The sequence below is a fragment of the Pseudomonas sp. P4_C4 genome, from assembly GCF_056402055.1.
The window spans coordinates 1-57,671 of sequence record NZ_JBFUID010000006.1 but is presented as its reverse complement, the minus strand read 5'-3'; the positions used below and the strand labels follow the sequence as shown (position 1 = coordinate 57,671).

General features: G+C 60.2%; 48 protein-coding genes (1 of these 48 running past the window's edge). 25 read left to right on the top strand and 23 right to left on the bottom strand.

Annotation, left to right across the window (positions count from 1 at the left end; genetic code table 11):
- Together AC1DXW_RS05640 and AC1DXW_RS05635 are read right to left on the bottom strand one after the other, a co-directional pair.
- Window positions 1-2,467 carry the 5' portion of an NEL-type E3 ubiquitin ligase domain-containing protein gene (locus AC1DXW_RS05640; RefSeq protein ID WP_477759826.1) on the bottom strand. Its footprint begins 2,453 nt before the window's first position, so the window shows 2,467 of its 4,920 coding nt (coding positions 1-2,467); the start codon lies at window positions 2,465-2,467; the stop codon falls past the left edge of the window.
- Between the two features lie 165 nt (window positions 2,468-2,632).
- Window positions 2,633-5,743 (bottom strand): transglycosylase domain-containing protein, encoded by a 3,111-nt coding sequence (locus AC1DXW_RS05635; protein WP_477752315.1) that lies wholly within the window; start codon window positions 5,741-5,743, stop codon window positions 2,633-2,635.
- Window positions 5,744-6,292: 549 nt separating this feature from the next.
- Between AC1DXW_RS05635 and AC1DXW_RS05630 the strand changes: the two genes are divergently transcribed.
- Window positions 6,293-7,714: an amino acid permease gene (locus AC1DXW_RS05630; RefSeq protein WP_477752316.1), complete on the top strand. Its 1,422-nt coding sequence runs from the start codon at window positions 6,293-6,295 to the stop codon at window positions 7,712-7,714.
- 89 nt (window positions 7,715-7,803) lie between these two features.
- Here AC1DXW_RS05630 and AC1DXW_RS05625 read toward each other — a convergent pair whose 3' ends face one another.
- Window positions 7,804-8,964 carry an OpgC family protein gene (locus AC1DXW_RS05625; RefSeq protein WP_477752317.1) on the bottom strand — a complete coding sequence of 387 codons (1,161 nt, stop codon included), beginning with the start codon at window positions 8,962-8,964 and terminating at the stop codon, window positions 7,804-7,806.
- Window positions 8,965-9,208: 244 nt separating this feature from the next.
- On the opposite strand from AC1DXW_RS05625, the gene AC1DXW_RS05620 reads away from it, so the two are divergent.
- The 6 genes from AC1DXW_RS05620 to AC1DXW_RS05595 all read left to right on the top strand — a co-directional run bounded on the left by AC1DXW_RS05620 (window position 9,209) and on the right by AC1DXW_RS05595 (window position 15,059).
- Window positions 9,209-9,583 carry a GtrA family protein gene (locus AC1DXW_RS05620; RefSeq protein WP_477752318.1) on the top strand — a complete coding sequence of 125 codons (375 nt, stop codon included), beginning with the start codon at window positions 9,209-9,211 and terminating at the stop codon, window positions 9,581-9,583.
- Window positions 9,580-10,521, top strand: a complete 942-nt coding sequence (locus AC1DXW_RS05615; RefSeq protein WP_477759825.1) for a glycosyltransferase family 2 protein — start codon at window positions 9,580-9,582, stop codon at window positions 10,519-10,521. The genes AC1DXW_RS05620 and AC1DXW_RS05615 overlap by 4 nt, the downstream gene beginning before the upstream one ends.
- Window position 10,522: 1 nt before the next feature.
- Window positions 10,523-12,031, top strand: a complete 1,509-nt coding sequence (locus tag AC1DXW_RS05610) for a glucosyltransferase domain-containing protein (protein ID WP_477752320.1) — start codon at window positions 10,523-10,525, stop codon at window positions 12,029-12,031.
- A gap of 147 nt (window positions 12,032-12,178) precedes the next feature.
- Window positions 12,179-12,553 carry a GtrA family protein gene (locus AC1DXW_RS05605; RefSeq protein ID WP_477752321.1) on the top strand — a complete coding sequence of 125 codons (375 nt, stop codon included), beginning with the start codon at window positions 12,179-12,181 and terminating at the stop codon, window positions 12,551-12,553.
- Complete coding sequence (locus AC1DXW_RS05600) at window positions 12,550-13,515, top strand: glycosyltransferase family 2 protein (protein ID WP_477752322.1); 966 nt, start codon at window positions 12,550-12,552, stop codon at window positions 13,513-13,515. Before AC1DXW_RS05605 ends, AC1DXW_RS05600 begins: the two co-directional genes overlap by 4 nt.
- A gap of 5 nt (window positions 13,516-13,520) precedes the next feature.
- Window positions 13,521-15,059: a glycosyltransferase family 39 protein gene (locus AC1DXW_RS05595; protein WP_477759838.1), complete on the top strand. Its 1,539-nt coding sequence runs from the start codon at window positions 13,521-13,523 to the stop codon at window positions 15,057-15,059.
- A gap of 33 nt (window positions 15,060-15,092) precedes the next feature.
- On the opposite strand, the gene AC1DXW_RS05590 is transcribed toward AC1DXW_RS05595, so the two are convergent.
- Both AC1DXW_RS05590 and AC1DXW_RS05585 read right to left on the bottom strand, forming a co-directional pair.
- Complete coding sequence (locus AC1DXW_RS05590) at window positions 15,093-16,712, bottom strand: FMN-binding glutamate synthase family protein (protein ID WP_477752323.1); 1,620 nt, start codon at window positions 16,710-16,712, stop codon at window positions 15,093-15,095.
- A gap of 102 nt (window positions 16,713-16,814) precedes the next feature.
- Window positions 16,815-17,615, bottom strand: a complete 801-nt coding sequence (locus AC1DXW_RS05585; protein ID WP_477752324.1) for a helix-turn-helix transcriptional regulator — start codon at window positions 17,613-17,615, stop codon at window positions 16,815-16,817.
- A 124-nt stretch (window positions 17,616-17,739) separates the two neighbouring features.
- Between AC1DXW_RS05585 and AC1DXW_RS05580 the strand changes: the two genes are divergently transcribed.
- From AC1DXW_RS05580 to AC1DXW_RS05560, 5 genes are all read left to right on the top strand, one after another.
- Window positions 17,740-18,561: a carbon-nitrogen hydrolase family protein gene (locus AC1DXW_RS05580; protein WP_477752325.1), complete on the top strand. Its 822-nt coding sequence runs from the start codon at window positions 17,740-17,742 to the stop codon at window positions 18,559-18,561.
- A 254-nt stretch (window positions 18,562-18,815) separates the two neighbouring features.
- Window positions 18,816-20,141: an APC family permease gene (locus AC1DXW_RS05575; RefSeq protein ID WP_477752326.1), complete on the top strand. Its 1,326-nt coding sequence runs from the start codon at window positions 18,816-18,818 to the stop codon at window positions 20,139-20,141.
- 153 nt (window positions 20,142-20,294) lie between these two features.
- Window positions 20,295-20,729: an NUDIX hydrolase gene (locus AC1DXW_RS05570; protein WP_477752327.1), complete on the top strand. Its 435-nt coding sequence runs from the start codon at window positions 20,295-20,297 to the stop codon at window positions 20,727-20,729.
- Between the two features lie 23 nt (window positions 20,730-20,752).
- The gene (locus tag AC1DXW_RS05565; RefSeq protein WP_477752328.1) at window positions 20,753-21,391 is read left to right on the top strand and encodes a LysE family translocator; all 639 of its coding nucleotides are present in this window, start codon (window positions 20,753-20,755) and stop codon (window positions 21,389-21,391) included.
- Between the two features lie 2 nt (window positions 21,392-21,393).
- Window positions 21,394-21,891 (top strand): N-acetyltransferase family protein, encoded by a 498-nt coding sequence (locus tag AC1DXW_RS05560; protein WP_477752329.1) that lies wholly within the window; start codon window positions 21,394-21,396, stop codon window positions 21,889-21,891.
- A gap of 34 nt (window positions 21,892-21,925) precedes the next feature.
- Here the strand turns inward: AC1DXW_RS05560 and metR are convergent, their stop codons facing one another.
- The gene (metR, locus tag AC1DXW_RS05555; RefSeq protein WP_007985733.1) at window positions 21,926-22,843 is read right to left on the bottom strand and encodes a transcriptional regulator MetR; all 918 of its coding nucleotides are present in this window, start codon (window positions 22,841-22,843) and stop codon (window positions 21,926-21,928) included.
- 313 nt (window positions 22,844-23,156) lie between these two features.
- On the opposite strand from metR, the gene AC1DXW_RS05550 reads away from it, so the two are divergent.
- On the top strand, window positions 23,157-24,191 hold the full coding sequence (locus AC1DXW_RS05550; RefSeq protein ID WP_477752330.1) for an alpha/beta fold hydrolase: 1,035 nt from the start codon (window positions 23,157-23,159) through the stop codon (window positions 24,189-24,191).
- Window positions 24,192-24,259: 68 nt separating this feature from the next.
- Here AC1DXW_RS05550 and aauR read toward each other — a convergent pair whose 3' ends face one another.
- The 7 genes from aauR to AC1DXW_RS05515 form a co-directional block, all read right to left on the bottom strand.
- Window positions 24,260-25,588: a two-component response regulator AauR gene (gene aauR, locus AC1DXW_RS05545; RefSeq protein WP_477752331.1), complete on the bottom strand. Its 1,329-nt coding sequence runs from the start codon at window positions 25,586-25,588 to the stop codon at window positions 24,260-24,262.
- Entirely contained in the window at window positions 25,585-27,486 is a 1,902-nt protein-coding gene (gene aauS, locus AC1DXW_RS05540) for a two-component sensor histidine kinase AauS (protein WP_477752332.1), read from the bottom strand. Before aauS ends, aauR begins: the two co-directional genes overlap by 4 nt.
- Window positions 27,487-27,654: 168 nt before the next feature.
- A complete protein-coding gene (locus AC1DXW_RS05535) occupies window positions 27,655-28,389 on the bottom strand; it encodes an amino acid ABC transporter ATP-binding protein (protein WP_477759824.1) in 735 nt (244 codons plus the stop codon).
- The gene (locus tag AC1DXW_RS05530) at window positions 28,386-29,057 is read right to left on the bottom strand and encodes an amino acid ABC transporter permease (RefSeq protein WP_477759823.1); all 672 of its coding nucleotides are present in this window, start codon (window positions 29,055-29,057) and stop codon (window positions 28,386-28,388) included. The genes AC1DXW_RS05535 and AC1DXW_RS05530 overlap by 4 nt, the downstream gene beginning before the upstream one ends.
- Window positions 29,057-29,803, bottom strand: coding sequence for an amino acid ABC transporter permease (locus tag AC1DXW_RS05525; protein ID WP_477752335.1), 747 nt, complete (start codon window positions 29,801-29,803; stop codon window positions 29,057-29,059). The genes AC1DXW_RS05530 and AC1DXW_RS05525 overlap by 1 nt, the downstream gene beginning before the upstream one ends.
- Window positions 29,804-29,996: 193 nt before the next feature.
- Window positions 29,997-30,911, bottom strand: coding sequence for a glutamate/aspartate ABC transporter substrate-binding protein (locus tag AC1DXW_RS05520; RefSeq protein ID WP_477752336.1), 915 nt, complete (start codon window positions 30,909-30,911; stop codon window positions 29,997-29,999).
- A 276-nt stretch (window positions 30,912-31,187) separates the two neighbouring features.
- On the bottom strand, window positions 31,188-32,816 hold the full coding sequence (locus tag AC1DXW_RS05515; RefSeq protein ID WP_477752337.1) for a glucan biosynthesis protein D: 1,629 nt from the start codon (window positions 32,814-32,816) through the stop codon (window positions 31,188-31,190).
- A gap of 418 nt (window positions 32,817-33,234) precedes the next feature.
- Between AC1DXW_RS05515 and AC1DXW_RS05510 the strand changes: the two genes are divergently transcribed.
- Window positions 33,235-33,420: a hypothetical protein gene (locus tag AC1DXW_RS05510; RefSeq protein WP_477752338.1), complete on the top strand. Its 186-nt coding sequence runs from the start codon at window positions 33,235-33,237 to the stop codon at window positions 33,418-33,420.
- 37 nt (window positions 33,421-33,457) lie between these two features.
- Here the strand turns inward: AC1DXW_RS05510 and AC1DXW_RS05505 are convergent, their stop codons facing one another.
- From AC1DXW_RS05505 to AC1DXW_RS05460, 10 genes are all read right to left on the bottom strand, one after another.
- Window positions 33,458-33,748 (bottom strand): type II toxin-antitoxin system RelE/ParE family toxin, encoded by a 291-nt coding sequence (locus AC1DXW_RS05505; RefSeq protein WP_082562882.1) that lies wholly within the window; start codon window positions 33,746-33,748, stop codon window positions 33,458-33,460.
- Entirely contained in the window at window positions 33,726-33,974 is a 249-nt protein-coding gene (locus AC1DXW_RS05500) for a CopG family ribbon-helix-helix protein (RefSeq protein ID WP_056721085.1), read from the bottom strand. Before AC1DXW_RS05500 ends, AC1DXW_RS05505 begins: the two co-directional genes overlap by 23 nt.
- Window positions 33,975-34,236: 262 nt before the next feature.
- Entirely contained in the window at window positions 34,237-35,721 is a 1,485-nt protein-coding gene (locus AC1DXW_RS05495) for an APC family permease (RefSeq protein WP_477752339.1), read from the bottom strand.
- A gap of 228 nt (window positions 35,722-35,949) precedes the next feature.
- Window positions 35,950-37,374, bottom strand: coding sequence for a gamma-aminobutyraldehyde dehydrogenase (locus AC1DXW_RS05490; RefSeq protein WP_477752340.1), 1,425 nt, complete (start codon window positions 37,372-37,374; stop codon window positions 35,950-35,952).
- Between the two features lie 169 nt (window positions 37,375-37,543).
- Entirely contained in the window at window positions 37,544-38,368 is an 825-nt protein-coding gene (locus AC1DXW_RS05485; RefSeq protein ID WP_477752341.1) for an ABC transporter permease, read from the bottom strand.
- Entirely contained in the window at window positions 38,358-39,305 is a 948-nt protein-coding gene (locus AC1DXW_RS05480; RefSeq protein ID WP_477752342.1) for an ABC transporter permease, read from the bottom strand. The genes AC1DXW_RS05485 and AC1DXW_RS05480 overlap by 11 nt, the downstream gene beginning before the upstream one ends.
- 1 nt (window position 39,306) lies before the next feature.
- Window positions 39,307-40,344, bottom strand: a complete 1,038-nt coding sequence (locus tag AC1DXW_RS05475) for an ABC transporter ATP-binding protein (protein WP_477752343.1) — start codon at window positions 40,342-40,344, stop codon at window positions 39,307-39,309.
- Window positions 40,345-40,561: 217 nt separating this feature from the next.
- Complete coding sequence (ydcS, locus tag AC1DXW_RS05470) at window positions 40,562-41,713, bottom strand: putative ABC transporter substrate-binding protein YdcS (protein WP_477752344.1); 1,152 nt, start codon at window positions 41,711-41,713, stop codon at window positions 40,562-40,564.
- Between the two features lie 84 nt (window positions 41,714-41,797).
- The gene (locus AC1DXW_RS05465; RefSeq protein WP_477752345.1) at window positions 41,798-43,297 is read right to left on the bottom strand and encodes a gamma-aminobutyraldehyde dehydrogenase; all 1,500 of its coding nucleotides are present in this window, start codon (window positions 43,295-43,297) and stop codon (window positions 41,798-41,800) included.
- 105 nt (window positions 43,298-43,402) lie between these two features.
- Entirely contained in the window at window positions 43,403-44,317 is a 915-nt protein-coding gene (locus AC1DXW_RS05460; RefSeq protein ID WP_477752346.1) for a LysR family transcriptional regulator, read from the bottom strand.
- 194 nt (window positions 44,318-44,511) lie between these two features.
- Here AC1DXW_RS05460 and AC1DXW_RS05455 point away from each other — a divergent pair, with 194 nt between their 5' ends.
- The 11 genes from AC1DXW_RS05455 (at window position 44,512) to AC1DXW_RS05405 (ending at window position 57,642) form a co-directional block, all read left to right on the top strand.
- Entirely contained in the window at window positions 44,512-45,204 is a 693-nt protein-coding gene (locus tag AC1DXW_RS05455) for a tellurite resistance TerB family protein (protein WP_477759822.1), read from the top strand.
- 288 nt (window positions 45,205-45,492) lie between these two features.
- Window positions 45,493-47,115 (top strand): methyl-accepting chemotaxis protein, encoded by a 1,623-nt coding sequence (locus AC1DXW_RS05450; protein WP_477752348.1) that lies wholly within the window; start codon window positions 45,493-45,495, stop codon window positions 47,113-47,115.
- The gene (locus AC1DXW_RS05445; protein WP_477752349.1) at window positions 47,115-47,651 is read left to right on the top strand and encodes a chemotaxis protein CheW; all 537 of its coding nucleotides are present in this window, start codon (window positions 47,115-47,117) and stop codon (window positions 47,649-47,651) included. The genes AC1DXW_RS05450 and AC1DXW_RS05445 overlap by 1 nt, the downstream gene beginning before the upstream one ends.
- Window positions 47,648-48,937 (top strand): CheR family methyltransferase, encoded by a 1,290-nt coding sequence (locus AC1DXW_RS05440; RefSeq protein WP_477752350.1) that lies wholly within the window; start codon window positions 47,648-47,650, stop codon window positions 48,935-48,937. The genes AC1DXW_RS05445 and AC1DXW_RS05440 overlap by 4 nt, the downstream gene beginning before the upstream one ends.
- Complete coding sequence (locus AC1DXW_RS05435) at window positions 48,934-49,614, top strand: chemotaxis protein CheW (protein WP_477752351.1); 681 nt, start codon at window positions 48,934-48,936, stop codon at window positions 49,612-49,614. Before AC1DXW_RS05440 ends, AC1DXW_RS05435 begins: the two co-directional genes overlap by 4 nt.
- Entirely contained in the window at window positions 49,611-51,890 is a 2,280-nt protein-coding gene (locus AC1DXW_RS05430) for a response regulator (protein WP_477752352.1), read from the top strand. The genes AC1DXW_RS05435 and AC1DXW_RS05430 overlap by 4 nt, the downstream gene beginning before the upstream one ends.
- Window positions 51,887-52,897 (top strand): chemotaxis-specific protein-glutamate methyltransferase CheB, encoded by a 1,011-nt coding sequence (cheB, locus tag AC1DXW_RS05425; protein WP_477752353.1) that lies wholly within the window; start codon window positions 51,887-51,889, stop codon window positions 52,895-52,897. Before AC1DXW_RS05430 ends, cheB begins: the two co-directional genes overlap by 4 nt.
- A 48-nt stretch (window positions 52,898-52,945) precedes the next feature.
- Window positions 52,946-53,947: a diguanylate cyclase domain-containing protein gene (locus AC1DXW_RS05420; RefSeq protein WP_477752354.1), complete on the top strand. Its 1,002-nt coding sequence runs from the start codon at window positions 52,946-52,948 to the stop codon at window positions 53,945-53,947.
- Between the two features lie 187 nt (window positions 53,948-54,134).
- Window positions 54,135-55,230, top strand: a protein-coding gene (gene prfB, locus AC1DXW_RS05415) for a peptide chain release factor 2 (RefSeq protein WP_185754790.1) whose coding sequence is annotated in 2 segments (ribosomal slippage) — window positions 54,135-54,206 and window positions 54,208-55,230 — 1,095 coding nt in all. Because the reading frame shifts where the segments join, the coding sequence is not laid out codon by codon here.
- A gap of 94 nt (window positions 55,231-55,324) precedes the next feature.
- Window positions 55,325-56,827, top strand: a complete 1,503-nt coding sequence (gene lysS, locus AC1DXW_RS05410; RefSeq protein ID WP_477759821.1) for a lysine--tRNA ligase — start codon at window positions 55,325-55,327, stop codon at window positions 56,825-56,827.
- A 98-nt stretch (window positions 56,828-56,925) separates the two neighbouring features.
- Entirely contained in the window at window positions 56,926-57,642 is a 717-nt protein-coding gene (locus AC1DXW_RS05405; RefSeq protein WP_046041074.1) for a TetR/AcrR family transcriptional regulator, read from the top strand.
- The last annotated feature ends 29 nt before the right edge of the window (window positions 57,643-57,671 follow it).

The window sequence follows — 57,671 nt, the reverse complement described above, 5'->3', positions numbered from 1 at the left end:
CGCGTCGATCGGTACTGCGTGCGCGAGAGCGATAAATGAAATCCGCGACGTTGGTCTTGCGCCCTTCGACCTGGTCGGCCAGGCGATCACGCAGGCGCTGTACCTTCGCTTGCCTGGAGAGTCCCGGTCCGACCAGCGCTTCGAGCTGTGGTTCATCGAGAAACCTGACGACCCGCTCCGTCAGCCTGCCGGCCATCACGTCCGCCAGCCCGATATCCAGCGTCCGTTCCGGTCGGGCATTGGCGTTGCCGTACAGGCGGGAGGGGCCGAGCAGGTCGGATCGTTCATACACCCTCAAGGCATGGTCGGACGGCCAGCCCGGCAGTTCGGTGATCAGTTGCTCGAACCAGTGCGATGACGGGTCTATCGGGCTTCCCGAACGAATCTGCGTGGTCGTGGCGGCGACATCTTCCATCGCCCTGAAGCGGTTTACCGTGTCTTCCAGCAATAGTGGCGGCTCGGCGTTTTCGACGTGCATGCGCCGCAGCGCGTCTTCTTCGGTGCCGCTGATCAAGCGGATGTTTTCCAGTTGCCGTGAGCTCAAGCCATCGGTCATATGCCCCAGCCGTTGCATCAGCTTCGGGCTCTCCCAGGTCAACGGGTTTTCACCTTCATGGCGCCAGGCGCCACGACCGTTATGGGCCAGTTTCGGTGCATAGGCTTCGGGGCGGGTAGGGTGTTCAAGCCGATACTGCGTGGTTTGCGGATCTTTGCGGGTCACATAGTGGCGACCCTCCAAAGGAAGGATGGCCCGGCCTTGATGGCGATGCAGGCCCAGCCGGTCGGGCCTGGAATCTGTTGGCAGCGACAGGTCTGGATGGGCGTAGGGCTCGATATCCGGGTGCCACAAGCGGGTTTCACCGGTGGGCAAGCTCACCGGTTGCAGGCCCTCGACCCATGTAGAAACCTTGAGCCGGAACGCATCGGCGATGCTCGCCCCGGCGGCAAACGCAGCCAGTTGAACCACGTCCGTCAGGACCCCCACAACGTGATCCGCTGCTTCTGCCCATAGTCCCTCGGCCAGGTCCACAGCGCCTTCAATGACATCACTGGTCAGTTGATACGCCGTGTAGGCCAGCATGAGTTCGCCCAGCCCAGGAACGAATGGCGTGGCGATCAACAGGGCAACATTGAAAATATCGGAGACTATTTTCTTGAAGTTGTCCCACCAGGCCCACCGGGCATTGCGATCGGTATCGGCGGTCGACACGGCGATGTCCCGAGCGTCATTGAGAATCTTGTTCAGTTTGTTTTGATAAAGATGTACCCAGAGTTCGCCCGTGATCGGCGCAATCTCGAAATTCAATTGCGGGTTATCGATCGGCACATCCCGCCAGCTTGGGCCCGGATCGAACGTTTCCTTTCGATGCCATTTGACCTCGAACAGACGTTGTTGCAGCCCGCCGAAGAAATGCCCGCGTTGCGAATGGTCAATGAACCGGCTGAAGAACTGGCGGTACGTCATCCCGGTGGAAGCGATCAGCGCGTCGTCGCGCAACTGCCGCGTCAATTCGTTCATGAACGCGACGGTCGAGGGGTATTGCTTGAGTGGGTGCTCTGGATCCTGCGGCACATAAGCGATCACTGGCATCACCTCGCGCGATTGCTCAAGGTCCGCAGTGATCAGCACGATGCCGGTCAAGCGGTTGTCGAGAATGGACAGGTCGGCAAATTGCACCGGCTTGCCTTTCCAGGTGGTGTTGCGCTGGCCCTCCAGCATTTCAATGACCCTGTCGCGGGCATCGGCGTCGATATCGCCGGCCATCGTCGCCTGTTCCACGGCGGCTCTGAAAGCGGCTTTCTCGCTTTCAACGATACGGCTTTGGAGCCAATACTTTGCAAGGCGATCACGAGATAGCAACTGTTCTTCCAGGTATCGGGTGTAGCGGGCGCCGATGTCCAGCTCACGGCACAACGCCTGAAACCTTGCGATGGAGAGCTTGTGTTTGATGGGCAAGACATCGAACTGACCACGCTGATCGGGTTGGCTGATGTAATCCGAGTCCGGTTCGCAGGTTTCGCCAAGCGCGAAGTTGTGCAGTGCGGCGTCGATCAGCGAAACAGTGCGGGTGACGACACCCCCGGACGTATCGATGACATACCAGGGCCGTTCTTTAGGCAGGTAAAGATGCAGATATGTTTTTTTAACGTCGACATCGATATCCAGTTTCTTCAGCGCATCGGCGAGTATGGGCTCGGCAAATTCATAAGCGTTTTGCAACTGGTCGAGAAACCGATCCACCTTGTTGCGGGAAGACCAGAGTTCGAGGCTGGCTTTTTGTAAGCGGGATTGATTGAGCGCGGTGGCTGTCTTGATCCAGGGCGCGGGCGCTTTTTCGGCGCGGCCCAGTTCCCGGACATTTCGCAATGAAGTGCTTTGAAAGACCGGATGAATCCGGCTCTTGATGAATTCGTAGTGCCGGCCTTTATGGTCGGTTGTCGACGTACTTCCTTGTAAGTCAGGCATGTTGTTAATAAACCTTGAGCGTTAATGTGAGTCACCAGCCTAACGCCCAGGGCCCAAAGTAAAAGCCGCGATTTCTGTTGCTTGATCAGCGCCTGCACCGCTAATGCATTGGAATTATCCATGCCGAAAATAATTAATTACCACCTGTGCAGCGTAATGGTTCTGTCAACGCCGCGCGACTTCAGTCGGCAAGCAACCTGTTTTGCTGCCGGGTTGCAGGTATGGCATGAGAATCGGTGCCATGCCTTTGAGTACCTGCACCGGCAACGCCGAGGTGAACTTGAAGGCTTCGGCCGTGCGCCCGGGCACGAATGCGGTCAAGGTACCGAAGTGTGAATCGCCAATGTAGAAGACAAACGTCGCCGTCCGGTTGATGGATTTGGAGCTCAGAATCCGCCCGCCTGAACCAATGGCTTCAATGCGGTTGTCCCCTGTGCCCGTTTTGCCACCCATGGCCAACGGTTTGCCATCCGGCGTTACAAAACTGCCGGACACCCGTTTCGCCGTACCGGCATCCACCACTTGCGACAAGGCTTCGCGCATGGCCGTGGCGACTTCGGACGGCATGACCCGTTTGCCGACGTTCGGGTCATTGATCAATTTGGTTTCATACGGTGTGTTGGCTGCGAAGTGCAAGCTGTCGATACGCAGGGTCGGCATGCGCACACCGTCGTTGAGGATGGTGCCGATCAGTTCCGCCAATGCTGCCGGACGGTCGCCGGAGCTGCCGATGGCGGTCGCCAGCGAGGGCACGAGGTGATCGAATGGGTAGCCGACTTTCTGCCAGCGCTGGTGAATGTCGAGGAATGCTTCGATCTCCAGCATGGTGCGGATGCGACTGTCGCGGGCACCCTTGTGCCGGCTTTTGAACAGCCAGCTGTAGACCTCCTGGCGCTCGAACTGGCTGGCTTTGACGATTTCACCCCACTTGGCGTCGGGGTGATTGAGCAGGTAGCCCATCAGCCACAGGTCCAGCGGGTGAACCTTGGCGATGAAGCCCTGGTCCGGCAAGTCGTAGGAGCCAGGGCCGTAGGCTTCGTAGAGCCGTACGAGACGTTCGTCAGTGAGTTTTTCCGTGAGCTTGGCGCCGGTGAGGTGCGAGCGCACGAAGGCGTTGAAGCTTGCCTGACTGGCCCGTGGCAGCAGGTAGCGGTGCACGGCGGCCATGCGGATCGGGGTCGGGCGCATGCTGTCGAGGAAGGTCTCGAGCCGGTCCTGGGTGTCCTTGTTCTTGTACTTCTTCCAGAACTTGAGCAGGAACGAAGTGCCCTCGCTGTCGGCGAATTCGGCCAGGTATTCCTGGCGCCGCGGGTCGCGGTCGTCCTTGAGCAGTTCGGCACTGCTGTTCGGGCCGGAGTAGGTGGTGTAGCGCACCAGGTCACGCATCAGGCGGATGAACGGCAGGTTGATCGACTCGCGCAGGGCGTCGCGCAGTGTCGGTATGCGGCCGTTGTCTTCCTTGCGGAAGTTGTGGAACACATGCAGGCCGCCCCCGGTGAAAAACGCCTCGCCGGGGCTGGCGGAGTATTTGCGGTCCAGGGCTGCGCCGAGCATTTTTTGCAGGTCGCGGTCCTTGTTTTCGATCAGGTAATCGACCGCCCAGCGGCTCAGGCGGTCCTGCTCCGGCACGTCGACTTTCTTCAGTTCAGGGACGGCCATGCCAGCGTATTTGTCGTGCAGCTCGGAGATGATTTGCAGGTAGGTGGTCAGCACGCGCATTTTCGCGGTGGAGCCCAGCTCCAGTTTGCTGCCTTCGTTGATGTCGAATGGCTGGTCGGTGCTGTCGGTCTGCACCCGTACCCGCGAACCGTCCGGGGTCAGTTCGAACAGGGTGAAGCTGTAGCGCACCTGGGTGGTGCTGGTGGTGGTCAGAAGGCGTTCGCCGATCAGGCCGATTTGCGTGGCAAAAGCGGGGTCGGCGAGTTTTTTCAGGTACTCGGTGGCCTCGGTTTGCAACTCGCCTTGCAGGGTGCTGGTGGCGGACAGATCGAGGCGGTCGAGGTCATACAGTGGGCGATTGAGCATGCCGGCCAGACGGCTGCGCGCGACACTGATGCCCTTGTTGGTTTCAATCGGCTGAATGGTCGGCTGGGTGGCCCAGTCGCGGTAGGTCAATTTGCTGGCCAGGGCGGCGGCGGCGAGCTGGGCGTCGATCACACTGTTTTGCGCCAGCAGGCGAATATGGCTGTCGGTGAGGTCGGCCAGTTCATCGTGACCCTTGGTCAGGTAATGCGAGGGGCGGCGCTGGGCAATCATCAGCGACAGCATTTCACGCAGGGCCAGGCCTTTTTCCGCCATGGTTTTTGGATCGGTCGCAGTGCTGGTCAGGACTTCGTTGGCCTTGCTGAAGTCGGAGCCATACCACACGCGCAAGCCTTCAGCCATGCCATGCACTTCACCGTGGCCCGGTACGGCCGACAGCGGCACGCTGTTGAGGTAGTCGCGAACCACGTTCTGCCGGGCTTCGAGGGTTTGTGGCCCGGCCTGATAGGCGCGTACGGTGGCGGAAATCATCTGGCGAATTTTTTCCGCGCCATTGACCGTCAAGCCATCGGGGGAGTGTCGGTACTTTTCCAGTTGCGTGGCCAGGGTACTGCCACCAGCGGATTGACCGGGCACGTGCAATATCTTGGCCACCTGGGACCACGCCGCCATACCGAACCGTGGCCAGTCCACCGCCGGGTTGGCCAGGGGTTGTTTGGGGTCCAGCAGGAAGCGGTTCTCGATGAACAACAGGCTGTTGACCACCACCGGCGGGATCGAGGCAAAGGTTGAATAAAGCTGCTGCGGGTAGTTGTACTGGTACAGCGGCGCAGCGCGGCAATCGGTGATCGACAGCCCGGCCTGGATTTTCTCGGCATAAGGCACGAACAGGCCTTTGTCGCTGTACTTCAACAGCGCCGGAGAAAAGCGGGTTTGCGCCTCAACGACGAAATCGCGCTTGATCAAGCGCGGCAGGAATTCATCCAGCGAGCTGTAGCCCAGGCGCCGATCGAACGGACCGTCGCCCGGATAGCGAATCGCATCGCTGGGGCCGGGTTTGAGCTCATAGTTCAGGGACGCGGCGTATTTGCTGACTTCCCGGGCCTGGAACTTCGAGGTACGCATTTCCCTCGCAGCCGCCAGCCCCACGACAATCGCGATAATCAACAGCAATAGCCAGAACGCTCCCCATCCGTGTCTGGAACGACGGGGTTTTTCAGGTGGCGGCGCTTCATCCTCACGTTCAGTCGGAACCTCGGTTTTACTCGAATCGGTTTGCCACAAAGCGCCCATAGTCGACTGATCCATTCACGCAGATTGATCGGACTTCACTGAAGCTTAGACGGTGGTTGGCGAAGGTGAAAAAAATGTGAGGGGCAAAATGATGCACGGACTCACCACTAACTGGGCCGGATGGAGCCATTGTGGCGAGGGGGCAAGCCCCCTCGCCACAGTTGTGATAGCAACTGGAGACGGGTGGTGGTCTGTAATGGCTGGAGTAGAGCCTTTCTAAGGTAAATACGGCTTTGGTAGGGGCATGGCGATGCACCATTGTTGTGCAATACTCCGCGCCATTTAAATGGTGGAAATTCCTACAAGATCCAGGTGAAGCCTCTCCAAAAGTCGCATTATTGCCGGGGTTTATGGCTGAATTTAGTGGTTTATAGAGTGAATATCTCTGTCGTCAGCTTTTTATACTGCACGACCCGCTGATCTTGCAGGTTTTGTCCTGCAGGACGGTTCTGCTTACAAAGCAGACCCGGTTACGCGAAGCAGCTGGCTTATCGGTCGGGGGCTTCAACGCTCAGCGGTCATATCCAACAACAAGATGAGGTACCCCTTATGCCCGTAGGCAATCACCAGCCCAACGGCGAGACCGCTCAGGGCGGTCCGCTTAAACGTGAACTCGGCGAGCGGCATATTCGCCTGATGGCACTCGGTGCCTGTATCGGCGTCGGTCTGTTCCTCGGTTCAGCCAAGGCCATCCAAATGGCCGGCCCCGCCATCATGCTGTCCTACATCATCGGCGGTCTGGCGATCCTGGTGATCATGCGTGCCCTCGGCGAGATGGCCGTGCACAATCCGGTCGCCGGCTCGTTCAGCCGTTACGCCCAAGACTACCTCGGCCCGCTGGCGGGCTTTCTGACCGGCTGGAACTACTGGTTCCTGTGGCTGGTGACCTGCGTCGCGGAAATCACTGCCGTGGCGGTGTACATGGGCATCTGGTTCCCCGATGTACCGCGCTGGATCTGGGCGCTCGCTGCGTTGATAAGCATGGGCTCGATCAATCTGATCGCGGTCAAGGCCTTCGGTGAATTCGAGTTCTGGTTTGCCCTGATCAAGATCGTCACCATCATTGCGATGGTATTCGGCGGCATCGGCATCATCGCCTTCGGTTTCGGCAACGACGGCGTGGCCCTGGGGATTTCCAACCTGTGGACCCACGGCGGCTTCATGCCCAACGGCATAACTGGCGTGCTGATGTCGCTGCAAATGGTGATGTTCGCCTACCTGGGTGTGGAGATGATCGGCCTGACCGCCGGTGAAGCGAAGAACCCGCAAAAGACCATCCCCAATGCCATCGGCTCGGTGTTCTGGCGGATTCTGCTGTTCTATGTCGGCGCGTTGTTCGTGATCCTGTCGATCTACCCGTGGAACGAAATCGGTACCCAAGGCAGTCCGTTCGTGATGACCTTCGAGCGTCTGGGCATCAAGACCGCCGCCGGCATCATCAACTTCGTGGTGATCACCGCGGCACTGTCGTCCTGCAACGGCGGCATCTTCAGCACCGGGCGCATGCTCTACAGCCTGGCGCAGAACGGCCAGGCCCCGGCGGGGTTCGCCAAGACCTCGAGCAACGGCGTGCCGCGGCGTGCGCTGCTGCTGTCGATCTTCGCCTTGCTGTTGGGCGTGCTGCTGAACTACCTGGTACCGGAGAAGGTCTTTGTCTGGGTGACGTCCATCGCCACCTTCGGCGCGATCTGGACCTGGGTGATGATCCTGTTGGCCCAGCTCAAATTCCGCAAAGGCCTGAGCGCAAGCGAAGCGGCTGGCCTGAAATACCGTATGTGGCTGTACCCGGTCAGCTCTTATCTGGCGCTGGCGTTCCTGGTGCTGGTGGTCGGCCTGATGGCGTACTTCCCGGACACCCGCGTGGCGCTGTATGTGGGACCTGCGTTCCTGGTGCTGCTGACGGTGCTGTTCTACATGTTCAAGCTGCAACCGACGAATGTTTCGCAAGGTGCGGTGCGTTCGGTTTCGTAAGTTGTAATGCCTGAAAGACAAAAGCCCCGGTCGAAATGATCGGGGCTTTTTGGTTTTGAAGATCAACAGATCGCAGCCTGCGGCAGCTCCTACAGGGGAATGCGGTCTGATTTTGTAGGAGCTGCCGCAGGCTGCGATCTTTTGATTGTCTGGTTCAAACGCTTGTTGAACTCAAGCCAGGTCGCCAGCAGTGCCATCAACCCGGCACCCACCAGCGCCGTGAAAATCTGCATGGCAACAGCGTCGTCGGTCAGCGCGTTGACCATGTCCGCCAAAGGCGCCAGCAGCACGCCCAGACAGAAAATCTCCAGCGAGAAACGGCCCATTCGGCAACTTTGCTGCGCGAGCCAGTTTTGCGTCCATCCGCTGTCGGGAATCAGTTTCGCGGTGACGTAGGCCAGTGCGAGGAAATGCAGCAGGCGCACGGGGGACAGGTCGGTCTTGCTGATGGGGTACAGCAGGTTCTTCAGGCTCGCTGGCACCACGGCATCGTGTAGCTCTGGCCAACGCCACAGGACGGTCATCACGCCCGCGGTCACTACGTACAGCGCCGCACTGACAAACAACGGCTGGCGTAGCAGCGGGCGAGTGTCGGGCAGGCGCGGGCGCTGGCTGTGAATCGCAGCGGCACCGCCGAGTACGAACAGCAATTGCCAGGCAACCGGGTTGAAATACCACACGCCGTCCTTGATGGCGGCCAGGTTCCAGCCCGCCAGTGGCACCATCAGATACAGCGCCAATGACATCGCGACCACCACCCAGGCCTTGCGCACCAGTACGGGCAGTACCAGGGGCAAACCTGCCAATAGCACGATGTACAGCGGCAACGGGTCCATCAGGTTCGGCTTGAAGCGCAACAACAGTTCATCGATCAGGGCCTGCTGCGGGTTGCTGATGAAGTGATGCATGCCCATTTCCTCCACCAGGTCCCGTGTTTCCACATGGCTGTTGGCGAAAAACACAATGCCCATCAGCATCGCCAGCAGGAAGATATGCACCACGTAGAGCACCCATGCCCGGCGCAGGATTTTCACGCAGGCGATCAGAAAGCCTTCGCGCGCCAGGACTTTGCCGTACGCCAATACGGACGCGAAACCTGCCAGAAACACGAAAACCTCGGCCGCATCGCTGAAACCGAAGTTGCGCAGGGTGATTTGTCCCAAAGGGTTGTGAGGCACGTGATCCCAAAAGATGAAGATCAGTGCCAGACCACGAAAAAAGTCGATCCGGTGATCGCGTGCTAACGTCATGACAGCTGGCTCGTAACAGCGGGTGAAAATGGGATTGGCCGCGGGCGCAAAGGCCTCGCGTCCAAGCGGCGGCGCGCAGGGTGGACTGATTCGCGGGCAATTGCAAAACCGGGCTATTACCGAATGTCTCGGGCGTTGCCCCAAGGCTCAACCGCTGGTCAGAAAGGTCCAAAAACCTGCGATTTGTGACAGTAGACAGGCTCAAATACTAATGAGTGCAACGTTCTAAAAACGGGAGTCTCACATGAGACTGTTGTGGAAAGGGCTGTCCAGTTACACGGTGATCGGGGTCGCCAACACCCTGATTCACTGGCAGGTCTTTTTCCTGCTGAGCATGGCGGCCGGACTCAGTCAGGCGTTCAGCAATCTGGCAGCCTTCTGCGTGGCTGCGTCGTTTTCCTTCTACATGAACGCGCAATTTACCTTCGCCGCCAGTGCCTCGGTCGGCGGTTATCTGTTGTTTGTTTCGGGCATGGGGGCGTTGAGCCTGGGTGTCGGCCATCTGGGCGACGTCTGGCGATTGCACGGTTTGCTCACCGTGGCCCTGTTTTCGGCATTGAGCCTGGTGTTCGGCTTCCTGTATTCCAAATACGTGGTGTTTCGCGAGCGTGATCGATGAAAATCTCCCTCATTGTCCCGGTGTTCAACGAAGAACAGTCAATCAATCTGTTTTATCAGGCGGTGCGACGGGAGTTGAAGCTCAGCGGTGCCGAAGTCGAGATCGTGTTCATCAACGACGGCAGCTCCGACCGCACGGCCGAACAGGCTACGGCACTGGCCAAGGCGGATGATCAGGTCATGCTGATCAATTTCTCGCGCAACTTCGGTAAGGAGCCGGCACTGTTTGCCGGCCTGGAACACGCCAGCGGCGATGCCGTGATTCCCATGGATGTCGACCTGCAGGACCCGATCAGTGTCATCCCGTTATTGGTCGAGCAGTGGCAAAAGGGCGCCGATGTGGTACTCGCCAAGCGCCGCAATCGGGACGTCGACGGCTACCTCAGGCGTCACAGTGCGTCGATTTTCTACCACGTGCTCAATCGCATCGCCTATACCCGCATCGAGGAAAACGTCGGGGACTTCCGGTTGATGGATCGCAAGGTGGTCGACGTGATCCGGTCCCTGCCCGAGCACCAGTTGTTCATGAAAGGTGTGTTGTCGTGGGCCGGGTTCAACACCGTGGTGGTGGAGTTCGAGCGGGCAGGAAGGGTGGCGGGGAGCAGCAAGTTCAATGGCTGGAAGCTGTGGAACCTGGCGCTGGAAGGCGTGACCTCGTTCAGCACCGTGCCCCTGCGCTTGTGGACTTACGTCGGTGGCGGCATTTCGATTTTCGCGGTGCTCTATGCGGTGTACATGGTGCTGGACAAGATTTTCTTCGGCAACAACGTTCCCGGTTATCCGTCGCTGATGACGGCGATACTGTTTCTCGGCGGCGTGCAACTGATCGGCATCGGCATCCTCGGCGAATACATCGGTCGTATCTATATCGAGGCCAAGCACCGGCCGCGCTACGTGATCAAGGACATCGTCGGCGGTAAAGACTGGGGCGGGCGCTAGCATGGGCCGGTTCAACGACTTCCTCGTTCGCGAGCTCAGCCGGCATCAGGTCTGGCGGTTTTTTCTGTTCGCGACCTTCTTGTATATCCTGCCATTGATCCTCGCGGACTTCCCCTACATCGATGACAACTGGCGCTCGCTGGCGGCGGGCATGGCCTGGGCTGAACAGGGGCGACTGTTCGCTCAGCTGTTCTACAACGCCCTGACTTTCAGCCATGCCGCGCCGAACATCTTTCCCTTGCCCTTGTTGATCGCCACGCTGGCCATGGCGTCGGTGCTGACCAGCCTGACGTTCCATTACTTCCGCCAGCCCAGCGTCGCTTGCTGCCTGGTGCTGTTGCCGCTCTGGTACAACCCGTTCTTCCTGCAGAACCTGTCTTATCAATACGACGGTCCCGCGACGGCCCTGAGCCTGGTGGCGGTGATCTATGCGATCACCTTTCGTCACCCGTGGCGCAGCGTGCAGTGGCTGGTGCCGTCGTTCCTGATCGCACTGGCGCTGGGGTTGTATCAGATCAGCCTGAATGTGTTCCTGGGCCTGTGTTGCCTGGAGTTGCTCAGGGCCGCCAACGATAAAACCACCCCGGTGCCGTGGCGCGACCTGCTGGGCTGGAAAGCCGCCCAACTGATCCTCGGTGGGTTGATCTACAGCGTCAGTGCAGGTCCGTTCATGGACTCCAATCGCACATTGCTGCTCAATTGGTCGGCGCATCCTCTATTGCAGATCCAGATCAACATTGCCCGGGTCCTGGAAAAAGTCGTGCTGCTGTTCAGTAGTGGATGGCTCTGGGTATTCGGCGGGTTGCTGCTGTTGGCGATAGCCGGGGCGGTGCGGCTGGGACTGAACGTAGCGGCGCGTCAGGACGGTGGCCCGAAGAAACTGTTGATCGGCCTGATGTGTTTGCTGACATTGCCGGTGGTGACGCTGCTGGTGTCCGGAGTCGCGTTGTTTTTCCGCGACTTCAACGAAGGCGCCCGCACCTTGATGGGCTTTGCCGTGCTGCTGGTGCTGTTGTGCTATTTGAGTCATCTGGCGCTGGCGTCGATCCATGAACGACTGCCACTGTTGTTGATCATTCCGCTGCTGGCGATGTTGTCGCTGTCGTTCGCCTATGGCCGGGTGCTGACCGTGCAGAAAACCTTTGCGTCCACGGCGCTGGCCAGCCTTGCGTACGACATCGCCAGCCATCAGTCGCTGCGCGAGGCCAGGCGGATCTACATCTCGGTGAGTTATTCCGACTACTGGTTAGTGGCGGCAGCTGGCTCATTCAAGCAGCTGCCGGTGCTGCACTACTTGCTCAATACCGACTATTACATGCTGGCCGAGAATCTGCCGAAAGCGGGGATCACCAACGTGGTGGCGGAGCGGGAGCGGCGCAACGCGACGCGGGTGGGTTATCAGGGCTATCCGCCGCTGGTGGACAGCCAGTTCTACCGGATTTACCTGATCGGTGATTACGGTTTTATCGTGATGAAGGAGCCGACCCCGAGCAAAACGCTACGTTGGTGAATCTGAAGGGTCGTGAAAAGTGTCGACATCGTCAGCATTGCCGCTGGTCTGAAATCCTTGCCAACCTGTTATTTCTGTCAGTAGACCGCTGTTGAGGTATCACTTAGCTTGAGTCCACCTGTAACAGGGATATTGGCGGGAGCCGGCATGAAAGCTTTGTGGAAGGGATTTTCTACCTATGCGGTGATCGGGCTGGTCAATACGTTCATTCATTGGCAGGTTTTTTTTGTACTCGTCAATGCTGCCGAGTTGACCCAAACCACCAGTAATTTTGCGGCGTTTTGTGCCGCTGCGTCATTCTCCTTCTATGCGAATGCCCTTTATACATTTGATGCAAAGGTATCGATATTGCGATACCTGCTGTTTGTTTGCGTCATGGGTGTATTGAGTTTCGGCGTCGGTTTTCTTGCTGATCAGTGGCGTATTCATGGACTGCTGACTGTCACCACGTTTTCGTTGTTGAGCCTGTTTTGCGGGTTCTTGTTTTCGAGCTTCGTAGGGTTTTGCGAGCGCAAGGCATGAAGGTTTCGCTGATTGTCCCTGTGTTCAATGAAGAGCAGGCTATCGGGGTGTTCTATCAGGCCGTGCGTCATGATCCGAGTTTGCGCGAACACCGCATTGAAATCGTGTTTATCAATGATGGCAGTACTGACGGAACATCCGATCTGGCCCATACGATTGCCTTGGTTGACACCGATGTGGTGGTGATCAGTTTCTCGCGCAACTTCGGTAAGGAACCTGCCTTGTTTGCCGGGTTGGAACATGCAACGGGCGATGCCCTAATTCCCATGGATGTGGATCTGCAGGACCCAATCTGTGTCATCTCGCGGCTCATCGAAGAGTGGATCAATGGGGCTGACGTGGTGCTGGCAAAACGACGAAACCGTTTGACCGACAGCTATTTCAAACGTCAATTCGCGAGCCTGTTCTATCGACTACTCAACCAGATTGCATCGACCCGCATCGAGGAAAATGTTGGCGACTTTCGCTTGATGGATAGAAAAGTCGTTGAGGTCATCAAGAGCCTTCCGGAACAGCAGTTATTCATGAAAGGTGTGCTGTCATGGGCAGGGTTCAACACAAAAGTCATTGAGTACGATCGCGCTCCACGGGTGGCTGGAAAAAGTAAGTTCAATTTCTGGAAGCTATGGAATCTGGCACTTGAGGGCATCACTTCGTTCAGTACTGTACCGTTGCGCGTGTGGTCCTACATCGGCGGTATCATCTCCCTGATAGCGCTTTTGTATGCGACTTACATGGTTCTGGACAAGGTGCTGTTTGGCAATAACGTGCCGGGGTACCCGTCTCTGATGACCGCCATTTTGTTTTTGGGGGGCGTACAGCTGATTGGTATTGGCATTCTGGGTGAATACATCGGGCGTATTTACATGGAGTCCAAGCATCGGCCCCGGTATGTGATCAAGGAAATCACCAGAAGTAGTAACGAGCCGGTAGATCGAGCTTCACTGGAGAAGATTACGTGAGTGCGATGGATCGCTTGGTCGATGTTCATGTGAGACGGCAAGCCCTGGTTATCTACAGTCCGGTTTTCATGTTGGTGACCCTGGCCCTTATCGTTCGCCTTCACGGAATTTCAGTACCGGTGATCTGGTATGACGAAGCTTATAGCCTGCTCTTGAGCGAACGTTCGCCAGCGTTGATCTGGTCTACTACGGCGGGTGATGTTCACCCTCCGCTTTACTACTTGATTCTCCATTACTGGACGATGGTGTTTGGCAACGGCGTGTTTTCTGCTCGGAGCCTGAGTACGCTGGCCGATATCGGCACACTGGTGCTGTGTATCAAACTGATGAGTCTGATTGCTACGCGCAGGGCGGCTTTGATCGCCGGTGTGTTACTGGTGTTGCTGCCGATATCGGTGCGTTACAGCCAGGAAGCACGCATGTACGCCTTGCTCGGATTCTGGCTGRTGGCCGCCACGGTCGCGTTGGTGTGTTGGAGCCGGCAACCGCATCTCAAACGTTACCCTGTGATGTATGTGCTGCTGATGACAGCGGCTTTTTACACGCACTACTTCGCGGCGTTGTGTGTCCTGGTGCATTGGTTGTATTGGTCGGGGGTGGGGAGTGACGAACCGGTCTTGTTTTCGGTTCGAAAGTGGTTGCTGGTCAATGTCACGATTGTCGTACTGTATTTGCCCTGGCTTCCGAATTTCATTCACCAGACCTCAGGGATGAAAGGCCTCGAATGGATACCACCTACCACGTGGGATATGTTGCCTGGCCTCGTCTCGCAATACACGGTGATGATATCGGCGTCTGAGGGTGGTTTGTGGGTATCGCTGATTATTTCGGCGTTGATGATCATCTGCGCGGTGATGGCATTGCGTTTATGGCGCAGTGATCGACGAGTAATCTTGCTGTTGATTGGTTACTTCTTTGTACCGGTCATCACGTTATTTCTTCTGTCATGGGTTGCCCCACTCTTCTATCCCCGATATTTGGTGTTTACCGCAGTCAGTTTGCCCCTGATCGTCGCGGTTATGTTGGATCGTTTGGCTGAGCGCTCATCTGTTGTTGCGGTCGTTTGCCTGAGTGTTTTTATTGCGGCGGAAGTACATGGGGTATTGAAGGTATATCCGAAGCCAAAGGAATTGAGCGCTGGCTACAGCCAAACATCAGGCAGGCTGGACATTGTGGCGAATGGCCTCAAGCATTACGTCGAGAGCGGTGACGAGATTGTCGTGGACGGATTGTTCTGGTATTTGCCGTTTACTTATTACAACACCACGGGAATTCAGCCGAGGCTTTACATTTCCAGGTCACCAGCAGGTGAGCTGGAAGGCCCCGGCGATTTTGGCGGCTGGCTCCTTATCCCCTCGCGCAAAGACTGGATTTTTTTCAACGATCTTTCAGCATTGAGTCCCGCCTCTAAAAGAGTCTGGTGGATAACGCTTAAGCCCCGCCCGGAAAATGTTATGAAGTTTCCCTCAGAGTGGACGCAGAAACTGACGCTCAAGGGAGGGGCAGTCGAGGCGCGCCTCTTTATACTCGGCGGCGAGCGCTGAAGTCGTCCCAATCCTTCAGCGCTGGAGCCAACGTCAGGCGGCCGCTATTTCACTGGGCTCGAAACTGTCCGCCCGCGCCATCTGCCACATCCGTGAGTAAAACTCGCCATTCACCTCACCGGTCAGCAACTCGCCTGGCTTGAGGAACACGTGCAACTGCGAGAACAGCTTGATCTCGGTCGCCGACATGCGTCGTACCAGGTGCTTGGCCGACAACTGCGACGGATGTTCGAGGCCGGCGGCGGCGAGCATTTCCGCCAGGGCCTTGAGGGTGTTGCGGTGGAAGTTGAACACGCGCTGGGCCTTGTCCGGTACCACCAGCGCGCGCTGGCGCAGGGTGTCCTGGGTGGCGACGCCGGTCGGGCATTTGTTGGTGTGGCAGCTCTGCGACTGGATGCAGCCGATGGCGAACATGAAGCCGCGCGCCGAGTTGGCCCAGTCGGCGCCGATGGCCAGCACGCTGGCGATGTCGAAGGCGCTGACGATCTTGCCGCTGGCGCCGAGCTTGATCTTGTCCCGCAGGTTCAGGCCCACCAGGGTGTTGTGCACGAACAGCAGGCCTTCGCGCATCGGCACGCCGATGTGGTCGGTGAACTCCACGGGTGCGGCGCCGGTGCCACCTTCCTTGCCGTCAACGACGATGAAGTCTGGGAGGATGCCAGTCTCCAGCATGGCCTTGGCGATGCCCATGAACTCCCACGGATGGCCGAGGCAGAACTTGAAGCCCACCGGTTTGCCACCGGACAACTCACGCAGTTGCGCGATGAAATGCATCATTTCGATCGGCGTGGAAAACGCGCTGTGACGCGATGGCGACACGCAATCTTCACCCATCAGGATGCCGCGGGTTTCGGCGATTTCCTTGGTGACCTTGTGCTTGGGCAGGATGCCGCCATGGCCAGGCTTGGCGCCCTGGCTCATCTTGATTTCGATCATCCGCACTTGCGGCGTCCGGGCTTGCGCCGCGAAGCGTTCCGGGTCGAAGCGACCGTCGCTGGTGCGGCAGCCAAAGTAACCGCTACCCAGTTCCCAGGTCAGGTCGCCACCGTTTTCCCGGTGATAGGGGCTGATGCTGCCTTCGCCGGTGTCATGGGCGAAATTGCCGAGCTTCGCGCCCTGGTTCAGCGCGCGGATGGCGTTGGCGCTGAGGGAACCAAAACTCATGGCCGAGATATTGAACACCGACGCCGAATACGGCTGGGTGCACTGTGGGCCACCGACTGTCACCCGGAAACTGCTCGGGTCGCTCAACGGCGCCGGGCGCATGGAGTGGCCGATGAATTCGAAACCCGACTGATACACGTCAATCAGCGTGCCGAAGGGTTTGTCGGCGGTTTCGTTCTTGGCCCGGGAATAGACCAGCGAGCGCTGGGCGCGGGAGAAGGGCAGGGCGTCGCTGTCGGACTCGAGCAGGTACTGGCGGATTTCCGGGCGGATGCCTTCGACCAGGTAGCGGATATTGCCGAGGATCGGGTAATTGCGGCGCACCGCGTGGGGGCTTTGCAGCAGATCGAACAGGCCGATCAGGCTGAGGACAGCGGTGACGGCGGTGATCGGCCAGAGCCAGTCGTATTCAAGAAACGGCAGGCTGGCGAGAGAGAAGATCACGCAGACGGCAAAGAAGGCGTAGCGGCTCAGGAGTGACAGGCTCATACGGTTTCCTTGGGTTCGGACTCGGGTTTAAAGATCGCAGCCTTCGGCAGCTCCTACAAGGGAATGCGATCCATGTAGGAGCTGCCGAAGGCTGCGATCTTTTCAGGCATTTTGTGCCTGCAGAAAAATCGAAAACAGCTCGGACTGGGACTTGATCCCCAGCTTGCTGTACATGTGTTTCTTGTGGACTTTCACGGTTTCGACCGAGATTTCCAGCTTTCGAGCGATTTCTTTACTGGAGCAACCGCTGAGCATCAAACGCCCGACATCCAGCTCCCGGGCCGTCAACTGCGCGCCTTTGAGTTGCTGCACCGAGGCCTCCAACTGTACCCGCCAATCAGCTTGCGGTGGTGCGGGGGCCAGGGCCACGACTTCGTTGATTTCATAGGGTAGACGCTGGCGCAACAGGCCGAGCACCCACGGCTGGATCAACGACAACAAGGCGATCTGCTGGCCGCTGAAGCGCTGCGTGCTGCCCAGGGACAGGCACAGCGTGCGGTCCCCTTCGAGCTGACAATTGAACTGGATTTCATCGGCCACCACATTCAGACGAAAGTAGCGCTGGTAATACTCGGTCAGCTCGAAGTGCTCCGGGGCCACTTCGGACAGGCGATACAACCCGGTGCGCGATTGCTCGCGGCAGGCGATGTAGAACGGGTCGAGCAGGTACAGCCCACGCAGGTAATCCTGGAACAGTTGATCAGGGCTGCCGTCCTCGCCGGGGCACTCGGCAAACACCTGCGGGCGCTGGTCGGCGCTGAAAAGCAGGGCCACCCAGCTGTCGAAGGACACGTACTGGTCCAGCAACCGGACAAGCTGGGTCCAGAAATTAGGCTTGTCCAGGGCGTCGATCAGTTGCCCCACCGAGCGGTGCCAGGCGATGTCGTCCAACGAGAGTGCCATGCATCTACCCCTATCGTGTTACCCCAGCGGCGTAATTCCCCGCCCGGTTGCTTGCTGCGCATACTGGCGCACAGACACCGACCGGGCAATCTTTCTGCCGCCCGGCCCATGACAAGGAATACCCATGAAGGTCGAACTCGCCCAATTGGCAGGCCGTGACAACGACACGGCCTACAACCTCGAACGCACCCTGGCGGCGATGGCTGCGTGCGCAGCCGACACGCAGCTGATCCTGTTCCCCGAAGGCCACTTGATGGGCTTCCCTTCGGCCGAGTCCGTGGCCGAGGTGGCCGAGGCGCTGGACGGCCCGTCCGTCAGTGCGGTAATCGCCGCCGCCCGCGAGCGCAATATTGCCGTGGCCATCGGCATGGCCGAGAACGACAACGGCCGTTTCTACAACACCACGCTGCTGATCACTCCTGAAGGCATCGCGCTGAAGTACCGCAAGACTCACTTATGGGCCTCGGATCGCGGTGTCTACGAGGCGGGCGATCGCTACGCCACCTGCCTGTGGAACGGCGTGCGCGTGGGCCTGCTGATTTGCTACGACATCGAATTCCCCGAAAGCGCCCGCGCCCTGGCGCAGCTGGGCGCCGAACTGTTGATCGTCACCAACGGTAACATGGACCCGTACGGCCCGACCCACCGCACCGCGATCATGGCCCGCGCCCAGGAAAACCAGGCGTTTGCGCTGATGGTCAACCGGGTGGAAGAGGGTGACGGTGGCTTGTTGTTTGCTGGCGGCAGCGCATTGGTCGATCCGCTGGGCACCTTGTTGTTCGAAGCAGGACGCGAGGAAGGGCAGTTTGCGGTCGAGCTGGACCTGAGCCAGCTGACGGCGGCGCGCCAGGATTATCGCTATCTGGATGATCAGCGGCTGAGGTTGCCGGGGGAGGTGGTTGAGCAGGCGGGTGGGTTGCGGGAGCTGCTGATTCCTTCACGCTGATCCTGATTTCTTGTCGACAGGGCTGACGCCATCGCGAGCAAGCTCGCTCCCACAGGGGATCTGCAGTGGATTCAGATTTTGTGATCGACACAAATCCTGTGGGAGCGAGCTTGGTCCGGGCGGCGATCCGACGATGGGGCCCTGACAGACGACACACCTGTTTGACCATTCACCCAAGAACAACAACGCAACACCCGTAACTTGCGCCGAACTCGGCTCTGCCATAAATCCAATAAAATTCGGAGTAGTCGCTCATGGCTCGTTTGCAACGCACCCTGTCACTGGGGTCGGTGGTGCTGTTTGGCATCGCCTACATGACGCCGATCATTGTGCTCGGCACCTTTGGCATCCTTGCCCAATCCACCGCCGGCATGGTGCCGGCCGCGTACCTCGCGGCGCTGGTGGCGATGTTCTTCACCGCCATGAGCTACGGGCGCATGGCCTCGGCGTTCCCGGTGGCCGGCTCGGCCTACAGCTATGTGCGCAAGGCCATCAGCCCGAAACTCGGGTTCATCGCCGGTTGGGCGGTGCTGCTCGATTACCTGTTCCTGCCTATGGCGATCTGGCTGATCGGCGCGGCTTACCTCAACTCCGCTTTCCCGGCAGTGCCACAGTGGATCTGGGTGCTGGCGTTCATCGGTATCACCAGCGCGATCAACATCGTCGGCCTGAAACTGGCGAACGGCATCAACGCCTTGCTGATGCTGGTGCAGTTCCTGGTGCTGGTCGCCTTCGTCACGCTGTGCGTGCATTACGTCGGCGGCGATGCGAGCACGCCGTTGTGGTCGATCAAGCCGTTCTTCAACGGAGACATGCAGATGCCGCTGATCATGAGCGGCGCGGCCATCGCCTGTTACTCGTTCCTCGGCTTCGACGCCGTCAGCACCCTGACCGAAGAAACCCGCGACCCGCGCCGTACCATTCCCCGGGCGATCATGCTGATCACCCTGATTGGCGGGCTGATTTTCGTCGGCGTGTCGTACTTCGTGCAGATTGCTCATCCGTCGTTCCAGTTCGACAGCGTCGACTCGGCGGCTTATGAAATTACCCGCAACATCGGTGGCGACCTGTTCGTGTCGATCTTCCTGATCGGCCTGATCGTCGGCCAGTTCGCCTCGGGGCTGTCGGCCCAGGCCAGCGGTTCTCGGCTGCTATACGCCATGGGCCGCGACGGCGTGTTGCCAAAAGCGTTTTTCGGCACCTTGCACGAGCGCTTCGGCACGCCGATCAACAGCATCCTGCTGTGCGCGGTGGTGGCGTTGCTGGCACTGAAACTGGACGTCACCACCTCGACCTCGTTCATCAATTTCGGCGCGTTCCTGGCGTTCAGCCTGGTCAACCTGTCGGTGATCTTCCATTACTGGATCGGTGGCGAGAAAAAAGGTCCGCGCGAGCTCGTGCTGTTCCTGCTGTTTCCGTTCATCGGCCTGGCAGCGGATTTGTGGCTGATGGTCAGCCTCGATCATCTGGCGGTTTATCTGGGGTTGAGCTGGCTGGCGATTGGCGTGGTGTACCTGGCGGTGTTGACCGGCGGTTTCCGTCGGCAGCCGCCGGAGATGGATTTCCAAGAGGCTGTATGACACCGTTGTAGGAGCTGCCGAAGGCTGCGATCTTTTGACTTTGTTTTTTAGAGATCAAAAGATCGCAGCCTGCGGCAGCTCCTACGCGAGGCTTTTGATCTCAACAGGCGGACATGTGATCCTTGGCGTTTTTGAGCCAAAGGCCTTTTGTTCATGTCGACGTTTTCCATGCCAGCCTCCGGGACTATCCGCATCGCCGCTGCCTTGTTGATCGGCCCTGACGGCCGCACGTTGCTGGTACGCAAGCGCGGCACCACGGCGTTCATGCAGCCGGGTGGCAAGATCGAGCCCCATGAATTGCCGGTTCACGCCCTGGCCCGTGAGCTGGAAGAAGAGCTGGGACTGGACATCGACCCGGCGCAGGCCGTTTACCTCGGCCACTTCTCGGCACCGGCCGCCAACGAACCGGGTTTTGTCGTACACGCCGAGATTTTTCAGCTGCACATCGATGTCGACGTGACGCCTGCGGCGGAAATCGAAGAAGTGATCTGGATCGACCCGTTCACCGACGGCGATCTCAGCCTGGCGCCATTGACACGGGACCTGATCCTGCCGTTTTATCAGGCATCGCTGACCGCGATCGCCTGATCATTACGCAAAGGACCTCGCCCATGATCCCGCTTCAAGACCTGCTGATTTTTGCTGCTGCCGCGTTGCTGATGGTACTGACGCCGGGGCCGAACATGCTCTACCTGATCTCCCGTTCGATTTGCCAGGGGCGCAAAGCCGGGGTGATCTCTTTGCTCGGGGTGGTCGCCGGATTCTTCGTGCACCTGTTTGCTGCTGCCGCCGGCCTGACGGCTGTGTTCCTGGCGGTGCCGATGGCCTATGAGGTGTTGAAGTGGGCTGGTGCGCTGTACCTTTTGTGGCTGGCCTGGCAAGCGGTCAAACCCGGTGCGCGGTCGCCGTTCGAGGCGCAGCAATTGCCACCGGACTCGTCACGCAAACTGATCACCATGGGCTTTCTGACCAGTGCCCTGAACCCGAAAATCGCGGTGTTTTATCTGTCGGTGTTTCCGCAATTCATTACGCCGGAGCATGGCTCGGTGTTCAGCCAAAGCATCATCCTCGGCCTGACCCAGATCAGCGTCAGTTTCTGTGTCAATTTGCTGATCGCCATGTTTGCCGCGGGCATTGCATCCTGGTTCGTCAACAATCCGACCTGGCTGGCGATGCAGCGCTATTTCATGGGCTTCGTATTGTCCGGGCTGGCACTGCGGCTGATGCTTGAGCAAAAACGGATGGCCTGAGCATGTGGATCGAACGCCTGGATGTCAGCCATGCCCTGAACTATCGGGCATTGATGCTCGAAGCCTACGACCTGCACCCGCAGGCCTTCACCTCGAGTGTTCGTGAGCGGGCAGCGATGCCGCTGAGCTGGTGGGAGTCGCGCCTGACCGGCAAGCTGGACTTGGTGCTCGGGGCGTTTGAAGAAGGCAAATTGGCGGGCATCGTCGGCCTCGCTCTAGAGTCTCGGGAAAAGGCCCGGCACAAGGTGACACTGTTCGGCATGTATGTGTCACCGACGGTCCGCCAGCGCGGACTCGGCTATCAGCTGGTTCAGGCTGCCTTGGCCGAGGCGCAGAGCCATGCGGGTTTGCGTCTGATCCAGTTGACCGTCACCGCCGGCAACGATGCCGCGTTCAACCTCTACCAGCGCTGCGGTTTCGTCCAGTTCGGCCTGGAGCCGATGGCGGTGCGGGTGGGTGAGGATTACTTCGACAAGATCCATATGTGGCGAGAGTTGTAAGACCACTGCAAAACCCTGTGGGATGTGTGTTGCTCTAGCGAACTGCGCTAACCCCATCCAGCGTCGAAAACGACGTGTCCTTCGCCGTCAGCAAAAAATCCCGCATGTACGGCGCATCCAGCATGTCAGCACGGATCGCTGCGTACAGTGTGGCGAACAAACCTTTCTCACCCAGTCGCTTGGCCTTCACATAACCCCGCGAACTGTATTCATGCAGCGCCCAATGGGGCATGCCGCACACGCCACGGCCGCTGGCCACCAGTTGCATCATCATCACCGTCAGTTCCGAGGTGCGGACCTGGGCCGGTTCGATGTCGGCGGGTTCGAGGAAGCGGGTGAAGATGTCCAGCCGATCCCGTTCCACCGGGTAGGTGATCAAGGTTTCCGGGAGCAAGTCCTCCGGGACGATATAGGCCTTGCTGGCCAGGCGGTGCTGGTTGGCCACCGCGAGCATCGCTTCATAAGTGAACAGCGGTACATAGGTGATCCCGGCCAGGTCCACCGGGTCGGAGGTCACCACCAGGTCCAGATCGCCACGGGCCAAGGCCGGCAGCGGAGCGAAGGAAAACCCCGAGGCCAGGTCCAGCTCGACTTCCGGCCAGGCGTCGCGGAACTGGTCGATGGTCGGCATCAGCCACTGGAAGCAACTGTGGCATTCGATGGCCATGTGCAAGCGACCGGCGGTGCCACCGGCCAGGCGACTGATGTCTCGTTCGGCGGCGCGCAGCAGCGGCAGGGTGGCATCGGCCAATTGCAGCAGGCGCAGACCGGCGCTGGTGAAACGCACCGGTTTGGTCTTGCGCACGAACAGCGGCATGCCCATGCGCTCTTCCAGTTCTTTGAACTGGTGAGACAGGGCCGACTGGGTCAGGTGCAGGCGATCGGCCGCATCCACCAGGCTGTCGGCTTCGCGCAAGGCGTGCAGGGTCTTGAGGTGACGGATTTCAAGCACCGGGGACTCCATGAGGAAAACTTGTCGATAAATCGAAAAGGTTGAGTTTGTCTCATGTTGGGTTGGCTGTCGACAGTAGTGCCCTCTTTTACACAGGAGCAAGTTCGCTCCCATTAGTGATCAATGTTGTTCAAAAACTCTGTGATCGACATGAATCTTGTGGGAGCGAGCCTGCTCGCGGTGAACGATAACGCGGTCCTTAAGACGACCGCCCGGCACTCTTCATCAAACTGTCATGGAACTGTGGCAGCGCGCTTGAACAAACTTCATCAGACTCGCGCTCTACTGGGGTTCTGCGTTTTGGTGTTTTTTCATGGGTGCTTCATTCTTTTCACGAATCGTATTTTTGGCCGCGTTGTTGTTCGGCCTGCCGTCCTTGGCGGCTTCTCGTTGCGACGTCAATGTTCCGACCGAACGGGTGGATCTGGCCCAGGTAAGCCTGGCGTACCAGAGCATCGGCCGTGCGTCCGATCCGGCATTGCTGCTGGTGATGGGCCTGGGCGGGCAGTTGATTCACTGGCCGGACGAGGTGGTGGTCGCCCTGTGCCAGCAGGGGTTCCGGGTGATTCGCTATGACAATCGCGATGTCGGCCTGTCGACTTGGCGGCAAGCACCGGCCGAAGCCAACCTGACCTTCGAAGTGCTGCGCTACAAACTCGGATTGCCGGTGTCGTCGCCGTACTCGCTGACGGACATGGCTGACGATGGCCTGGGCTTGATGGACGCCCTGCACATCGATCAATTCCACGTGTTGGGCGCCAGCATGGGCGGGATGATCGCCCAGCACATGGCGGCCATGGCACCGCAACGGGTCGAGAGCCTGACCCTGATCATGACTACCTCCGGCGCCGAAGGCTTGCCGGCACCGAGTGCGGCGCTGGTGCAGTTGTTGTCCCGGCGCGGTGCTCCGAGCCGCGAAGTGGCCCTGGAGCAACAGGCCGACTTGCTGGCGGCGCTGGGCAGCCCGATGGTCATCGATGATCGCCAGGTGCTGCTGCATCAGGCGGCGCTGTCCTATGATCGGGCGTTCAATCCCGAGGGCGTGAAACGCCAGATCATGGCCATTCTCGCCGAGCCGAGCCGGGTGGCGTTGCTCAATCAGTTGCGGGTGCCGGCGCTGGTGGTGCATGGCACGGCCGACCCGTTGTTGCCGGTGATGCACGGGGTGCATCTGGCGGCGCATCTGCGAGGTAGCCAATTGATCCTGATTCCGGGCCTGGCCCATCGCTTCCAGGAGGCGTTCAAGGCGCCGTTGCTGGCGGCGGTGTTGCCGTATTTGCGCGAGCACCGTGAAGACACGTCGCACTGGGCGCAGATCGAGCCTGTGGCCGATCGCAACCTTCTCTAACCTCTCAATCCCCTGTAGGAGCTGCCGAAGGCTCGGTCCTACAGAGGTAGTGGGCGATCAGGTTTTGCTCAATGGCTTAGCCCGTATTTTTTCACTTTGTCGAACAGCGTGGTCTTGGCCATGCCCAGTTCCTGGCTGGCCTGGGTCAGGTTGCCGCCGCTGCGTTGCAAGGCATCGCTGAGCAGGTTGCGCTCGAACGCTTCCACCGCTTCGGCAAAGGCCAGGCCTTGATTGCCGCCGCCAGCACCGGGTTTCTTGAATGCCGGCAGGCCCAGGGCAAAGCGCTCGGCAACGTTGCGCAGTTCACGYACGTTGCCCGGCCAGTCGTGGCTCATCAGGTTTGAAACGGTCTGGTTGTCCAGCTCCGGCACCGCGCGGTCGAAGCGCAGGGACGACTGCTGCAAAAAGTGCTCGAACAGTTGCAGGATGTCCTCACGGCGCTCGCGCAATGGCGGCAGTTCCAGGGTCACCACGTTGAGGCGGTAGTACAGGTCGCTGCGGAATTCGCCGGCCTTGCTCGACACGACGAGGTCGGATTTGGTCGCCGCGATCACCCGGCAATCCACCGCTACGCTCTGGTTCGAACCGAGGCGTTCGAGGGTGCGTTCCTGCAACACCCGCAGCAGTTTGATCTGCAAGGGCAGAGGCATGCTTTCCACTTCGTCGAGGAACAGCGTGCCGCCGTCGGCGTGTTCGATCTTGCCGATCCGTCGTTTACCCGCGCCGGTAAAGGCGTTGGCCTCGTGGCCGAAGATTTCGCTTTCGAACAGGTTCTCCGGCAGGCCGCCGCAGTTCAGGGCGACGAACTGCTTGGTGTGCCGCCGACTGAAATCATGCAGGCAGCGCGCGACCAACTCCTTGCCGGTGCCGGTCTCGCCTTCGATCAGCACGTTGGCCGAGGTATCGGCGACGTTGGCAATCAGTTCCCGCAGGTTCTGCATGGCCGGCGAGCGTCCGATGATCCGCCCTTCGAGGGAGTCGCGCTCGGCCAGTTGCCGGCGCAGCGACGACACTTCCCGTGCCAGGCTGCGCTGCTCCAGGGCGCGGCGGGCGACATCCACCAGGCGCTCCGGGGAGAACGGCTTTTCCATGAAGTCGTAGGCGCCTTTCTGCATCGCGCCCACGGCCATGGAGATGTCGCCGTGTCCGGTGATCAGCACCACCGGCAGGCTGCGGTCGCGGGCCTTGAGCCGCGTCAGCAGTTCCAGGCCATCGATGCCCGGCAGGCGAATGTCGCTGACGACAATACCGGCGAAATCGTCGCCGACCCGCTCCAGGGCTTCTTCGGCGCTGCCCACGCCAATGCAGGGAATGTCTTCCAGGGTCAGCGCCTGTTGGCAGCCGAGCAGCACATGGGGGTCGTCTTCGACGATCAATACACTAAGGTCGTTGTTCATATTGGCTCGGCGGGAGTGGGGCTTACCAACGGTAAACTGAGGACGAATGTGGTACCACCGCTGGCCGGGTGCTCGACACCCAGGTGACCGCCGGTGGCGGCGGCCAGGCTGGCGGAAAGGGTCAGGCCAAGGCCCAGGCCCTGTTCGCCGGGTTTGGTGGTGAAGAAGGGTTCGAACAGGTGCTTGCGCGCTTCGGCGTCGATGCCGTGGCCGTTGTCACGCACGCGCAGGCGGTATTTGCCATCGAACGCTTCGCCTTCGAGCCACAGCTCGGGTTGCGGCTGCGCTTGCATGGCGTCGAGGGCGTTGCCAATCAGGTTGACCAGAATCTGCTCCAGGCGGGTCTGGTCGATTTGCACCTGCACATCGGTGAAATCGCGGTGCAGTTGCAGGTGAATGTTTTCCACCCGGCCGCCGAGCAATTGCAAGGCGGCGTCCACGCCTTTGCCGAGGCAGGCCAGGCCCTTGTCGTCCCCGCGCCGGGCAAACGAGCGCAGGCTGGCGGTGATCCGGCCCATGCGGTCGATCAGTTCGTTGATGGTCTTGAGGTTGGTGCTGGCCACGTCGAGCTGACCGCGTTCGAGGAAGCGCACAGTATTGCCGGACAAGGTGCGCAGCGCCGCCAGCGGCTGGTTCAGTTCGTGGGCGATGCTGGTGGACATCTGGCCGATGGCCGCGAGTTTTCCGGCCTGTACCAGTTCATCCTGGGCGCGGCGCAAGGTCTCTTCGGCGAGCCGGCGTTCGCGGATCTGGGCCTTGAGCCGTTCGTTGCTGGCGCGCAGGTCGGTGGTGCGTTCGGTAATCCGACGCTCCAGCTGATTGTTGGCTTCCTGCAAGGCTTCCCGGGCCGCGAGGCGGGTGGCGATCACCTTGCGCCGCTCGTTCCAGGCGATCAACAGAAAGGCACAGAGGGCAAACGCCACCGCCACCAGAATCCCCTGGTTGATCGCTTCGCGGCGCAAATCCTGGAGCGGCGTGAGCAGAGTGAAATTCCACGGCGTATCGCCGAGCGGCCGGGTTTGCGCCAGGTAGCTGATGTTTTCGTCGTCGGACACCAGTTCGCTGTTGGCCGGGAACGTGAGTTTTTCCACGCCTTCGGACAGGGTTTCCCGGGCCAGCGGCTGCAGTTCGTTGAGCGGGAACCAGTAGTACTGCAGGCTGCGGGCGAGTTTTTCCTTGGTTTCTTCGCTCAGCGGCACCACCGATTTCAGACGTCGCGCCGGGTCACTGGACAGAATGATGATGCCGTTCTCGTCGCTGACGAAGGCTTCCAGGCGCGCCCGCTGCCAGCGTTCTTCCATGGCTTCCAGGCGTACCTTGACCACCGCGACGCCGATGATCTTGCCGTGTTCTTCCAGGCCATGGGCCAGGTAGTAACCGGGTTCGCCGTTGGTACTGCCGATGCCGTAGAAGCGCCCGGGCTGACCACGCACGGCGTTCTGGAAATAGGCGCGAAAGGACAGGTCTTCACCCAGGTAGCTGTCGACATCGCGCCAGTTGCTGGTGGCCATGACGCGGCCGGTGGTGTCCATCACGTAGATGGCCCGACTGCGGCTGCGCCGGTTCAGGCCTTCGAGGTAATCGTTGACCGTTTGCCGGTGTTCCGGGGTCGGGTCGGCCAGCAACTGCGAAACGCTGGTTTCGAGCTCCAGCAGGCTGGGCAGGTAGGTGTATTTGCTGATTTCGCTTTCGACGGCACGGGCGTGCAGTTCCAGCTGACGCTGACCGTTCTCGCCAAGGCTGCGAATGCCATAGTGCTCACTGATCCAGAAGCCGATATAGCCCAGGCCGATCATCATGGCGATGATCAGCGGTGGCAGGAACAGATGGCGAATCAGACGGGGTTTCACGGCGAGTGATGGCATTGCTGCGCGATAAAGATTGGGGTCGCATTTCATCACAGATGCCTTGGGTCAACCAGCGATTGCCTGCCTACTCCGACTGTAGGAGCGAGCTTGCTCGCGAAGAACTCAAGGACAACGCGTGCATTCAGGATGAACGCGTCATCGTTAACGACCATCGCGAGCAAGCTCGCTCCTACAGGGTAGGGGCGAGCTACGTTGGTATTAGTGCTGCAGAATCTTGTTCAGGAAGTGCTGCGTACGATCCGCACGGGCATTGATGTCGCCGAAGAACTCCTCTTTCTTGCAGTCTTCGATGATCTTGCCGGCGTCCATGAAGATCACCCGGTCCGCGACTTTACGGGCGAAGCCCATTTCGTGGGTCACGCACATCATGGTCATGCCTTCGTGGGCCAGTTGCACCATCACGTCGAGCACTTCGTTGACCATTTCCGGGTCCAGCGCCGAGGTCGGTTCGTCGAACAGCATGACGATCGGGTCCATCGCCAGCGCACGGGCAATCGCCACACGCTGCTGCTGACCACCGGACAGTTGGCCAGGATGCTTGTGAGCATGGGCCGAAAGACCTACGCGCTCGAGCAGTTGCAGGCCTTTCTTGGTGGCTTCTTCCTTGCTGCGGCCCAACACCTTGATCTGCGCGATGGTCAGGTTTTCGGTGATGGTCAGGTGCGGGAACAGCTCGAAGTGCTGGAACACCATGCCCACGCGCGAACGCAGTTTCGGCAGGTTGGTCTTCGGGTTTGCGATGGAGGTGCCGTCGACCACGATGTCGCCTTTCTGGAACGGTTCCAGGGCGTTGACGCACTTGATCAGGGTCGATTTGCCGGAACCGGATGGCCCGCACACCACGATCACTTCGCCTTTTTTGACCTCGGTGCTGCAATCAGTCAGTACCTGGAAGTCCCCATACCACTTGTTGATGCTTTTGATAGAGATCATACGGCGAACCTTTTTTGCAGACGCTTGACCAGCTGCGAGGCGGCAAAGCTGATGGTGAAGTACACGAGACCGGCGAAAACCAGGAACTCATTGGAGCGGCCAATGATGTCGCCACTGGCGCGCGAAGCATTGAGGAAGTCCACCAGGCCGACGGCGTAGACCAGCGAGGTGTCCTGAAACAGGATGATGCTCTGTTGCAGCAACAGCGGAGTCATCTTGCGGAACGCCTGCGGCAGGATGATCAGACGCATCATCTGGCCGTAAGTCATGCCCAGCGCCTGGGCAGCGCCCATCTGGCCCTTGGGAATCGACTGCACACCGGCGCGGACGATTTCGCAGAAGTACGCGGCTTCGAACATCATGAATGCCACGATGCAGGAGGCGAACGCGCCGATCGGGGTGTCTTCGCCGGTGATCCAGCGCAGCACGAACGGCACCGCCAGGTAGAACCAGGTGATGACCAGCAGCAACGGGATCGAACGGAAATAGTTAACGTAGGCACCGGCGATGTTCGACAGCAGTTTGCTGTGGGACAGACGCATCAGCGCCAGGATGGTGCCGAGGATAATCCCGCCGACCACGCCCATGGCCATCAGCTTGAGGGTCATGATCATGCCGTTCCACAGGCCCGGCAGGGACGGGATGATGCCCGAGAAGTCGAATTCCATCATTTACCCCCTACGGAAATCAGGCCAGGCACGGCGACTTTCTTCTCGACCATGCGCATCAGCAGCATCAGGCTCATGTTCAGGGTGAAGTAGATCAGCGTTGCCAGGGTGAAGGCTTCGAACAGGTTGGCGGAGAACTCGGCGGTCTGTTTGGTCTGCGCCAGCAGTTCCATCAGGCCGATCAGCGAGGCCACGGAGGTGTTCTTGAATACGTTCAAAAATTCCGAGGTAAGCGGCGGAATGATGATCCGGTAGGCCTGGGGCAGCAGCACGTTCCAGTAGATCTGCGGCAGCTTGAAACCCATGGCGCGGGCCGCGGCTTCCTGGCCCTTGGGCAGGGCCTGGATACCGGTACGCACCTGTTCGCAAACCCGGGCGGTGGTGAACAGGCCCAGGCACACCACGACGCTGAGGAAGGCCGAGGTGGTCGGGTTCAGGTCCTGCTTGTACCACTCTTGCAGGTCGGCAGGCAGCAGATCGGGCACCAGGAAGTACCAGATGAACAGCTGAACCAGCAGCGGCACGTTACGGAAGAGTTCGACGTAGCAGGTGGCGATGCCCGATACGATGCGATTCGGCACGGTACGCATGACGCCCAGGATCGAGCCCAGTGTCAAGGCGATGATCCAGGCCGCGATGGCGATGCCGATGGTCCAGCCCAAACCGGTCAGGTACCAGTCGAAATAGGTCTCGCTGCCCACGCCGGTGGACTTGAAGAACACGCCCCAGTCCCAGTTGTAATTCATTAGGGTCTCCCCTCGGATTCGATCGATGTACAAGTACCCGCTTGGGGAAGCTCCGTTCCCGCCTGTCCTTGAGGGACAGGCACACGCGCTCGGCTCGACAGCCACCGGTTCGAGTGTTTCCAGAAATGCCAGCAGGGAGTGACAACCTCCTGAAAGGGCTTGCGCCCTGTCAGGAGATAAGGTTAGTCAGAAATCAGGATTTCTTGTCGTCAGCCGCTTTATCGGTCGGTTTGGCGATCAGGGCCTTGAGCTCGTCGCTCATCGGGAAGTTCAGGTTCAGGCCTTTTGGCGGGATTGGCTGCATGAACCATTTTTCGTAGATCTTGTTGATCTCGCCCGATGCGTAGGTGGCCTTGATGGCGTCATCCACAGCCTTTTTGAACGGCTCGTCGCCTTTGCGCACCATGCAGCCGTAGATTTCGTAGGACTGTGGAGTACCGGTCACTGCCCAGTCTTTCGCATTCTTGGCCTTGGCTGCTTCACCTGCCAGCAGGGCGTCGTCCATCATGAAAGCCACGGCACGGCCGGTTTCCAGCATCTGGAAGGATTCGCCGTGGTCTTTGGCCGAGATGACGTTCATGCCCATCTGCTTGTCGGCGTTCATCGCCTTGAGGATGCGCTCGGACGTGGTGCCGGCGGTGGTCACGACGTTCTTGCCGGCCAGGTCAGGGAAATCCTTGTACTTGGAGTCTGCCTTGGACAGCAGGCGAGTACCGATTTCGAAGATGCCAACGGAGAAGTCAACTTGCTGCTGACGCTCGACGTTGTTGGTGGTGGAACCGCACTCCAGGTCCACGGTGCCGTTCTGCACCAGCGGGATACGGGTTTGCGAAGTCACCAGGTTGTACTTGACCTGGAGGTTCGGCATGTCGAGGTCTTTTTTCAGCGCTTCGACGACTTTCAGCTGGATGTCGTGGGAGTAGCCGACCGGTTTGCCGGAAGCATCCGCGATGTAGGAAAACGGAATGGACGCGTCACGATGTCCGAGGGTGATGACACCGGACTCTTTGATCTTCTTCAGGGTGCCGGTGAGTTCGGCGGCGAACACTGGCGTGCTGATCAGAGCGGCAGCAATGGCTGCGCCCAGGATATGGGGAATGATGCGCATCAAATTTTCCTCGACATTGTTTTTTTTATGGAGCCAGTTCATCGGCCCTTTTGTGCTGCAAATCACCTGAGCGCTACTGAGAGAGGGCGCAAAGGACATTCGTCGAAGAAGTGTAGAGCATGACTCGTGCCAGACCAGTGCCAATGAATCATGTTATTGATTTATAAGGAAATTAAATATTTATGGCGCGAATATTGAGGTTGGATGATCCGGTTAACCGAACTGACCCGCAGGTCGCGTTCGGAAAACCGAATGGTGGTTGGTGCTACTTGGCTGTCAGGGATATTTGCGCTTGTCCGGGGCTGGCGGGAAGTACTGATACAACCAGGTTTCGCTCAGCGTGCGGTCGTTGGTGCGGATGAACAGGCGCAGCTCGACAGGCTCCACGCTGTCATTGGTCGGGTACCAGTCAAACAGGATGCGGTAGCCCTTGATGTCATCGAGCTTGAGCACGCTGAAATCCTTGACCTCGCCGTTCGAGCAAGTGACCACCGGCTCGATGCCCGCGCCTTCAGGCAAGCGGTCCAGGCCACCGCCGGTGAAGTCCACGGCAAAACGACGGGCCCAGACTGGCGGGTAATGCTCGCCCGGCGCCCAGCCTTCGGTGAAACCGCCCATGCCTGAACGGGTCGCATTGACTCGCGCCAGTGGTGTGCCGACCGGTGGCAGTGCGCTCCAATAGAGTTTGTAGCCGTAGTTCAGCGAATCGCCGGCCGCCACCGGTTTCTTCGGGGTCCAGAAGGCGACGATGTTGTCCAGGGTTTCGCCGGTGGTGGGAATCTCCAGCAGATCGACCGAGCCTTCGCCCCATGGGGTGGTCGGTTCGACCCACAGGCTTGGGCGGCGGCTGTACCAGTCGACGGTGTCCTGATAGCTGGCGAACTCGTGGTCGGTCTGCACCAGGCCGAAGCCCTTCGGGTCGGTATCGGCGAAGGCATTGAATTGCAGGGTCGCCGGGTTATTCAGCGGGCGGCAGATCCACTCGCCGTTGCCGCGCCACATGGCCAGGCGATCGGAGTCGTGGATTTGCGGGTGAATGGTGTCGCACATCCGGCGTTCGTGGGTGCCGCAACTGAACATGCTGGTCATCGGCGCAATGCCCAGTTGGTCGATGGCGGTGCGAGCGTTGACGTGGGCATCGATCTCCATCACCACGCGCTCGGCCTGGCAGTCGATATCGAAGCGGTAGGCACCGGTGGCGCTCGGCGAATCGAGCAGGGCGTAGACCACGAAGCGGGTGCTGTCCTTGTCCGGTGTCTCGAACCAGAACTTGGTGAAGTCGGGAAATTCTTCGCGCTTCTTGGCGTAGGTGTCGATCGCCAGTCCGCGGGCCGACAAGCCGTACTGGCCGGTGGCGTCTACCGCACGGAAGTAACTGGCGCCGAGGAAAGACACGACGTCGTGCTTGTCCAGTTCCGGGGCCTTGAACAGCTTGAAGCCGGAGAAACCCAGGTCGCCCTTGAGCTGTGCGGTGTCGACCGTGGTGTTTTCATAGTTGAACAGCGACGGGCGGAAATGCACCTCGCGGGCCATGCGGGTTTTCGGATCGACGCTGTACATGCGCACCGGCTGCTTGAACCCCATGCCGACGTGGAAGAACTGCACGTCCAGCTGACCCTTGAGCTCTTTCCACAACGAATGATTGCCGTCGTAGCGGATCGCATTGAAGTTCTGCGGCGTCATGGTCGCCAGGGTTGGCGGCAACTGTTGCTCGGTGTCCTGGTAGCGATTGCTGGCGAGCTGTTTGGCCTGGAGCTTCAGCGCCTCGAAATCGAACGCGGTGGCCTCGCCATCAGCGGTGCCGCCACTGGCGGCCCAGGCCTGGGCCGCCAACAGGCCCGTGGCGGACAAACCGGTGTAGGCCGCGATGGCCATGGAGGCTTTGAGCAAGTTCCTGCGGTGCATAAATACAACCTGTCTTGAGCAATCCCGCGCCGTTCCTGGCACGTGCTGGATCAGAAATATCGGTTCGGACATGCCTTCGGCCAAACGCAACGGACTTTTAAACAGATGCCCGACAGCTTAAACCGTTCGATTGCGGAGCAAAATTGATTGATGGCACTGCGCCGGCTCGGCAATGAAACAAGACATGTCGGGAAACAATTCCGACAGGGGTTTCTGATTTACAGGGCATTTCTGCTTTTTTCGACTAATTACTCTAAAAACCGCTTTTCAGCGCCCGGAATATTTCTATTCTGTGCACATGACCGGTTTATGCCCGAAAGACCGGTGCGGTTCAGTCGGCACATTGCGGCTGCTGAAAAGGGGGGAAGGGCGATGCGGTTTTTTGCAGTTTTCTTTGACGTTTAGAAGGACATCGTCCATGTCGAAAGTACAGAACATCACCGAATTGTTGGGAATCCTTCCGTGTCTGACCCTGGGGCGACGAAGACGCCGACTCAATAGCGAGGAAATGAAACTGGTGGAGCGCTATCGGGAGCTCTCGGAGAGCGACAGGATTGCGATGAGGTATCTGGTGGATGCTATGAGGAGTGTTTCGAGGTTTTGAAGCAATGGGGCATCCCGTCCTGGCTGGATGCCCTCATCTACCAATCCTGGGAACGCTCGGATCGCTGATGCAGCACGCGCAGAACTTGTACCTGGCCTTGGGAAAATCGGTAAGGGGCGATAAAGGGAAAACGGCCAAGTACCAACTCTCGGACATCGGGCATGCCTGAAGGCCTGCCCGAGCCGGGAAACTGTTCCAACAGTTCAAAGGATTGCAACATCGTGGAAATGATTTCGAGAGCGGCTTTTGCGCCAACTACCTTTCGGTAGTGTTCGTGAATGGCATCGAGATCGCTATCGGCTTTTTCAGTCAGTACTACGCTCGGCACGTTTTGCCCACTTAGCCTTCACGGCATCCAGATCGGTGAGTTTCCCCGCGTCGGCATCGGCGATGCCGTCACTGATGGCTTGCAGATGCCAGGACTCGGCTTCCACATATCGAACCAATGCACGCTTGAGATGGTACTGACGATCTCTGTCGGTCGCTGCAGCCAATAAATCCAGCTGCTGTGCCAATTGTTCTTCGACGCGAAAAGACAAAACGGGTGAGGCCATGATGGCTCTCCTAGGGTGTATACGCTGTAAACGACGTAAACACCCTAGGCCGAGCCAGGGGTTTCGTCAACCGCAGGCGTGCATGGGCTGCACGAAACTCTAGTGCGGCGAACACGAACGAGAGAGAGGGATGTGTTGCCAGATGCTAGCGCAACGAGATGGGGTTAACCGACTCAACGCCCGTCTGGGGGGATATCCATATTCAATCCTTGTCGGTTTTTTGGAGCGCCCCGGCACCACGAAGGCACCGGGGCGAATGCCGTTACCGGCTGACTTTCCAGGCATCCCCCGCAGGCGCCGTGCCATGGTCATACGGCTTGGCGATCCACATGTAGAGCAGACCCAAACCAATCACGATGGCAGTGCTCAGGACCATCGCGTAGTTGATGTACCACGCGGCATCCGGCGTGCGTGGCCAGGCCATGTTGATGATGGCACCGACACCATAGACCAGTGCGCCGATGTTCACTGCCCAGCCCCAGGCGCCGAGGGTGAATTTGCCGCTTGGTTTCCAGCCCTTCATGCGGGCGTACAGGGCCGCGAGCACGATCATCTGGAACGCCAGGTAGATGCCGATGGCCGCGAAGCTGACGATGGTGGCGACCGCGTCTTGCAGGAAGAAACCGAGGATGATGATCAGCGCCGGCAGGACACCGGACACGAACAGCGCGGCAACTGGAACCTGAGTCGTAGGGGAAATCTTTTTCAGCAGTCGGCTGCCGATGACCATTTCATCACGGGCGTAGGAATACAGCAGACGACTGGCCGCCGCTTGCAGGCTGATCACGCAGGAGATGAAGGAAATCATCACCACGCCCATCACCACTTTCGAACCCACCGGGCCGAAGGCGTTGTTGAGGATGGTGGTGACTGGATCCTTGTCGGTACCGTTGATCACGGCCTGCATGTCCGGCACGGCCAGGATCAGCGCCACGCAGGCGAACATCGCCGCGATCCCGCCGATGTAGATGGTCATGCGCATGGCCACCGGGATCTGCTTGCTCGGGTTCGGGGTTTCTTCGGCCACGTCGCCGCAGGCCTCGAAGCCGTAGTACAGGAACATCCCCGCCAGCGAAGCGGTGAGGAACGCTGGCAGGTACGAGCCGTCGACACTGATATCAAAGGTGTTGAACAACACGCTGATGGGTTGATGACGCTCGAAAATCAGCAGGTAAACGCCGACGATCACCGCGCCCACTAGCTCACAGAGGAAGCCGAACATGGCGATCCGCGCCAGCACTTTGGTGCCGCTGAGGTTGACCAGAGTGGCAAACAGCGTCAGGAACAGGGCGATGATGATGTTGGTGTTGTCGCTCGGTTCAAAGCCCATCATGGCGGCGAGGTACGGACCGGCACCTACGGCAACCGCCGCGATGGTCACGCACAGGGCGATGGAGTAGATCCAGCCGACCATCCACGCCCAGCGCTTGCCCACCAAGCGGCGAGCCCATGGGTACACGCCGCCGGAAATCGGGAACTGCGAAACCACTTCGCCGAAGATCAGGCACACCAGCAACTGGCCGCAACCGACCAGCAAGTAAGCCCAGAACATCGGTGGCCCGCCCGCGGCCAGGCACAGGCCGAACAGGGTATACACCCCGACGACCGGGGATAGGTAAGTGAAGCCCAGGGCGAAGTTTTCCCACAGGCTCATGCTGCGGTTGAAGTTGGAGGTGTAGCCCAGCTTGCGTAGTTGCTCGGCATCGCTGTCGGCAAGGGCTGCAGAGAGATCGGGTGATGCACTCATGTGTAGTTACTCCGGAAAATCGGCAGATTTCGGATGTCCGAAACCGTGACGGGGCCTTGAAGGCACCGCCCGGATCGGTGGTTATTGTTTTGTCTTCTTTGGGGTGGAGCCTGGTGGTGCTGGGTGCCGGTTTCTTCCTTGAAGTTGCGGTGACGCCATCGCGAGCAAGCTCGCTCCTACATGGACTGCGCAGTACCTGTGGGAGCGAGCTTGCTCGCGATGCTTTTTCTAGTGCTTGAACATCACATGCCGCACAACGGTGTAGTCCTCCAACCCGTACATGGACATGTCCTTGCCATAGCCGGACAGTTTCTGACCTCCGTGAGGCATTTCACTGACGAGCATGAAGTGTGTATTCACCCAGGTGCAGCCGTACTGCAAACGGGCCGACAGGCGATGGGCACGGCCGACGTCGGCGGTCCACACGGAAGAGGCCAGGCCGTACTCCGAATCGTTGGCCCAGCCCAGCACCTGTGCTTCATCGCTGAATCTGGTCACCGACACCACTGGCCCGAACACTTCGCGGCGCACGATCTCGTCGTCCTGCTGCGCGTCGGCCAGCACGGTCGGTTCGAAGAAGTACCCGTCGCCGTCGACAGCTTTACCGCCAGTGATCAGGCGGATATGCGGCTGGGCTACGGCGCGTTCGACGAAACCGGCCACGCGGTCGCGGTGTTGCGCGGTGATCAGCGGGCCGAGTTCGGTCGATGGATCATCCTGCAAGCCGTACTTGATGCTGCTGACGGCCGCTCCGAGTTTCTCGACGAACTTGTCGTAGATGCCTGCCTGGGCATAGATGCGGCAGGCGGCGGTGCAGTCTTGCCCGGCGTTGTAGAAACCGAAGGTGCGGATGCCTTCGACGGCGGCGTCGATATCGGCGTCGTCGAAGATGATCACCGGGGCTTTGCCGCCCAATTCCATGTGCATGCGTTTGACGCTGTCGGCAGTGCTGGAAATGATGTTCGAGCCGGTGGCAATCGAGCCGGTCAGCGACACCATGCGCACTTTCGGGTGGGTGACCAGAGGGCTGCCGACGGTAGGGCCACGACCGAACACCAGGTTGAGCACACCAGCCGGGAAAATGTCCGACGCCAGTTCGGCCAGGCGCAGGGCGGTCAGTGGGGTTTGTTCCGACGGCTTGAGCACCACGGTATTACCGGCGGCCAGGGCCGGGGCGATTTTCCAGGCGACCATCATCAACGGGTAGTTCCAGGGCGCGATGGAGGCGATCACGCCCACCGGGTCGCGGCGGATCATCGAGGTGTGGCCGGGCAGGTATTCGCCACCGGCCGAACCGCTCATGCAGCGGCTGGCGCCGGCGAAGAAGCGGAACACGTCGGCAATCGCCGGGATCTCGTCGTTCAGCGCGGCGCTGTAAGGCTTGCCGCAGTTGTCCGATTCCAGTTTGGCCAGCTCTTCGCCATGGGCCTCGATGGCATCGGCGAGTTTGAGCAGCAGCAGCGAACGCGCTTTCGGCGGGGTCTGCGACCAGCTGTCGAACGCGGCGTCGGCGGCGCGTACGGCTGCATCGACCTGGGCTGCGCTGGCTTCGTTGATTTCCACCAGCACACGACCCTGTGCCGGGTTGAACACCGGTTGGGCGGGGCCTTCGCCGCTTTGCAGTTGGCCGTTGATCAAGAGTTTGGTTTGCATGGCTCTGTCCTCACTAACACTTTTATTTTGCTGCCTGAACCGGATCTAAATGTAGGAGTGAGCCTGCTCGCGATAGCGGTCTTACAGTCGACATCACTGTTGAATGACAGTCAGTCATCGCGAGCAGGCTCACTCCTACAGGGATTCGGTTCCTTCAGTGGTTATTTGGTTACTTCCCGCCGCTACCGGCAACGCTTTCGCCGCCCCGGGTCAGGTAATACGCACCAAGAATCGGCAGCATGGTCACCAGCATCACCAGCATCGCCACGACGTTGGTCACCGGCACGTCCCGTGGGCGGCTGAGCTGGTTGAGCAGCCACAGCGGCAGGGTGCGTTCATGGCCGGCGGTGAAGGTGGTGACGATGATTTCGTCGAACGACAGGGCAAACGCCAGCATGCCGCCGGCCAGCAACGCCGAGCCGAGGTTCGGCAGGATGATGTAGCGGAAGGTCTGCCAGCCGTCGGCGCCGAGGTCCATCGAGGCCTCGATCAAGCTGTGGGAGGTGCGGCGCAAGCGGGCGATGACGTTGTTGTAGACAATCACCACGCAGAAGGTCGCGTGGCCGACGATGATGGTGAACATCCCCGGCTCGATGCCCAATGTCTTGAAGGTCGCCAGCAACGCGATCCCGGTGATGATCCCCGGCAGGGCAATCGGCAGGATCAGCATCAGCGAGATGCCTTGCTTGCCGAAGAAGTCCCGGCGGTACAACGCGGCGGACGCCAGCGTGCCGAGGACCATGGCGATCAGGGTGGCAATCGAGGCGATCTGCAACGACAGCTTGATGGCTTCGAGCACGTCCGGCCGTGAGAACGCCACGCTGAGCCACTTCAGGGTGAAGCCCTTGGGCGGAAAGCTGAACGCAGCGTCTTCGGTGTTGAAGGCGTACAGGAAGATGATCAGGATCGGGAAGTGCAGGAACAGCAACCCGCCCCAGGCGGCAATGCGCAGGCCGAGAGAGGCCTGCCCTTGAGATGAAGATTCAGAGTGCATCGAAGGCCCCCAGTCGTTTGACGATGGACAGGTAGATGGCGATCAGCACGATCGGCACCAGGGTGAACGCTGCGGCCATCGGCATGTTGCCGATCGCGCCTTGCTGGGCATACACCATGCTGCCGACGAAGTAGCCGGGCGGGCCGACCAGTTGCGGTACGATGAAGTCGCCCAGGGTCAGCGAGAAGGTGAAGATGGAACCTGCGGCGATACCCGGGATCGACAGCGGCAGAATCACTTGCGTAAAGGTCTGGCGCGGCTTGGCACCGAGGTCGGCGGAGGCTTGCAGCAGCGACGGCGGCAGGCGCTCCAGCGAGGCCTGGATCGGCAGGATCATGAACGGCAACCAGATGTAGACGAATACCATGAAGCGCCCCAGATGCGAGGTCGACAAGGTGCTGCCGCCAACGCCCGGAATGCCCAGCACCAATTGCAGAACCGGTTCCAGCCCCAGGTGCTGCACGAACCACTGCGCCACGCCACCCTTGGCCAGCAGCAGCGTCCAGGCGTACGCCTTGACGATGTAACTGGCCCACATCGGCATCATCACCGCGATGTAGAAAAACGCCTTGGTCTTGCCCGTGGTGTAGCGCGCCATGTAGTAGGCAATCGGGAACGCGACGACGGCGCTGGCCATCGACACGACAATCGCCATGCCCAGGGTGCGCAGGATGATGTCGAAGTTCGACGGCTGGAACAGCGCGGTGAAGTTCGCCAGGGTCAGGTCAGGGGTGACCGCCATGGTGAAGTCATCGAAGGTGTAGAAACCCTGCCACAGCAGCACCAGCAACGAGCCCAGGTAGATCGCGCCGAACCACAGCAGCGGTGGCACCAGCAGCATCGACAGGTATAGGTTTGGCCGGCGATACAGCAGGTTGGAGAACCGGCGCAACGGCGAGCCGCCCGACTGGGTTTGGGAGATAGCCAGGGTGTTCATGTCACACCCCGCCCGCAACGGTGTCGTGCAATGCAATCATGGCTTCACGCGCCCAGCGTGCACTGATGCGTTGGCCGGTCTGGTGTTGTGCGCTGGTGTCCTGCCATTGGTTGTTGGCCTGGCTGATGTTCAGGGTCTGGCCGTTTTCCAGTTTCAGCTCGTAGCGGGTGGCGCTGCCCTGGTACTGGATATCGTGGAGCAAGCCGGTGACTTCGATTTCGTGGCTGGCCAGCGGGCCTTCGGCGAAACGCACATGCTCCGGGCGAATCGAGAACGGCTGCGGGTTGCCACTCAACTGCCTGGCCAGGTCGCCGCGAATCACGTTGGAAGTGCCAACGAATTCCGCCACGAAGGTGGTGGCCGGTTTCATGTACAGGTTGCGCGGACTATCGACTTGTTCGATGCGGCCCTTGTTGAACACGGCCACGCGGTCGGACATCGACAGTGCTTCGGTCTGGTCGTGGGTGACGAAAATGAAGGTGATGCCGAGCTGGCGTTGCAGCTTCTTCAACTCGCCCTGCATTTGCTCGCGCAGTTTCAGGTCGAGTGCACCGAGGGGTTCGTCGAGCAGCAGCACCCGTGGACGGTTGACCAAAGCGCGGGCGAGGGCCACACGCTGGCGCTGACCACCGGAGAGCTGCACCGGCTTACGCTCGCCGTAGCCGCCGAGGGCGACCATCTCCAGGGATTCTTCGGCGCGCTTGAGGCGTTCAGCCTTGCCGATGCCTTTAACCTTCAAGCCGTAGGCGACGTTGTCGCGAACGTTCATGTGCGGGAACAGCGCGTAATCCTGGAACACGGTGTTCACGTCACGCTGGTACGGCGGCAGGCCGGCGGCCTCTTCGCCATGAATCCGGATGGAACCTGCGCTCGGTTGTTCAAAACCGGCGATCAGGCGCAAGCAGGTGGTTTTGCCCGAGCCGGAAGGCCCCAGCATGGAGAAAAACTCGCCGTCCTGGATGTCGATGGAAACCCGGTCAACGGCTTTCACTTCGCCGAACTGACGGGAAACGTTGGTGAACTGGACTGCAAGCGTCATGGTGCGGTGCTCCAAAAAGGCGAAGGCCGTCGCAGCGGCCCTGCCTGGACTTCTGAAAAAACGAACATCTTTTATCTGCCAGCCGAGCGCGGAAGCGGCAACGACGGTGATCAAATGTGGGAGCGAGCTTGCTCGCGATGGCGGAGTGTCAGTCGATAGAGATACTGACTGTAATGCCCTCATCGCGAGCAAGCTCGCTCCCACAGGGGAGGGCGGGTTACCTGCCGCCCATGATCGCGATGTAGTCCTGGGTCCAGCGGCTGTACGGTACGAACTTGCCGCCTTCAGCTTGCGGGGTTTTCCAGAAGGCGATCTTGTCGAACTGGTCGAATCCGTTGGTCTTGCAGCCTTCGGCGCCGAGCAGTTCGCTCTCCTTGCACGCCGCCGGAACCGCTGGCAACGAGCCGAACCACGCCGCTACGTCACCCTGGACTTTCGGTTGCAGCGACCAGTTCATCCACTTGTAGGCGCAGTTCGGGTGCTTGGCCTCGGCGTGCATCATGGTGGTGTCGGCCCAACCGGTGGCGCCTTCTTTCGGGATGGTCGAGGCGATTGGCTGCTTCTCGTTCATCAGGCCGTTGACCTGATACGGCCACGCGCCGGAGGCGACCACGCCTTCGTTCTTGAAGTCGCTCATCTGTACCGTGGTGTCGTGCCAGTAGCGGTGGATCAACGGCTGCTGGGCGCGCAACAGGTCGAGCACGGCCTTGTATTGGGCTTCGGTCAGTTCGTAGGGGTTCTGGATGCCCAGTTCCGGCTTGGCGGTCTTCAGGTACAGCGCCGCGTCGGCGATGTAGATCGGGCCGTCATAGGCCTGCACACGGCCCTTGTTCGGCTTGCCGTCCGGCAGGTTTTCCGCATTGAACAGCACGCCCCAACTGGTGGGCGCGGTCTTGAACACGTTGGTGTTGTACATCAGCACGTTCGGGCCCCACTGATACGGGGCGCCGTAGGTCTGCTTGTTGACCACGTACCACGGTCCATCCTTGAGGCGCGGGTCGAGGTTTTTCCAGTTCGGGATCAACGCGGTGTTGATCGGCTGTACACGCTTGCCGACGATCAGGCGCAGAGAGGCATCGCCGGATGCGGTGACCAGGTCATAACCGCCCTTGGCCATCAGGCTAACCATTTCATCGGAGGTGGCCGCGGTCTTGACGTTGACCTTGCAGCCGGTTTCCTTCTCGAAACCGGTCACCCAGTCGTAGGCCTTGTCGCTCTCGCCACGTTCGATGTAGCCGGGCCAAGCCACAATATCCAGTTGGCCTTCGCCCGCCCCGACAGCTTTGAGCGGCTCGGCGGCCTGGACACTGGCACTGGCCAGCAGCGCGGTGGTGATTGCACTGAGCAGTGCGGTCTTGTGCACGAACATGGGAATTCCCTCTTCTTTAATTATGGTCGGGGCAGTGTCTTGAACGTGGTGAAGCATGCCGTTGGTGGCTTGTTATAAGCGTAGTCAGAGATGCTCGCCATGGCGGGCCATGATGTGCCGCACCACGCTGTAGTCCTGAAGCGAATCGCTGGACAGGTCTTTGCCGTAGCCCGAACGCTTCAGGCCGCCATGGGGCATTTCGCTGACCAGCATGAAGTGGCTGTTGATCCAGGTGCAGCCGTACTGCAAGCGCGCCGCGACCTGCATGGCCTTGTCGAGGTTCTGGGTCCAGACCGACGAGGCCAGGCCGTATTCCGAATCGTTGGCCCAGTCCACCGCTTGTTCCAGTTCATCGAAGCGAGTCACGGTGACCACCGGCCCGAACACTTCGCGCTGGACGATTTCATCGCCTTGCTTGCAGCCGGCCAACAGGGTCGGCTGGTAATAGAAGCCGGCACCGGAATGCACGGCTGCGCCGGTCACCCGCTCGATGTGCGGCTGGCCGAGGGCGCGTTCGACAAAACTGGCCACGCGGTCGCGCTGGCGGGTGCTGATCAGCGGGCCGATTTCATTGTCGGCGTCGCGTTTGCCGGCGAAGCGCAGGCTGCTGACGGCCGCGCCGAGTTCGACCACCAAACGGTCATGAATCCCGGCTTGGGCATAAATGCGGCAGGCAGCGGTACAATCCTGGCCTGCGTTGTAATAGCCGTAGGTGCGCACGCCTTCGACCACGGCCTGAATGTCGGCATCGTTGCAGACGATCACCGGGGCCTTGCCGCCGAGTTCGAGGTGGGTACGTTTGAGGGTTTTGGCGGCGGCTTGAAGAATTTTCTGGCCAGTGACGATATCGCCAGTCAGCGACACCATGCGCACTTTAGGGTGATTCACCAGGTGGCTGCCGACGCCTTCGCCACCACCGCAAACGATGTTGATCACACCCCGTGGCAGGATCTCGGCCAGCGCTGGCGCCAGGGCGAGGATCGACAGCGGCGTGTGTTCCGACGGCTTGAACACCAGGGTGTTGCCGGCGGCGAGGGCCGGGGCGATTTTCCACGCGGCCATCATGATCGGGTAGTTCCACGGCGCAATCGACGCCACGACCCCGATAGGATCGCGACGGACCATGCTGGTGTAGCCCGGCAGGTATTCGCCGCTGAGTTGGCCGGTCTGGCAGCGCACGGCACCTGCGAAGAAGCGGAACACGTCGACCGTGGCATTCAGGTCATCCTGACGGGCCAGGTGCAACGGCTTGCCGCAGTTCATGGATTCTAGGCGGGCCAGCAGGTCGGCATTTTTTTCGATGGCGTTGGCGATCTCCAGCAACAGGTTCGAACGCTGTTGTGGCGTGGTGCGTGACCAACCGGCAAAGGCTCGGTGGGCGGCGAGGATCGCGGCTTCGACTTGCTCGGTGCTGGCTTCGGCGATCCGGGTCAGGACTTCCCCGGTGGCGGGGTTGAGAATCGGCTCGACGCAGCCTTGACCGGCGACTAATTCACCATCGATCAACAATGCGGTGAACAACGGGGTCTGCGCGCCAGCCATTTTTCGGGTTCTCGTTTTTTGTGTGGCTTCTTGTGTAGACATGGCAGCGCTCCCAGTGGCTGGGGCCCGGCCGTCTTTATTAGATGCAACAAGACTAGTTCGCGGACCCGAGGACAACAAATACTAAATACTGAAGGTGGCGTTCGATTAAATAGATGGCTTGCGCCCGCCTTGGGGTTGTTCGCGGGCGACCGTGAGAAACGGGTCCACCAGCGCCGGCCGCGCGGTACCGCGACGCCACGCCAGGCCGACATCCAGGGTCTGGCTGAGGTCGGCAATCGGCCGCGCTTCGATGATGTCGCCCTCCAGTGACCACGGGCGATAGGTCATGTCGGGCTGGATCGACACGCCCAATCCGGCGGCCACCAGGCTGCGCACCGCTTCGGTCGAAGCCGTGCGCAGGGTGATGCGCGGTTGCAGTGAGGCTGCTGACCACATGCGCTGGGCGTTGCGGTCCATTTCATCGACGTTCAGTTGAATCAAAGGCTCGCGGGCCACGTCGGCGAGGTTGATGCTGTCGTGTTCCAGCAACGGGTGCTGGGCCGGCAGCCATAGCCGGTGCGGTGAGTGGGTCAGCACTTCGGTCTGCAAGGCGTGGCGGTCTTCGAGGTTGGACAGGATCAGTACGCCGACATCGATCTCGCCGCTGACCAGCAAATGCTCGATGTAGGGGCGCTCATCCTCCATCACGCGGATTTCCACGTTGGGGTAGGCGCGCTGGAAGCGGGTGAGCAAATCCGCCAGGTAATAACCGGCCACCAGGCTGGTCACGCCGACGATCAACTGTCCGGCGACCTGATCGGTGCTCTGTTGCAGGCTGCGCTTGGCGTTATCCACCGTGGCCAGGATCAAGTGCGCCTGACGCAGGAATTGATGGCCCTGGTGGGTCAGGGTCATGCCCTTGGCATGGCGGCTGAACAGGCTGACGCCGATTTCCTCTTCCAGTTGCTGGATCGCCAGGGTCAGGGTCGACTGGGAAATGAACGCGGTTTGTGCGGCGGCGGAGATAGAGCCAGTCTCGGCCACGGCGATGAAATGACGGATCTGACGCAAGGTCATCATGGGAAAGCACCCGGTGGGCTGTTTTTATCGATTGGTGAGAGTGTATATCGTTTTTTCTGATAGGTAGGCGCAAGCGGCAATGCGCGCATTGAGGGGATGCAACATCTGGAAGCACTCTCGCCGACGGGACGTGGGCACTTTCGATCTAGGCTGGTGGCCTTGGTTTCAGGTTAAACGTCTTGTGGAGGCGGCAAATGAACACCCGTGGATTGCTCGATCAACTACTCAAATCCGGCCAGGACCTGTTGCAGAACAAGGCCGGTAGCTCCCAGCAAAAGGGTGCGAGCGGTGGCACCAGTGTCCTCGGTAGCTTGCTCTCCGGCGCGAGTGGCGGGGCATTGGCGGCAGGCGCCATGGGCTTGCTGCTCGGCAGCAAAAAGGCCCGTAAAGTCGGGGGCAAGGTTGCGGTCTACGGCGGTCTCGCCGCGTTGGGCGCGCTGGCTTACAAAGCCTACGGCAACTGGCAAGCGCAGCAGGGCGGTGCGGCCGGTACGGAACCGCAAACCCTGGACCGCGTGCCGGCCGCGCAAGTCGAGCTGCACAGTCAGGCGATTCTCAAGGCGCTGGTGGCGGCGGCCAAGGCTGACGGTCATGTCGATGAGCGTGAGCGTGCCTTGATCGAAGGCGAATTCACCCGGCTCGACAGCGATCAGGAACTGCAACACTGGCTGCACGCCGAGCTCAACAAGCCGCTGGACCCGAGCGATGTCGCCCGCGCCGCCCGCTCCCCGGAAATCGCCGCCGAGATGTACATCGCCAGCGTGATGATGGTGGATGAGGAAAACTTCATGGAGAAGGCCTACCTCGACGAGCTGGYGCGCCAGCTCAAGCTGGAGCCGGGGTTGAAGGCCGAGCTGGAGAAGCAGGTTCGCCAGGCTTCCCTGTAAACCTTCAGTCCGCCATCGCGAGCAAGCTCGCTCCCACAGGGGGATCTTCAGTGATCACAGATTTTGTGTACGCCAGAGATTCAATGTGGGAGCGAGCTTGCTCGCGATGGCGTTTTCGGCCACAACACCTCCCCAATGACTATTGCACGGTCCCTTTCTGCCCAATCATCCCAGGCACCCATCCCGCCTTTTTTCAACGGGATGAGAAGCGGTGCGCACCGTCTTATAAATGAAACACCACCCTCGGCTATACTCCCCGCATTTCGAATCAGGCCCCGAGGATTGACTGTGAAGAACTGGACGTTACGCCAACGCATTTTGGCGAGCTTTGCGGTAATTATCGCCATCATGTTGCTGATGGTGGTCGTCTCGTATTCCCGGCTGTTGACGATCGAAAACAGCGAGGCCAGCGTGCGTGAGGACGCTCTGCCAGGGTTGTATTACAGTTCGATGATTCGTGGCGCGTGGTCCGACAGTTATGTACGCATTCAGGCCATGCTCGGCCTGGAGGAAGGGCAGGGCTTCAGTGCCGAGGATGCCGCGAACTTCAAGGGCTTCGCTGAGCGGTTGAACGAGCAGATGGACCTCTACCGTGCAACGATTACCGACGAAGAAGACAGGGTCGATTACGCAGCCTTCGAAAAACTTCATGAGGACTACCACCGGATTCTGGCCGAGGTGATCGAGTTGTATAAACGCAACCAGAACGCCGAGGCCGTCAACATGTTCAAAGGTGAACTGACCCCGACCTGGATAGCGGGTCGAATGAAGGTCAATGACATCCTGCGTCATAACAAGACTGTGGCGGACAGAGAAATCGCGGCCATTGATGATGCGGTGCTCACCGCCAAAGTCATCATGGGCATTTCCCTGGCGATCGCGGTGCTGGCCGCCGCCCTCTGCGGCCTGTTGTTGATGCGCGCCATCATGGCGCCGATGAACCGCATCGTGAAAATCCTCGAAATCATGCGCACCGGTGACCTCAGCAGCCGCCTGAATCTGGAGCGCAAGGACGAATTCGGCGCGGTAGAGACCGGCTTCAATGACATGATGACCGAGCTCACATCCCTGGTGTCCCAGGCCCAGCGTTCGTCGGTGCAGGTGACCACGTCGGTGACCGAGATCGCCGCGACGTCCAAGCAGCAACAAGCCACCGCCACCGAAACTGCCGCCACCACCACGGAAATCGGTGCGACTTCCCGTGAAATCGCCGCCACTTCCCGGGATCTGGTGCGCACCATGACCGAGGTTTCCACCGCCGCCGATCAGGCTTCCGTAGCCGCCGGTTCCGGCCAGCAGGGCCTGGCACGCATGGAGGAAACCATGCACTCGGTGATGGGCGCAGCCGATCTGGTCAACGCCAAACTGGCGATCCTCAACGAGAAGGCCGGCAACATCAATCAGGTGGTGGTGACCATCGTCAAGGTCGCCGACCAGACCAACCTGTTGTCGCTCAACGCCGCCATCGAGGCCGAGAAGGCCGGGGAATACGGACGCGGTTTTGCCGTGGTCGCCACCGAAGTGCGGCGTCTGGCGGACCAGACGGCGGTGGCCACCTATGACATCGAGCAGATGGTTCGCGAGATCCAGTCGGCGGTATCGGCCGGGGTCATGGGCATGGACAAGTTCTCCGAGGAAGTGCGTCGCGGCATGTCCGAGGTGCAGCAAGTCGGCGAGCAGTTGTCGCAGATCATCCATCAGGTTCAGGCGCTGGCGCCGCGGGTGCTGATGGTCAACGAAGGCATGCAGGCCCAGGCCACCGGCGCCGAGCAGATCAACCACGCGCTGGTGCAGTTGGGCGATGCCAGCAGCCAGACCGTCGAGTCTCTGCGTCAGGCCAGTTTCGCCATCGATGAGCTGAGCCAGGTGGCCGTCGGGCTGCGCAGCGGCGTTACGCGATTCAAAGTCTGATGAGCGAAATCTCGGCCAAACGCTCTGCCGTGAAGCAGGCGCCGCATGCATTGTTTCTGGTGTTCCGCATCGGCAGCGAGCGCTATGCGTTGCAAGCCATCGAGGTGACGGAAGTGCTGCCGCGCCTGCCCTTGAAGCCCATTCCCCATGCACCCGTCTGGGTCGCCGGGGTGTTCGCCTATCGGGGCACCGTGGTGCCGGTGATCGACTTGAGCGCACTGACGTTTGGTACGCCTGCGCAGGCCCGTACCAGCACGCGACTGGTGCTGGTCAACTATCGCCCGGATGAAACTACCGAAACACAGTTGCTCGGATTGATTCTGGAACAGGCGACCGACACCTTGCGCTGCGATCCGGCGGATTTTCAGCCCTACGGTCTGGACAATCGCCAGGCGCCTTACCTCGGGCCGGTGCGCAAGGACGAGCAGGGCTTGCTGCAATGGGTACGGGTCAGCGATCTGCTGGACGAACAGGTTCGCGCCTTGTTGTTCCCCTCGCCGCCACTGGATCCGGCGCTGTTGGAGGAGCGGCCATGAACAGCGATCAGCGTTTTTTCGACTTCCTCAAGGAGCGTATCGGACTCGACGTGACTTCCGTGGGGCTGGCAATCATCGAGCGAGCGGTGCGCCAGCGCAGCATTGCGGCGCAAGCACCCTCGGCCGATGAGTATTGGCGCACCTTGCAGGGCTCGCGGGACGAACAGCAGGCGTTGATCGAAGCGGTGATCGTTCCGGAAACCTGGTTCTTCCGTTATCCGGAATCCTTCGCCACCCTGGCGAAACTGGCGAGCAAACGTCTGGCTGAAATCAACAATCTGCGTGCGCTGCGGATCCTCAGCCTGCCGTGTTCCACTGGCGAGGAACCCTACTCGATCGCCATGGCATTGCTCGATGCCGGGCTCAAGCCGCACCAGTTCAAGGTCGACGGCATGGACGTCAGCCCGCTGTCGGTGGAAAAAGCCGGGCGCGCCTTGTACGGCAGGAATTCCTTTCGGGGCGACGACATTGCGTTTCGCGATCGCCATTTCATTGCCGAGGGTGACAGCTATCGCCTGAACCCGTGTGTGCAGGAGCAGGTGCGCTTGCAGGTCGGCAATCTGCTGGATCCGGCCTTGCTGGCCGGTGACCCGCCATTCGATTTCGTGTTTTGTCGCAACCTGCTGATTTACTTCGACCAGCCGACCCAGAAGCAAGTCTTCGAAGTGCTCAAATGCCTGACCCACGTTGACGGCGTGCTGTTTATCGGTCCGGCCGAAGGCAGTCTGCTGGGGCGTTTGGGGATGCGTTCGATCGGTATCGCACAGTCCTTCGCGTTCAGTCGACAGGGGACTCCGGACTTCGAACCCTTGCCGGCATTCGTTCCAGCACCATTGCCTGTGCCGCAACCGCTACGCAACCCACCGCCTGCGCCAGTGCGCAGTCGCCCATTTGCCAGTGTTGTTCCGCTGGCTTCTGCGCCGAAAACGTCTGGCACCGATACGGCCGTGCTGCTGGCGAACATCGCCGCGCTGGCCGATGAAGGCAAAAGCGCCGAGGCGAGGGCCGCTTGTGAAAACTATTTGCGCGGTCATGAACCGGTAGCCCAGGTGTTCTATTGGCTGGGACTGCTCAGCGATGTCGCCGGAAACGTCCTCGAAGCCCAGGGCTTTTATCGCAAGGCGTTGTACCTCGAACCGCAACATCCCGATGCGTTGATGCACTTGGCCGCATTGCTGCAGGCCCAGGGCGACGCGACGGGGGCCAGACGATTGCAGCAGCGTGCCGCCCGCAGCGAGCGCGCCGCCGACAGTGAGCGCGCCGCCGACAGTGAGCGTAAACGATGATCGCCACCGACACCTTTAGTGTCACCCGGGATGCCCAGGCCATCGACGACTGCTGGAACCGTATTGGTATCCACGGTGACAAGTCCTGCCCGTTGCTGGCCGAACATGTTCATTGCCGCAATTGTGCGGTGTATTCGGCGGCCGCCACACGCTTGCTCGATCGCTATGCGTTGCAGCAGGAGGATCGCGGGCCAGTGTCCGTCACGGTCGAGAGCGAGGTGAAAACCCGCTCGTTGTTGATGTTCCGTCTGGGTGAAGAATGGCTGGGCCTGGCCACGCGCAATCTGGTCGAGGTGGCGCCGCTGCAGGCGATTCACTCCTTGCCGCACCAGCGCTCCCGAGCCTTGCTCGGCGTAGCGAATGTGCGCGGCGCCTTGGTTGCCTGTCTGTCACTGGTGGAGCTGCTCGGCCTCGACGGCGCCAGCAACGTCGCACCCGGCACTCGGGTCATGCCGCGCATGCTGATCATTGCGGCCCACGGCGGGCCGGTGGTAGTGCCGGTGGACGAAGTCGACGGGATTCACGCCATCGACGAGCAAATCCTCGATACCGCATCGCGCTCGGGTGCTCAGGCCAGCGCCAAATACACCCGTGGCGTGTTGCAATTCAAAGGTCGCAGCCTGCGTTGGCTGGATGAAGAACAGCTGTTGTCCGCCGTGACCCGGAGCCTCACATGACCCCCGAGCAAATGCGCGACGCCTCTTTGCTGGAGCTGTTCAGCCTGGAGGCCGAAGCCCAGACCCTGGTCTTGAGTGTCGGCCTGCTGGCGCTTGAGCGCGACCCGACCCTGGCCGATCAACTTGAATCGTGCATGCGTGCGGCGCACTCACTCAAGGGGGCGGCGCGGATCGTTGGCGTCGATGCCGGGGTCAGCGTTGCCCATGTGATGGAAGATTGCCTGGTCAGTGCCCAGGAAGGGCGTTTGTTGCTGCGTCCCGGGCACATCGATGCGTTGTTGCAAGGCACCGATTTGCTGATGCGCATTGCCACGCCAGGCAGCACGCCGGGGGACGCGGACATCGACGCCTATGTGGCATTGATGGCGCGGATACTGGACCCGACGGCGCCGTTGATTGCACCAGCAGAACCGGTGATGGCCGAACTTCAACTCGAAGCACCCGCGCCCAAGGTCGAGTCGTTGGCGCCTGCCGACGAACAGCCATCGGCGCCAGCCCCGCGCAAGATCACACGCACCACCGAAAACGGCGAACGCGTGCTGCGTGTCACCGCCGAACGCCTGAACAGCCTGCTCGATCTGTCGAGCAAATCCCTGGTGGAAACCCTGCGGCTCAAACCGCACCTTGCGACCATGCAGCGCCTCAAGCGCATGCAGAGCAACAGCCTGCGTGCACTGGAGAGTCTCAACGTGCATCTCAAGGATCATGCCTTGAGCCTGGAGGCCCGGGAAGCCCTTGAGGATGCGCGCCGCTTGCTCGCGCAATCCCAGCAACTGCTCATGGAAAAGAACACCGAACTCGATGAGTTCGCCTGGCATGCCAGCCAGCGGGCACAGGTGTTATACGACACGGCGCTGGCCTGTCGCATGCGGCCGTTTGCCGATGTGCTGACCGGTCAGGTGCGTATGGTCCGTGATCTGGGGCGCGATCTGGGCAAACAGGTGCGACTGGAGATTGAAGGCGAGAAGACTCAGGTTGATCGCGACGTGCTGGAAAAGCTCGAAGCGCCGCTGACTCACTTGTTGCGCAATGCGGTCGACCACGGCATCGAAACCCCGGAACAGCGCCTGCTGGCGGGCAAGCCGGCGGAAGGTTTGATTCGCCTGCGCGCTTCGCATCAGGCCGGCCTGCTGGTGCTGGAATTGAGCGATGACGGTAACGGCGTGGACCTGGAAAAGGTCCGTCGCAGCATCGTTGAACGTAGTTTGTCGCCCGCGCAAACCGCCGCGCAGTTGAGCGAAGAAGAGCTGCTGACGTTCCTGTTCCTGCCCGGTTTCAGTTTGCGCGACACGGTCACCGAGGTGTCCGGTCGCGGCGTCGGCCTGGATGCGGTGCAGCATATGGTCCGGCAGTTGCGCGGCGCGGTGGTGCTGGAGCAGACGGCGGGCGAGGGCAGTCGTTTCCACCTTGAGGTACCGCTGACCCTGTCGGTGGTGCGCAGCCTCGTGGTGGAAGTCGGCGACGAAGCCTATGCCTTCCCGCTGGCGCATATCGAGCGCATGTGCGACCTGGAGCCGGCGGATATCGTGCAGGTCGAAGGCCGCCAGCATTTCTGGCACGAAGGCCGGCATGTCGGCCTGGTGGCGGCCAGTCAGTTGCTGCAGCGTCCGGCCAGTCAGAACAGCGGGCAAACCCTGAAAGTCGTGGTGATTCGCGAGCGCGATGCGATCTACGGCGTGGCAGTGGAACGGTTTATCGGTGAGCGGACATTGGTGGTGTTGCCGCTGGATGAGCGTCTGGGCAAGGTGCAGGACATTTCCGCCGGGGCCCTGCTCGACGACGGTTCGGTGGTGCTGATCGTCGATGTCGAAGACATGCTGCGTTCGGTGGATAAATTGCTCAACACGGGGCGTCTGGAGCGCATTGCCCGCCACAGCAATCAGGTGGTCGAGGCGGCCCGCAAACGAATTCTGGTGGTGGATGATTCCCTGACCGTGCGTGAGTTGCAGCGCAAGCTGTTGCTCCATCGCGGCTACGACGTGGCGGTTGCGGTGGACGGCATGGACGGCTGGAACGCGCTGCGTTCGGAGGATTTCGATCTGCTGATCACCGACATCGATATGCCGCGCATGGATGGCATCGAACTGGTCACGCTGCTGCGTCGGGACAATCGCCTGCAATCGCTGCCGGTGATGGTGGTGTCCTACAAGGATCGTGAAGAGGACCGGCGTCGTGGACTGGATGCCGGGGCCGACTATTATCTAGCCAAGGCCAGTTTTCATGACGACGCCTTGCTCGATGCGGTGGTCGAGCTCATCGGAGGAGCGCGGGCATGAGAATCGCAATCGTCAACGACATGCCCATGGCGGTGGAGGCCCTGCGCCGCGCCCTGGCATTCGAGCCGGCCCACGAGGTGGTCTGGGTTGCCGGCAATGGCGTCGAGGCGGTGCGCCAGTGCGCGCTGGACACGCCGGACCTGATTCTGATGGACCTGATCATGCCGGTGATGGACGGCGTCGAGGCCACGCGGCGGATCATGGCCGAGACCCCGTGTGCCATCGTCATCGTCACTGTGGATAGCCAGCAGAACGTGCACCGGGTGTTCGAGGCCATGGGCCACGGTGCGCTGGACGTGGTCGACACCCCGGCCATCGGCACTGGCAATGCCCAGGAAGCGGCCGCGCCGTTGTTGCGCAAGATCCTCAACATCGGCTGGCTGATCGGCGACAAGGGCAACCGCCCGCGTCCGGCGCCGACACCGTTGCGCAGCACGGGCTCACGCCAGAGCCTGATCGCCATTGGCTCATCCGCCGGTGGGCCGGCAGCGCTGGAAGTCTTGCTCAAGGGACTGCCGAGTGATTTCTCTCCGGCCATCGTGCTGGTGCAGCACGTTGACCAGGTGTTTGCCGCCGGCATGGCTGAATGGCTCGGCAGCGCCAGCGGCCTCAATGTGCGCCTGGCCGAGAACGGCGAGCCGCCGCAAAGCGGCACGGTATTGCTGGCCGGCACCAATCACCATATTCGCTTGCTGAAAAACGGCACGCTGGCCTACACCGCCGAGCCGGTCAACGAGATCTACCGGCCCTCCATCGATGTGTTCTTCGAGAGCGTGGCCAGTTACTGGAACGGTGACGCCGTGGGGGTTTTGCTCACCGGCATGGGGCGTGATGGCGCCCAGGGGCTTAAACTCATGCGCCAACAGGGCTTCCTGACCATCGCACAAGACCAAAACAGCAGTGCGGTGTACGGCATGCCGAAGGCGGCCGCGGCCATCGACGCTGCCGTGGAAATTCGCCCGCTGGACAAGATAGCACCACGATTGCTGGAGATTTTCGCCAAATGAGCACCTTTTTCCTCATTCCTGGCTCAAGTAGTACTCAGGTGACCGCACATGAATGAATTACAGCTCGACGGCTATAAGACCGACGAAAACGCCGCCATGGTGTTGCTGGTGGACGATCAGGCCATGATCGGCGAAGCCGTGCGCCGCGGTTTGGCGAACGAAGAGAATATCGATTTCCACTTCTGCGCCGACCCGCACCAGGCCATCGCCCACGCGGTCCGCATCAAGCCGACAGTGATCCTGCAGGATTTAGTGATGCCCGGCCTTGACGGCCTGAGCCTGGTACGTGAATACCGCAATCACCCGGCGACCAAGGACATTCCGATCATCGTCCTGTCGACCAAGGAGGATCCGTTGATCAAGAGCGCGGCCTTTGCGGCCGGAGCCAACGATTATCTGGTCAAGCTGCCGGATAACATCGAACTGGTCGCACGCATCCGCTATCACTCGCGCTCCTATATGACCCTGCTGCAACGGGATGCGGCGTACCGTGCGTTGCGGGTCAGCCAGCAGCAGTTGCTCGACACCAACCTGGTGCTGCAACGCCTGATGAACTCCGATGGCCTGACCGGGTTGTCGAACCGTCGGCACTTCGATGAATACATGGAACTGGAGTGGCGCCGTTCGCTGCGCGAGCAAAGCCAGTTGTCGTTGCTGATGATCGATGTGGATTACTTCAAGGCTTATAACGACAGCTTCGGCCACCTGGAAGGCGATGAAGCCCTGCGCAAGGTCGCCGCGGCGATCAAGGACGCCAGTGCCCGGCCTTCGGACCTGCCGGCCCGATACGGCGGTGAAGAGTTTGCCCTGGTGCTACCCAACACTTCCCAGGGCGGTGCACGGCTAGTGGCGGAAAAGCTGCGCATGACCGTGGCCGCCCTGAAGATCCCGCACATTTCACCGAACGAAGGTTCGAGCCTGACCATCAGCATCGGCCTGTCGACTATCACGCCGAAAGCAGGCAGCAACTGCCGCGACCTGATCCTGGCGGCGGACAAGGGGCTGTATTCGGCGAAGAACAATGGGCGTAATCAGGTTGGGGTGGAGTGATCTCCCCTATTTCCTGAGTCCATGGACTGACACTCCGTCATCGCGAGCAAGCTCGCTCCCACAATGGCCTCAATCGCCGTAAAGAACGTCTGCAACCCTGCCTTTTCGGCCAAGCGGACTGCCGTTACCGACCGTTTCCCGGTATACTCGCCGGCTTTCAAAAGTTCGCCAACGAGTGCTGCCCGTCATGGAAATCAACCCGATCCTGAACACCATCAAGGACCTGTCTGAGCGCTCCGAAACTATTCGGGGGTATCTTTGACTACGATCAAAAGCATGAGCGTCTGACCGAAGTCAATCGCGAGCTTGAAGATCCGAGTGTCTGGAACAAACCTGAATACGCCCAGGAACTGGGCCGCGAGCGCGCTGCGCTGGCGCAGATCGTCGATACCCTGGACGAGTTGAACACTGGTCTGGCCGATTGCCGCGACCTGCTGGACATGGCCGTTGAAGAGAACGACGAAGGCGCAGTGGGCGATGTCGTCGCCGAGCTGGCCCGTCTCGAGGAAAGTCTGGCCAAGCTGGAATTCCGCCGCATGTTCAGCCACGAAATGGACCCGAATAACGCCTACCTGGACATCCAGGCCGGTTCCGGCGGCACCGAAGCCCAGGACTGGGCCAACATTCTGCTGCGCATGTACCTGCGCTGGGCCGACAAACGCGGTTTCGACGCGACCATCATGGAACTGTCGGCCGGTGAAGTCGCCGGGATCAAGGGCGCGACCGTGCACATCAAGGGCGAATACGCGTTTGGCTGGTTGCGGACCGAGATCGGCGTGCACCGTCTGGTGCGCAAGAGCCCGTTCGACTCCGGCAACCGTCGCCACACCTCGTTCTCCGCGGTGTTCGTCTCGCCAGAGATCGATGACAAGGTGGAAATCGAAATCAACCCGGCAGACTTGCGGATCGACACCTATCGCTCCTCCGGTGCCGGTGGTCAGCACGTAAACACCACCGACTCGGCCGTACGTATCACCCACGTACCGACCAACACCGTGGTCAGCTGCCAGAACGAACGTTCCCAGCACGCCAACAAAGACACCGCCATGAAAATGCTGCGGGCCAGGTTGTACGAGCAGGAAATACAGAAGCGCAACGCGGCGTCCCAGGCGCTGGAAGACACCAAGTCCGATATCGGCTGGGGTCATCAGATCCGTTCGTACGTGCTCGATGCCTCGCGGATCAAGGATCTGCGCACCAACATCGAACGCAGCGACTGTGACAAGGTGCTCGATGGCGACATCGACGAATACCTGGAAGCGAGCCTGAAATCGGGGCTGTAATACGCTGACACACCGCGATCCCTGTAGGAGCCGGCTTGCCGGCGATCCCCGACCGCAGGCCGGGGACAACGAACCAGATGGAATATTTAAAGACATGAGCGACCTAGAACTCGACCCGCAAGCCCTGCAACAGGAAGAAAACTCCCTGATCGCCCTGCGCAAGGAAAAGCTTGCTGCCGAGCGCGCCAAGGGCAATGCCTTCCCGAACGACTTCCGCCGCGAAAACTACTGCGAGCAACTGCAGAAACAGTACGCGGACAAGACCAAGGAAGAGCTGGCAGAGGCTGCGATCCCGGTCAAGGTTGCCGGTCGCATCATGCTCAACCGTGGCTCGTTCATGGTGATCCAGGACATGACCGGGCGCATCCAGGTCTACGTCAACCGCAAGACCCTGTCCGAAGAAACCCTGGCCGCGGTGAAAACCTGGGACATGGGCGACATCATTGCAGCCGTTGGCACCCTGGCCCGTTCCGGCAAGGGCGACCTGTACGTTGAAATGACCAACGTGCGCCTGCTGACCAAATCCCTGCGCCCACTGCCGGACAAGCACCACGGCCTGACCGACACCGAACAGCGCTACCGCCAGCGCTACGTTGACCTGATCGTCAACGAAGACGTGCGCCAGACGTTCCGCGTGCGTTCGCAAGTCATCGCGCACATCCGTAGCTTCCTGATGAAGCGTGACTTCCTGGAAGTGGAAACGCCGATGCTGCAGACCATTCCTGGCGGCGCGGCAGCCAAGCCGTTCGAAACCCACCACAATGCGCTGGACATGGGCATGTTCCTGCGTATCGCGCCGGAGCTGTACCTCAAGCGCCTTGTTGTTGGCGGGTTTGAGAAAGTGTTCGAGATCAACCGCAACTTCCGCAACGAAGGCGTTTCGACTCGTCACAACCCTGAATTCACCATGTTGGAGTTCTACCAGGCCTACGCCGACTACGAAGACAACATGGACCTGACCGAAGAGCTGTTCCGCGAACTGGCGCAGCTGGTTCTGGGCAGCACCGACGTGCCATACGGCGACAAGGTGTTCCACTTCGGCGAGCCGTTCGTGCGTCTGTCGGTGTTCGACTCGATCCTCAAGTACAACCCCGAGCTGACCGCTGACGACCTGAACGACATCGACAAGGCTCGCGCCATCGCCAAGAAGGCCGGCGCCAAGGTGCTGGGCTTCGAAGGCCTGGGCAAGCTGCAGGTGATGATTTTCGAAGAACTGGTCGAACACAAGCTGGAACAGCCGCACTTCATTACCCAGTACCCGTTCGAAGTGTCGCCGCTGGCCCGTCGCAACGACGACAACCCGAACGTCACCGACCGTTTCGAGCTGTTCATCGGTGGTCGTGAAATCGCCAACGCCTACTCCGAGTTGAATGACGCGGAAGACCAGGCCGAGCGCTTCATGGCCCAGGTGGCCGACAAGGACGCCGGCGACGACGAAGCCATGCACTACGACGCCGACTTCGTTCGTGCGCTGGAGTACGGCATGCCGCCAACGGCGGGTGAGGGCATCGGTATCGACCGTCTGGTGATGCTGCTGACCAACTCCCCGTCGATCCGCGACGTGATCCTGTTCCCGCACATGCGGCCGCAAGCGTAAGTGTTTCAATTAAAAAGCCGCCTTTGAGGCGGCTTTTTATTGCCTGTCTGGTACAAACGTATCAACTTGTTACTTTCATCTGAGAGGAAATACCTGTCGTGATTCGTGCAATGGCTCAAGAAGGTGCAGCGGGTATCGCCACTGCGGTCGCTGAAAGCGTTCAGTACCAGGGCCGCAAGGCCAGCCGACAGGGCAGCGAACAGCGACGACAGGAAATCCTGGATGCCGCCATGCGCATTGTCGTGCGTGACGGCGTACGGGCCGTACGGCACCGTGCGGTGGCCGCCGAGGCGCAAGTACCGTTGTCGGCGACCACTTACTATTTCAAGGATATCGATGACCTGCTCACCGATACCTTCGCCCAATACGTGGAACGCAGTGCGGCGTACATGGGCAAGCTTTGGGTGAACAACGAGGGCCTGCTGCGCGAGATGATCGACAGTGGCGATGGCAGCCCGCAGGCGCGCTCGAAACTGGCGGATGACATTGCACGGCTGATGACCGATTACGTTCACCGGCAACTGGTCAATCGCCGTGAACATTTGATGGCCGAACAGGCGTTCCGTCAGGAGGCATTGCTCAACCCGCGCCTGGCCGAACTGGTGCGCTCGCATCAGCAAATCCTCTTGCAGGGCTCTTGCCAGCTGTTCCAGGTGCTGGGCTCGCGCGAGCCGCATCAGGATGCCAAGGTGTTGACGGCGATTATCGGCCGGATGGAATATCAGGGCCTGCTCAACGTAGACGAGCCTGCCGCCGAAGAGGAAATGCTCGGCATCCTGACACGCTACATGCACCTGGTGCTGGCGTCGGTGTGACGCGATCCCCTGTAGGAGCTGCCGCAGGC

What these genes read in the sequence shown, in the direction of transcription:
- AC1DXW_RS05635 (WP_477752315.1), bottom strand. Translation starts at nt 5,743, where the DNA reads ATGGGCGCTTTGTGGCAAACCGATTCGAGTAAAACCGAGGTTCCGACT.
- AC1DXW_RS05630 (WP_477752316.1), top strand. Translation starts at nt 6,293, where the DNA reads ATGCCCGTAGGCAATCACCAGCCCAACGGCGAGACCGCTCAGGGCGGT.
- AC1DXW_RS05625 (WP_477752317.1), bottom strand. Translation starts at nt 8,964, where the DNA reads ATGACGTTAGCACGCGATCACCGGATCGACTTTTTTCGTGGTCTGGCA.
- AC1DXW_RS05620 (WP_477752318.1), top strand. Translation starts at nt 9,209, where the DNA reads ATGAGACTGTTGTGGAAAGGGCTGTCCAGTTACACGGTGATCGGGGTC.
- AC1DXW_RS05615 (WP_477759825.1), top strand. Translation starts at nt 9,580, where the DNA reads ATGAAAATCTCCCTCATTGTCCCGGTGTTCAACGAAGAACAGTCAATC.
- AC1DXW_RS05610 (WP_477752320.1), top strand. Translation starts at nt 10,523, where the DNA reads ATGGGCCGGTTCAACGACTTCCTCGTTCGCGAGCTCAGCCGGCATCAG.
- AC1DXW_RS05605 (WP_477752321.1), top strand. Translation starts at nt 12,179, where the DNA reads ATGAAAGCTTTGTGGAAGGGATTTTCTACCTATGCGGTGATCGGGCTG.
- AC1DXW_RS05600 (WP_477752322.1), top strand. Translation starts at nt 12,550, where the DNA reads ATGAAGGTTTCGCTGATTGTCCCTGTGTTCAATGAAGAGCAGGCTATC.
- AC1DXW_RS05590 (WP_477752323.1), bottom strand. Translation starts at nt 16,712, where the DNA reads ATGAGCCTGTCACTCCTGAGCCGCTACGCCTTCTTTGCCGTCTGCGTG.
- AC1DXW_RS05585 (WP_477752324.1), bottom strand. Translation starts at nt 17,615, where the DNA reads ATGGCACTCTCGTTGGACGACATCGCCTGGCACCGCTCGGTGGGGCAA.
- AC1DXW_RS05580 (WP_477752325.1), top strand. Translation starts at nt 17,740, where the DNA reads ATGAAGGTCGAACTCGCCCAATTGGCAGGCCGTGACAACGACACGGCC.
- AC1DXW_RS05575 (WP_477752326.1), top strand. Translation starts at nt 18,816, where the DNA reads ATGGCTCGTTTGCAACGCACCCTGTCACTGGGGTCGGTGGTGCTGTTT.
- AC1DXW_RS05570 (WP_477752327.1), top strand. Translation starts at nt 20,295, where the DNA reads ATGTCGACGTTTTCCATGCCAGCCTCCGGGACTATCCGCATCGCCGCT.
- AC1DXW_RS05565 (WP_477752328.1), top strand. Translation starts at nt 20,753, where the DNA reads ATGATCCCGCTTCAAGACCTGCTGATTTTTGCTGCTGCCGCGTTGCTG.
- AC1DXW_RS05560 (WP_477752329.1), top strand. Translation starts at nt 21,394, where the DNA reads ATGTGGATCGAACGCCTGGATGTCAGCCATGCCCTGAACTATCGGGCA.
- AC1DXW_RS05550 (WP_477752330.1), top strand. Translation starts at nt 23,157, where the DNA reads ATGGGTGCTTCATTCTTTTCACGAATCGTATTTTTGGCCGCGTTGTTG.
- aauS (WP_477752332.1), bottom strand. Translation starts at nt 27,486, where the DNA reads ATGAAATGCGACCCCAATCTTTATCGCGCAGCAATGCCATCACTCGCC.
- AC1DXW_RS05535 (WP_477759824.1), bottom strand. Translation starts at nt 28,389, where the DNA reads ATGATCTCTATCAAAAGCATCAACAAGTGGTATGGGGACTTCCAGGTA.
- AC1DXW_RS05530 (WP_477759823.1), bottom strand. Translation starts at nt 29,057, where the DNA reads ATGGAATTCGACTTCTCGGGCATCATCCCGTCCCTGCCGGGCCTGTGG.
- AC1DXW_RS05525 (WP_477752335.1), bottom strand. Translation starts at nt 29,803, where the DNA reads ATGAATTACAACTGGGACTGGGGCGTGTTCTTCAAGTCCACCGGCGTG.
- AC1DXW_RS05520 (WP_477752336.1), bottom strand. Translation starts at nt 30,911, where the DNA reads ATGCGCATCATTCCCCATATCCTGGGCGCAGCCATTGCTGCCGCTCTG.
- AC1DXW_RS05515 (WP_477752337.1), bottom strand. Translation starts at nt 32,816, where the DNA reads ATGCACCGCAGGAACTTGCTCAAAGCCTCCATGGCCATCGCGGCCTAC.
- AC1DXW_RS05510 (WP_477752338.1), top strand. Translation starts at nt 33,235, where the DNA reads ATGTCGAAAGTACAGAACATCACCGAATTGTTGGGAATCCTTCCGTGT.
- AC1DXW_RS05500 (WP_056721085.1), bottom strand. Translation starts at nt 33,974, where the DNA reads ATGGCCTCACCCGTTTTGTCTTTTCGCGTCGAAGAACAATTGGCACAG.
- AC1DXW_RS05495 (WP_477752339.1), bottom strand. Translation starts at nt 35,721, where the DNA reads ATGAGTGCATCACCCGATCTCTCTGCAGCCCTTGCCGACAGCGATGCC.
- AC1DXW_RS05490 (WP_477752340.1), bottom strand. Translation starts at nt 37,374, where the DNA reads ATGCAAACCAAACTCTTGATCAACGGCCAACTGCAAAGCGGCGAAGGC.
- AC1DXW_RS05485 (WP_477752341.1), bottom strand. Translation starts at nt 38,368, where the DNA reads ATGCACTCTGAATCTTCATCTCAAGGGCAGGCCTCTCTCGGCCTGCGC.
- AC1DXW_RS05480 (WP_477752342.1), bottom strand. Translation starts at nt 39,305, where the DNA reads ATGAACACCCTGGCTATCTCCCAAACCCAGTCGGGCGGCTCGCCGTTG.
- AC1DXW_RS05475 (WP_477752343.1), bottom strand. Translation starts at nt 40,344, where the DNA reads ATGACGCTTGCAGTCCAGTTCACCAACGTTTCCCGTCAGTTCGGCGAA.
- ydcS (WP_477752344.1), bottom strand. Translation starts at nt 41,713, where the DNA reads ATGTTCGTGCACAAGACCGCACTGCTCAGTGCAATCACCACCGCGCTG.
- AC1DXW_RS05465 (WP_477752345.1), bottom strand. Translation starts at nt 43,297, where the DNA reads ATGTCTACACAAGAAGCCACACAAAAAACGAGAACCCGAAAAATGGCT.
- AC1DXW_RS05460 (WP_477752346.1), bottom strand. Translation starts at nt 44,317, where the DNA reads ATGATGACCTTGCGTCAGATCCGTCATTTCATCGCCGTGGCCGAGACT.
- AC1DXW_RS05445 (WP_477752349.1), top strand. Translation starts at nt 47,115, where the DNA reads ATGAGCGAAATCTCGGCCAAACGCTCTGCCGTGAAGCAGGCGCCGCAT.
- AC1DXW_RS05440 (WP_477752350.1), top strand. Translation starts at nt 47,648, where the DNA reads ATGAACAGCGATCAGCGTTTTTTCGACTTCCTCAAGGAGCGTATCGGA.
- AC1DXW_RS05435 (WP_477752351.1), top strand. Translation starts at nt 48,934, where the DNA reads ATGATCGCCACCGACACCTTTAGTGTCACCCGGGATGCCCAGGCCATC.
- AC1DXW_RS05430 (WP_477752352.1), top strand. Translation starts at nt 49,611, where the DNA reads ATGACCCCCGAGCAAATGCGCGACGCCTCTTTGCTGGAGCTGTTCAGC.
- cheB (WP_477752353.1), top strand. Translation starts at nt 51,887, where the DNA reads ATGAGAATCGCAATCGTCAACGACATGCCCATGGCGGTGGAGGCCCTG.
- AC1DXW_RS05420 (WP_477752354.1), top strand. Translation starts at nt 52,946, where the DNA reads ATGAATGAATTACAGCTCGACGGCTATAAGACCGACGAAAACGCCGCC.
- lysS (WP_477759821.1), top strand. Translation starts at nt 55,325, where the DNA reads ATGAGCGACCTAGAACTCGACCCGCAAGCCCTGCAACAGGAAGAAAAC.